Origin of the sequence: Algibacillus agarilyticus, assembly GCF_003286125.1 — a bacterium.
In the GTDB taxonomy this organism is placed as follows: Bacteria; Pseudomonadota; Gammaproteobacteria; order Enterobacterales; family Alteromonadaceae; genus Algibacillus; species Algibacillus agarilyticus.
Genome location: NZ_QMED01000006.1, coordinates 1 through 57671 on the forward strand (window position 1 = coordinate 1; position 57671 = coordinate 57671).

The following is a 57671-nucleotide window of genomic DNA, read 5'->3' on the forward strand; positions in this document are numbered from 1 at the left end:
AACTGCCTAAATACTTGTAAGGCTGTTTTTCCTTTCACTGTTCCAACCAAAGTGGAAATCGATACTTTCGGGGGCACTTTTACCAATAAGTGCACATGATCGCTCTGGACGTTGAGTTCTATTACTTCACAACCTAACCGTTCAGCATAAACCCTGATACTTTTGTTAACTTCGTAAGCAACCTTACCTGTTAATATTTTATATCTATATTTGGGTACCCAAACGATATGATATTGGCAATGCCACAAAACGTGGGATAATTTATTAAATCTACTCATTTGTAATTCCTATTTCTGTTGTTTGGCGATAACAGGTATAGAATTACACTTGAGTAGGTTTTCAGGCTATAGCCTAAAAACCTCTTCCACGCCCAAAGGACGTGGTTTTAATTTTTAATAAAAAGAAAAATAAAAACAAACACATAAATAAGCCGCTGCGTGAGTCACTATCGCAACGGCCTTTTTGATTGTATAAAAAGTGATACCAACCTTTTAATTATAATTTTACCCTACTCAAATAAAGCAAAATCGGCTTCAAGCTGTTTAGGGTTACGTTGCCAAATACGCCCAGATTCAAGCGCAACAGGGTCAATATAAATTTCATCATCGGCAAGTTGAATACCAGCCACAATTGCTTGTGCTGCTACTTCAGGTGTTGCCATTTCAATCTCTAAACCCTCATTCATATCAGTATCTAACGGCCCTGCGATCACACCTTGCACACGCACACGCACATTCACTTTTTTTAGTTCAGCACGTATCGCTTGTGTGGCCGAGAACAAAGCCGCTTTAGAGGCACAATACCCACCCAGCCCCGGCATACTGGCTAATGCGCATATACTAATCACATTAACAATATGCCCTTGTTCATTCGCTTGAATAACCGGATATAAGGCTCTGATCGCATTCAAGGTTCCCAAATAATTAACCGCCATATCTTGCTGAATGCCGTCTAACTCACTTGTTAAAATAGAGCCAAACGCATTTCGGCCCGCGTTGTTAATTAAAATATTTAAATCACCCACTTGTGTTTTAACACGCTCAAGTTGCTCAACCGAGGTAATGTCGCAATCAATAGGCACAACACGGGTATCAGCATGCTTAATCGAGCTTGAACAACGGGCAGCGGCATACACCTTTTTTATGCCTGCAGCTAACAATGCAGCAACAATCGCTTTGCCTAAACCACGATTAGCCCCCGTGACTAATGCGACTTTTTCATGGTAAAAACTCATAATCAAACTCAAAGATAAACATCAATTATGCTTCACTTTAACGCGTAAATACCCAGAGTAAATTATGAAATACAAAGAACCCCATACGAAATTTTATTATGTTTATAATACCGCGGCTTTAGCGGATGCAGGGGTAAAATGAAGTGAAGTGAAGTAAAGCAACACCGGTTAAGCGTTAACGCTTTTCATAACAGGTTTACCGTTACGAAGGTCTTTAAATGAAAGTATCAGGGAAAGGATTTAAAACTGGTGTCCCCTACAGGATTCGAACCTGTGTCTAAGACTTAGGAGGTCCTTGTTCTATCCAGCTGAACTAAGGGGACAAATAACACATATCAAACCTGTATTTTTAACTATATAGCCAAAAATGATTCGATCAACCTTTGCACGTGTAATTTATCCCTTGGCTTCGATGTTTTAAAGGGCGCTACCACTTTTCAACCATGACAGCGTTCGAGAACTATCGAGGATATGCATTAATCTCACTTATAATACATTGATATTACTATCTTTTATTTATTTACAAATTTTTATTTATTTACAAACTTTGTATGGCTGATTGACAAAATTACCCTACCGTAGGGTGCCGTGAGCTTGCGAACCGCACCGTTTGTGGTTGCATTTTTCGCTTAATTTAAATTTTGTTTTATGAATGGTTAATTTTTGATTGCTTGGTTTTAAATTATTACTTGAGTGTGTTGCGATCCGTTTCACTCATGGCAACCTACGGAGGCATTACCCTACCGTAGGGTGCCGTGAGCTTGCGAACCGCACCGTTTGTGGTTGCATTTTTCGCTTAATTTAAATTTTGTTTTATGAATGGTTAATCTTTGATTGCTTGGTTTTAATTTATTACTTGAGTGTGTTGCGATCCGTTTCACTCATGGCAACCTACGGAGGCATTTATCCCCCGCCGGATCAGGTATTGTCATTCAAGACAGGCATCCCCTCCTCCTTCAATAATCCCCTTCAATAACCCCCTCCAATAAACCCTTCACTAAACCTATAATAGCCAGAACTAAAATATGATCTAAACTCACTCACCTAATGTATTAATAATTAAGCACTCATTTACAGCGGTTTAAGGCGTAGATTATGAAATATCTTATTACTGGCGGTACGGGGTTAATCGGTCAAGCTCTAATTAAAAAGCTTCTCAGGTCAAATAATTCTATTACGGTTTTAACCCGAGATGTAAACAAAGCAAAAATTAAATTTGGTAACGATGTACATTTTATTAATGCACTTTCATTAAGCAATGTTGAAAATATAAATGTGGTTATTAATTTGGCGGGTGAGCCCATTGCCGATAAGCGTTGGTCTGCTGAGCATAAAAAAACGATATGTAATAGCCGGTGGGGTATTACCGCTGAATTAGTTGAGCTTATAAACCAAGCAAAAAATCCACCTTCGGTGTTTATATCGGGCAGTGCGATTGGTATTTATGGTCGACAAAATGAGAGTGAAAGAGAAGTAGAAATAGGTGAAGATTTTACTCATTATAACCATGAGTTTACTTATGACTTATGTTTTAAATGGGAGCAAATCGCACAAAATATAAAACAGCCTAATACAAGGGTGGTTTTATTAAGAACCGGCGTTGTGTTAGCTAATAATCAAGGCGCTTTAGCTAAAATGCTGCCGCCGTTTAAATTAGGCTTGGGTGGCAAAATGGGCACAGGCAAGCAAATAATGTCGTGGATCCATGTAGAAGACGCCATTAATGCGATATTGCATATTCAAAATAATAACATGATAAAAGGCCCTGTTAATATTACTGCACCTAAAGCGGTATCCAACGCTGAGTTTAGCCATCAACTGGCGCATCAACTTAACCGCCCTTGTTTATTAACGACACCCGCTTGGGTGTTAAAACTGATATTTGGCGAAATGTCAGATATTTTATTGTTTGGTCAAAACGTTAAGCCGAATAAACTGCTACAATCAAAATTCAATTTTTCTTATCCCACTATTAGCGCGGCATTAACAAACTTAATCTAAAAATAACGTGATTCATGGCGTATTTATTCAAACTGATTGACGTGCTTTTTAAGTGATAAAAATTGGCGTTTTAATCGCGTATTGTCATATTTTAGTTTTTTTACTTCTTGCTCAAGCGCTGCAATTTTTTTGTTTGCGCTGAGCTGCTGCGCTTTTATATCAAACGCATCATCCATTAAATGAGGATGTGATTCAGTTAATAATCCTTCTTTGTATAAACGTAGCCACGTTAAGAGTGAACGCTTACCTACGTCCATGTAAAGCGCAGTTTCACTTATTTTATAACCTTGCTCTAATACTCTTTTAACGCACTTTAGTTTAAAAGCCGTACTGTATACCTTTGCCATGATGCTTCTTATTTTAAGGGGTTATTTATTTTGGCCGTCATTTTTGTTACTTGAATTCAAGTGTTATTATTTTTGCTGTGTGTTTAATACTTTTTTGTGTGCTTACCCTGTGAATACAAGCTTGAATTCGCATATTTATTAATAATAAATATACGATGCTGCTGCTCGCTTATTAAAAATAACGAGCAGCAAGCCTAATTTAATCACGCAACATCACTCACTTTATGATCCTGCTCTAGTGCATGTTTAACACACTTAGGTTTAAAATCGGTGCTCTGTATCGGCACCATTATTTATTTTATATATTAACGAGAATTGATTAAGCTTAGCCATTAATGTGAACGCCTCCTTACTTAATCAAAAGCCAATAAAAAGTTAATAACAATTGACACTTTTAACACAACTCAGCTAGGGGAATTATTTAAGCGCTCTCAGGTTGGCCGCGTGCGAATCAAAATTAAGCGTACAAGCTTGAATAAATTGCTCCACATTTTTCTCTTTAAACAAATCGCCTTTACCGGGTTGATTAGGATGCAAGGGCGGATAAGCGCCATATCCAGATAACAAACAATGCCAAGATACCGCATCAAAGTGCGTATTCAGGTTTTGTCGTTCAATTTCAACTGATAAATCTTCACGTTGAAACCATACATCTAACAGCTGTAACAATGATTCAGACAAATGTTCGTTTTCCTGATTTGCAAGCCAATACGTTGAATCATCTCGCGTATTTAGCTTGTAATGCGCAACAATGTAATCGCGTATGCGCTCAAACCGTTCACTGATTTCCTTATTATATTCGCCTTGATGCTGATTAGAAAACTGACCCGCTTCAAAATGCTCAATAAAAATTTCAGTACTGATTTGCACCAAATGCAGCGCGGTCGCTTCTAACGGCTCTATAAAGCCTTGAGATAAACCAAGCGCGATACAATTTTTAGACCAATGCTCAGACAAAACACCGACCTTCATTTTCAAATGTTTACAAGATGCTTCGCTATTCAGCATATTTAAATGCTGCCTAAATTCAACTTCAGCCTGCTCACTATTAATAAAATCACTGCTATAAACATACCCATTGCCAAAACGTTGGGTTAGCGGAATTTTCCAACACCAACCAGATGATAATGCAGTCGATTCGGTTTCGACCGGAATGGTATGACCTATCGCGGTTGGCATCACAACAGCTGAATCATTAAACAGGTTTTCTTTGTAGGGTTTAAACGAAACACCTAACGTTTGTTGCATCAAAACCGAGGCAAAACCAGTGCAATCAACAAAAAAATCACCAGAGATGACTTCGCCCTTATTTGTCACAAGTGATTTGAGGTTGCCGGTAACATCTTGAGTAACTTCTTGAACATGAGCTTGCTTAAAGAAAACGCCTTTACGTTGACCTTCTTCAGCTAAAAATTCGCCGAGCAAATGAGAATCAAAGTGATAGCCATACTCAACTTTAAAAGGAAAATGGGCAGGTGTTATCGGCCCTTTACCTAGCTGTGCGAGTACACCATTGAGTAGAAAGTCGTCCGGTAAAGTAGTTGTATCAAGTCCCATACGTCGCGTGCGCGTATTGACCATAAAAGCACGTGTATTAAAAGTATCAACTTGCGTAGGAAAAGGGTGGCTGTAGCTTGCAATACCGGATTTTGGTGACCAACCGTTAAACTTGATATTTAGCTTATAAGTCGCATTACAGCGGGGCATCCATTCTGCTTCACTGATATTTAACATCTCAAATAATCTTTTTAATGTCGGAGTAGAACCTTCTCCAACCCCAACGGTACTCACATTGGGTGATTCAATAAGCGTTATTTCAATATTTTTGCTGAGCTCTTTATTGGAACCTTTTATTTTATCTTTTTGTTGCCAGTGATGAGCAAATAAATTAGCGGCGATCCAACCAGCCGTTCCTCCACCCAGAATAACAATTTTAAACACATCTTCACGGTTAGTCATTATTATGTTTTCACTAATTTAGCTAAAAATTCATCATGTGAAGGCAATGCGGCAATAGGCTTTTCTTTCATCGTTTTAACCTGTTCTAACATGCCCATCAATTGGCTTGTTGGAATACTGTTAGCAATGGGGTGATAATCGTTTGGAATAAGCCCTTGCCCAACCATAACTTGTAACCAAGAGCTATCTTGAAACAAATCATTTTGCTCTCTAAACAAACGACCATTTTCTTTAAATATTTGTATTTTATGCGCCAAGCTATCTGGTATATCCATTGTACGCATATCATTCCAAAATAAACTGTCTCGGCGCTCGTTCACTTTGTAATGTAAAATGAGGAAATCTCTAATTTGTTCAAATTCGAGCTTAGATTGCTTATTAAACTCATTAATCAAACTATCGTTAACCCCCGCATGTGGGAACATGTGTACAAGTCGAATAATAGCCGACTGGATTAAATGAATACTGGTTGATTCAAGCGGCTCTAAAAACCCAGAAGATAAGCCAATCGAAACAACGTTTTTATTCCACTGCTTTTTGCGACGCCCCGTTGCAAAACGCAATAAATTAGGTTCGCCTAATGTATCGCTTTGCAAGTTACTCAACAATATGTCTTGAGCCTGTTGGTCAGTGTAATGTTTACTGCTATAAACTAGTCCATTGCCATTTCGATGCTGTAACGGAATTCGCCATTGCCACCCTGCCGGATGAGCAATTGAACGCGTATAATTTAACGTTTGCTCAAATCGTTTAGAAGGCACCGCGATTGCCCTATCGCATTGCAACCAATGACTCCAGTCTTCATAACCCGTTGATAGCTTTTCTTGAATTAACAGCCCTTTAAAACCTGAGCAATCAATGAATAAATCACCACTAACTTCTTTACCACCCTTTAACATCAAACATTCAATAAAGCCGGTAATTTGATTTTGTTTTACATGCTCAACTAAACCTTCAGTGCGTTTTACGCCTATTTTTTGACTAAAACGTTTCAAAAACGCAGCATATAAGCCCGCGTCAAAATGGTAGGCATAAGGTACATCATAGGTTGGATCTTGACTGTTAATTGGCGAGAACTTTCCGGCTTCAGCCATCAAAAAATTTAAGTCGTATTGCCAAAGGTGCTTGTCATCATCAAGTTGACCCGCTCGCTTAAGCAAGTGATGAAACTGACAAAAAGCTAAACTGCGCCCAGCAGCACCAAACGAATGGAAATAACGTTCACCTTGGGTTTTCCAATTTTCAAATTTAATCCCAAGCTTAATGGTTGCTTTGGTTTCACGTATAAATTCGGCTTCATTAATGCCGAGCACACTGTTGAATAATTTAATAGGCGGGATTGTCGCCTCGCCGACCCCTATCGTACCAATAGATTCAGACTCTACGAGTTCAATTTCGACTGCTTGACCAATAAGCTTTTTGATCATGGCCGCCGACATCCACCCAGCGGTGCCACCACCTAAAATAACAACTTTTTTTATAGCAGTCTGCATCAAAAATCCTTCATAATTTATTTATTCAAATTTAGTCTATTCAACAATGCTTGTTTATTCATACCCAAATAGCATAAATCGACTAAGCCTTATTTCAAGCCTAGCCTAAATTACTTGGGTATAAACAAAAAAAGCCTATTAATCTAACGATTTAATAGGCTTATAAGGTTTAATTAAGCAGACTTAATTAAAACGAGTAGTTTACGTTCATCAAGTAAGTTGGACCAAATTGACGACGAGATGAAACAATACCCGTGTTGTCATCAATTGTTTCTTCGTCTTCATCTGTTAAGTTACTACCCGATAACGAGATCGTTAACCCTTCAAGCGAATCAATTCCTGATTCAGCAAAATCATAACTAATTTGCGCATCAACTAATCTAATTTCGTCACGCGTTGCGTCACTTAATTGATTTGAACCACCACGCTCATAAGTTGCATAAGCTGAACGTTCAGTCGTTGCTAAACGAACTTCAAAGCCATTAATTTGATAATAAGCAGTGAATGATGAAGAGTGATCAGATTGGCCAGGAATAGCCGAACCGTCATCTAATTCAGCATCAACATAAGATTTTGACGCCGCAATACCAAATCCATCTAGTGCGTTAGAAATAATGTTGAATGGAATATTAGCCGTTAACTCATAACCACTTACCGATCCTTCAAGACCATCTTCAAAATAGTTAAATGTACCGTGGTCTGGTGGAACAATGGTGTCACCTGCCGAGAACGGCATGTCAGTCGGACCGTACAAACCATCTTCTTGAGCGATGCGATCATGATAACCTGCAATAAAATAATCAGCGTTGCCGTTTGTTACATCATTACGGAAGTTAATTGTTTGGTCACCATCACGTGTCCAGTTAGTAATATCTTTATGGAAGTACGTTACCGCGAAGTAACCTTCTTCACTGAAGTAGTTCTCGTAAGAAATATCAATGTTGGTTGATGCTAAAGGTTTTAATTCAGGGTTACCCGCTGATTTAGCCCATGGCGAACCGTAAGTATCGATTGCGTCTAATGTATTAGGAACCGCGATTTGATCAATATTTTGAGCATAGTCAACAAAACCAGATGCTCTCATTTGGTCGATACGTGCACGACTGATAGATTTGTTCGCACTAAAACGTACATATTGGTCTTCTGCTACTTCTAAATTTAAGTTCAAACTTGGTAAAGTATGCGAGTAATCAGCACCGCCTGATACTGAACAATCAGCATCAACCACGCCATCATTATCAGTATCACACACTTTAAAGTTAGCACCTACAACCCCAATCGTACCCGCAGATGATTGCGTAGTATCAACATACTGTAAACCAACGTTACCAGTTAATAGCATATCGCCTAATTCAGCTTCAAAATCAGCTTTTGTATAAAATGTTAATACTTCTTCTTCAACAATATAGCTATCACCAACGCGATCGGGTTCTAATAAGCCGGCATCATTTAACGTATAAGTACCGTCGTTAAAAGGCGCTAGACCATCATAAGCAACAACATTGCCCAAACCAATCCAGCTTAAATCAGCCGTTCCTAATACATACTCAGAAGGAATACCAGTAGAGAAAGGATATGAAGCTGCCGTGGCAAAGAAGCCTTTATTTAACTTGTCTTTAGTGCGGTCTGAGTAATTAACACCGAGTTTAATACCCGTAACAAAGTCATTGTCTAAGTTGCCCGAGAATTCTAATTTTGCAGTTGTTAATTCTTCGCTGAAATCAGCGTAATTTAAAAAGCCATCTTGCGCATTATCGTAGTTGAATGGCGTGCCATTAGCGCGCAACTCGTTGCTTGCAAATTGATCAGCTAAACTCGCAAGACCACCACCCCAAGCTTGTGGGCCTGCTAATTGTAGTTGGTCAGGGTTAGACAATGCCTCAAGACCCGTAGACCCTGTGAAGAATACACCGTCACTGCTCATCATAAATTCGCGTGAACCTAAATCAGCATTCGCTAAAGCACCTGAACGGCCTAAACCAGAATAAGACTCACCACGTAAATCAGTTTTCTTTGACTCACTGCTTGCAAGGTCAAGTTCAACTTTCCAGTCATCCGTTAATGCGTATTCAAGATTTAAACCAAATGCTTGTAATTCACCGTCTTTCTTTCTTGGATCGGTACGGAAAACAGGGTTTGCACCCACTTCAGTACCCGTAGAATTAACACCAGTACCTGTTACATTAGCAGCAGAGAAAGATTGGATAATACCGCGAGACATACCCGAATCTGAATAATCAATGTCTAATACATCAAAAACGATGTTTAATTTATCATTTGGTTGATATTGCACAACAGCCGAGATCGTATCACGCTCAAGTTTAGTACCCACTGAATGCATATCAAGACCCGTCGGTAACGTCTGACCATCTGCATTGTCAGCATAACCCCAAACCCCGTAACGACGTTGGTTATTTGGCGTTTCAGTAGTGGCCAATGTTAATGCAACACCTAATGTGTCATCTGCGAATTTTTCAATAATAGAAAAAGCTAAACGCTTACCTTTATTGTCAACTTCTGGGTTATCCGCTTCTTGCGTTCCTAACTCAAAAGTACCATTAAGCGTGATAGTTTCTTGTGCTTGTAATGGGCGAACAGTTTGTAAATCTACTGTACCACCAATACCTTGAACCATAAGATCAGCTTCAGTAGATTTATATACTGTCGCGCCTGTCATTATTTCAGAAGGATATAAATCAAACTCAACACCACGGTTGTCACCAATACCTATAATTTCACGGCCATTTAAAGATGTACCAATAAAGTCTTCTTTAAAACCACGAACAGAAATACCCGAAACACGACCATTGCTACGTTCACCCGCTAAACCTGGTAAGCGCGCTAATGACTCTGCGATTGAAGAATCAGGTAATTGACCAATATCTTCAGCAGAAATTGATTCAACAATAGTCGAGCTACTCATTTTCACAGCTTGTGACTTGATTAAGCTACCACGAATACCTTGTACAGAAATAACTTCTACATCGTCATCTTCTGAACTCGTAGCAGCTTCAGCCGCGGTTAACTGTCCACTGATACCAGCAGAGATTAAAGCTAATGTGACTAAGCTTGGCTTGAAATTTGACATTTGTGTTCCCTATTTCGTTTGGGTTTGTAGTTATAATAAATATGTATGTTTCTTGTCTGTGTGTATCTTGTAACTAATTTGTAATGCATTTCTTATCTACCCACATACTAATCTCAAACGATTTAACCGCACAATAGCGTGCATACGTATGCACACCACCCAAGCCATTTCTGCATACGTATGCGCAGATTGTAGGGTAAAAACATACGTATGCAGAGAAGTCATACAAGAGACGTATTAATAATACCGTTAATAAAACCCTCATCGCTTTGACTTTTTAGCCACAACAATCAAACTTAACTGTACATCTCCACCCCGTTCAAAACATCATGACAAAAGCCCGCAAAAGCCAAATATCAATTGATGACACCGCTTATTATCATTGTGTTACTCGCTGTGTGCGACGCGCTTTTTTTATGTGGGCAAGACAACAGTACAAAAACGAGATGAATAGAAGACAGCGGCTACTTTAATACTCAGTACATAACCCTAAAATATCCATTTACTTTAAAATAATACCTATCAAACAATTGAAAACATAAGAAAGGCATAACGGATTGAAACGAGTCTATGTTATGAGTTTCTGTAAGTTGATTTGCTCTTTGTACCCCCCTACAATACGCTTTTTACAGCCCCAAAATTTAAGGATGAATATGCGCTTTATCAATAAGTCACGTCGTAGTAGAACGGATCATTTACCATTAACACTTCTATTTTCACTTCTCTTTACACTAACAGCCTGCGGTGGCGGTTCAGATACAGGTGATGGAGCTTCAGAATCCATAGATGCTTCTTACCAAAGATTACCAACCACTATAACGGTCAATGAAGGTGAAATGGTCAACATTAGTTTAAATGTAACCGGCCAAGGTTCAGAAAAAATAAAGTTCAATTGGCAAGTAGACGACTCAATCTCTTTCTCTGGCCAAGGCTCCGACAGCATTAGCTTTTTAGCTCCTGAAGTCACCGACTTTGATAGCATCACTGTAAGGGTTGATCTTGATACCGCGAGTAGAGGCGTATTCGGTTTTACGGGTGAATATGTTTCAGTTCATGTGCACAACATTGAAACGGTAAACGAAGGTAAAATACAACCTGATAATACCCTAGCTAATGTGACAGCTTTAAATTTTGATGAATTAACAGTCGGCAGCAGCTGGTACCTCGAAGAGATTGCTATCATGAATCAGCCAAGTAACACTATCTCTACACTGACCAATACAATAACAAAAAACAGTATGGTATTTATTGAAGGAACGGATATTTCAAATGAAGAAATCACACTGACTCAATGTGGTGCTATTACCACTGACAAAATAGATATCAATAACGATTTCTTAAAGACAGCATGTACTTCAGGCAACCGCTCATTAACCATTCAACAAACGGATGATAAATTTAGACTAAACAGCCTATGTGATAATGAAGTGATTGCGGCAGCCACATTCACTAAAAAGAGCAACGACCGACTCACTGGTAATGCACGCATGAGTCTTGAATTTGATTCATTCGACAATATAGCTGCAAATACAGCCGCTTGTGGCACAGTAGTCACTGTAGAAACCAAAGGCTATGATGCAAATAACAACCTAACAGCCGAATTAAACGCGTCAGCCATAAGCTTAATGACTCAATATCAAGGCCGCGCATTATTGTTATCTTTTGAGCTTCTTCAATTACCTGATGGCTTAAGCTTTTTACGTAACAGTACCGATACCAATGTTAACAGCACCGCTAGAGTACTTACCTCTGTACTCCCCGAAATTAACGATAAAAACTTAAGTCGTATCGGTACATTAAACTTTGACTTTGACAGTGAAATAAAAAATATGAAAGCGGACTTTGATTTTTATATAGACTCTGAGACAGGTAATACCGAGCATGTAGAAGGTGAATTCACCATCGAATTTGAATAAACCACACTATTTGTAAATCTGACGGCAGGCTACTCAACACCAAGTATGAACGAGTAAATATGAGCAGCCTGTTATTTCCCCTCAATTGTTTTTCTTTTGTATTTATTGCTAAAAATTTAAATTATCCTGAACCTCGATTTAAATCAACTCACTTAATTGCTTGATTGATTGCTTGCTTTAATTGGGCGTCGTCGGTTAAACCTATGGCTAAACGGATACAGTTTTTATAGGTTGTTGAAAGACAGTCCCCGATGGTCTTGGTTTTCGCAGCGGTAACAACACTTTATGGCTTATATCATTCTCTGTCTACGCTTCGTATTAGTCGGGATCGTGTAGGACAGGCATATAAAATCTTTTGATTTTATTTGATATTAAATAAGTTCATCGACTATGCATCGAATCGCCGTAAAGCCCTAACCAACCATGAAAACATGGATGGTCAGGCCTCTGGCACAGATCCGTACGTGCGCTACTAACGCATACAGCTCCTACATTGAGTCTAACGCGAGAACCGTTGGCTCGGATAAGGATGGCGAACTCGGGTATGGGGAATGAAGAAATCAACCAGCCTTTTCATGAGTTTCAAGTTAAAATTACGGCCGTTTTGGCTGCGCCTTCTAGGGACCGTGTAGGACAGGCATATATAAGCTTTACCAAACCTCATCTGCACATGTTGTCGAACATTTAGAGCTACCATGCGAAGGTATTAACTTGGACTCGACCCGTATTCATGCCGATGCTCAGTATAAGCCAGATGTGGATAGCCTAGCAGTGAAGTAAGTCCGTGGCTACAGTCGCGACCATCGCCCGGAATTAAACCAAGTTGTACTGAATTTAATCACAGAAAATAAAGCGGGGATCCCCGTGTACATACAAGCAGCCAGTGGAATATTAACGATAGTGAAGGGTTTAAAAATATTGTGTTGGTTGAATATATTACTTATCGAACCCTTGATTAAAAACCACTTTGCTATTGCACTGTCATGGTAGAACGACCCATTACGGAGTCATCCCAATACAGATCCGGACGTGCGGAATTACCGCATCCAGCTCTTCATTAATATCATTGCCCGTGTAAAGCACAAGCACCCTAATACCAATCTACGCCGATCTGTCTTTTGCCGACTCGTAGTGGCTTAATTTGAAAACAGATCGTGTAGGACAGGCATTTATAAGCTTTATTATATGCCCTTTACAATACGCACAAGAGTGCGCATAATTAATACAATAATTACTTGGAGACATATTATGCAAGCATTATACGATTTGGACGCCCCAAAAAAAGCAACAAACCTTAGTTTAAATAGTGATTTACTCAAAAGAACAAGAGCACTTAACATTAATTTATCCGCGACTTTAGAGCAAGCATTAAAAGATAAATTGAAAAGCATTGAGACTAAAAAGTGGGTAAAAGAAAATAAAAATGCCATACAAGCCTACAATGACTTTATAGATGAGAATGGATGTTTTGGTGATGAGTTTAAAGAGTTTTAATGTCGCAATTTGATGTTTATATAAATCCAAGTAAAAAAAGCCGTGAAGCATACCCGTATATTATTGATATTCAGAATGCCTTAATTTGTGATATTACAACAAGAATTGTGATTCCTTTAGGAGAACTCAAGCATTTTAGAAATGAGCAAATGGATGGCTTAACTCCATTGATTGAGTATGACAGTGAACAATATGTTTTACTCACTCCCCAGATTGCTTCGATGCCATCCAAATTACTCAAAGATCCTATTGGATCAGTTGAGTCATTAAGAGATGAAATTATTGCAGCGATCGACTTTGCTATTACGGGCATATAACGTTTAGCATTCATGCATCACGTAGTGTGTGATCGCATAATGCCTTGTTGGAAAAATCGTGTAGGACAGGAATATATTAGCTGTTGATTTGAAATAATCGTGCAGGACAGTCATCAATATTTCCATCAACAGAGCGTTGGCATTTAAGTGGATCAGAATATTATTTCAGTGCTGGAAAACCAGCTCAGCATATGATAAATCAACCTATCTAGAAGCCTTGAAAAGTAAGAGTTCACCGATCTTAAAATAAAAGCATCAAGGACACTCATAAAACTTAAACTAAGATCAGCACCATCACTAAGGCATCTTCTGAGCCTTTTTTAGTTGGATAATAGTTTTCACGGATAGAATGCTCAATAAATTCACAACGCTCGTATAGTTTAATCGCTTGCGTATTAGAGACGCGCACCTCTAACCATATTTCTTGTGCATCAGTGGCACGACACCAATCTAAACCGGCTTGCATTAACGCTTTAGCAACACCTTTTCCTTGATGTTGCTGTTTAACCGCAATATTAATTAAACTCGCATCGCCACACACATTTTGCCAAATGGCGTAACCAATCAACTCTTGTTCTGCAAAAATACCAAACGCTTTATAAAAGCGACCAAAACAAGATTGAATAATACCTAAAGATAAAGGTTCAGCTTGAATATGCAGCTCGACATCTAAAATAGCATCAGCATCGTCAATAGTTAATAACTCGGCTTTATACATGCGAAAGTGAACTTAATAAGTGCCAAAGGGCTTTTTTGTCTTGCGCGGTGAATACATTTTGAGAGAGTGACATTGTATTTAAAGCCGGGTGTTTTATTAATAACGCACCAAGATGCGCTTTAGTGCGTATAAGTGGGTTTTCGCTAATCGCCCATTGCACATCCGCCATATTTAGCCCATCAACTTTCAGCATTTTGTCTTTAGCGGGTGCAACAACATCAGCCTTAGGAGGATTAACATGGATTTTAGGCGTAGCGTCTTCACTTAACTTAGCTGCAGGCGTAGGCAAGTCTGTTTGTTTGAGGTCGGTTTGTGTGGTCTTATTCGCCAACATTTGCTTTAACAAAGCAGGACCTGAGAGTTTATTAGAATCTTGTTTTGAAGGCGTTTGTTCAATGTGAGTCGTTGACTGAACAAGTGGTTGCTCAGATAAAGCTGTATTCTCAAATTCAGGTTGCGATCCAGCGTAAAGCTTAATGCCTATTTGCTGAAGAATGGATGTTTGATATTGAGTTAAATAAGACATAATTTGACTTGGTTGCGTTGTTGGCAGGGGTGGAGAGATTCGAACTCCCAACCGTCGGTTTTGGAGACCGCTGTTCTACCAATTGGAACTACACCCCTAAACGCGAGACGATTATAACTAGTCATCAGCAAAGGTAAAGCCTTTTTATTCATTTATTTAACCGTTTGCTTGATAATTAGCCAAATGCCTATTTGTTAATCTAAAATCGTATTATTTATGCTATCTCTGCCGCGACCTGTTGGCAGATATAAGCTAAATCACCGTCTTCTAATTCTAAAAACTCTAAAATAGGGTCTTGAACGATATCCCATTCGGTTCCATCATCAAATTCAGATAATACAATGTGGCGAGCAATTTTAAGGGTCGCTAACATCCACAACCCTACTTTACTCAATTCATCTGACGAAAAAATACCGCTGGCATCGTGTTGGTAATAAATAACTTCGACTAAATCTTTAGCCAACTTCCATTGCTGACCTAACAATGCCCCAATTGTAGTATGGGTTGTTCCAAAAAAGTCACGCTCCATTTGAATAATGTGATAATCCCAACCATCTTCACTGGCTTTGCTTAATACTTTTTCATATTCTGGGTAGTTTTGTAACATAACCGGCACGGCAGCAGAATGAAATAAACCCAGCATATAGGCGTTATCGGCTAGTTGTGGTTTATCAAGTTGCTTTGCAACCAATGCACAGGCTTGTGCTATTTTATTCGCGTTATTCCAAAAGTCATCTAGCAAGGGGTTTTGTTGCATAGCCGATTTTAAAGCAACGGCTTTAACAATTGGAAACACACGCTTTAAACCCAATATCATTACGGCTTGTTCAATCGACTCTATTTCACGGGCACGTCGAAATGCAGCTGAATTTACAACTTGAAGTACCGCAGCTGAAATACTGATATCGCTAGCGATCGCCTTTGCAATAATAGCCACATCAGGTTCAGGCTTTCGGGCTTCATCTGTTACTTTTAACAACGCTTCAGGACGAGGTGGGATATCCACATTTTGTAATATTTTTTTCTCTGCTGCTGTAACTGAAATTGCCATAGATACCACTGACTATTGATTAAATAAAAACACTTTACCGTGTCGTAATCATATAATGTAACTCATCAGATCACCAGTATTCAATGTTTACAATAGGCTTAACACAAGCGTATTTTTAATGCGGTGGGAGTGGCGTCGAACTCTTTGATACCCAAAGGGCTTGGGTATCGGTTAATTAATAAGATATTAATCTATTTAGTGGCAGCAACTGCAATTGGTGTTTTTTCTTACGTTAAAACGCTTAAAATCCATTTGCCATGCATCATATAATGTTAGCTGGCCTAAATTATCGGCCATGCCTAATAATAAACGTATGGTTTCTGTTGCCTGTAAACTCCCCATTACACCAAGCAATGGGCTTAATACCCCCGCGTTTGAACAATTAAGTGCGCTTTCTTCTGCGTCTGGAAACAAACACAAATAACAAGGCATATCGGGTTTGTTGAAATCAAAGCTGATTAATTGCCCTTGACCATTAATAGCCGAAGCTGAAACCAGTTTAACTTTAGCATTAACACAAGCTTGATTAATAAAACGGCGTGTTTCAACGTTATCAGTGCAATCTAAAACTAAATCAACTGCAGATAACTGCTCAGGCAAATCAACGTTTAAAATCGATTTTTCAATAATATTAATTTTAATTTCTGGGTTTGCTGCCAGTAATTGATTACGTGCGGTTTGTACTTTGCTGGCTTTTAAGTGGTTGGTTTTATACAACACTTGGCGCTGTAAATTACTTAATTCAATAATGTCGTGATCAATTAAGGTTATTTGCCCAACACCTGAGGCCGCTAAATATTGTGCGGCAGCACAGCCAAGCCCGCCAACCCCGACAATAAGGATCCGACTTTGTTTTAATTTTATTTGACCTTGCTCGCCAATATTTTTTACTAATAAATGACGGCTATATCTAACTTGTTCTTTATTACTTAATGACATGACAAAATATGCTCAAAGGCTTTTACATTGGCTTCTGGATCGTCGGCTTCGGTTAAGGCGGTTACCACCGCGATGCACCCCACTTTAGTAGCAGCAACATCATTTGCGTTATCAAGCGTAATACCCCCAATTGCTACCATGGGTATATCAGCGTTTATTTTAACAAGCTTGGCCAGTGTATCAACACCTTGTATTTGACCTGTCATATTTTTTGTTCGTGTTGGAAAAATAGCACCAACCGCTAAATAAGAAGGTTTGTATTGCATAATTTTAAGCATTTCATAATGCCCATGTGTACTTATGCCCAAACGTAACCCTGCGGCTTTAATCGCTTTTAAATCGGCTTTTTCGATATCTTCTTGACCTAAGTGAACCCCATAAGCCCCGAGTTCAATCGCCAATTGCCAATGATCATTAATAAAAACACGCGCATCGTACTGTTGACCTAAAGCAATAGCCTGCAAAATCGCTTGTTTTAATGCATCACCTGAGCTGGTTTTTTCACGTAACTGTATGGTTTTGATACCGGCCTTTAGTAGGCGCTCAATCCATTCAACGTTATTAACAACAGGATACAAGCCTAATTTGTTAGTGCCAACACTGGCAAAACCGGATGTAAAAATATCGCTCGGTTGTGATCCATCATCCCAATCTAGTTGCTGAGCAGTCGGTGAATCATTCACTAATACACGAGGAAAATCGTGTGTATTTTCTGGCCAAAAGCCTTGCCACACAGCGCCATAAATTCCGTCATACTGTGATGAATGACGTAAACCTTGTGTGATATACGCTTTAGCAATAGTAAAGGCATCACGTAATATATAGCCTTGTGCGATCAACGAAGCCATCGCTGATGCAAATGTACAGCCCGTACCATGTGAATGCTCAGTATCAATACGTTTATTACTCAACCAATAATGGTGTTGCCCATCAGTGCAATAATCAACACTGGCATTCGGTTCAATATCAACGTGCCCGCCTTTAACCACAACCGCACCAACACCCAATTTAATCATCGCTTCGCCAGCTTCAACTAAACTGTTCCAGCCGATAAGGTAAACGCCGGTTATGCGCTGTACTTCATTGGCATTTGGGGTAATTAAATCAATTAAAGGTAGCAACTTGGCTTTAATGGTCGGCAGCACGTCTTCTTCGGTTAAATCGCCCCCACTCGAAGCAAGCGCAACGGGGTCGTAAACCACATAAGGCGCTTGAGACCAAGTTTCTTTGGTATTAGCAATCCAATCCGCAATTAATAACACTTGGCGTTTATTCGCTAACATACCAATTTTGATCGCATCGGCCTGCTTGTCAGAATTAAGGGCCTTTAACTGACTCATTAAAACATCATCTGAAACCGCATTAATCTCTTGTACGCCTTGGGTATTTTGAGCAGTCACCGCCGTTATAACCGAACAAGCCTCTGCGCCTAGGTTATGTATTGTTTTGATGTCAGCTTGGATCCCTGCGCCACCCGTGCAATCTGAACCTGCGATGGTCCATACTCTATTATTAAACATGAAATTCCGATTAAACTATTTATTAACTTAAGATTGGTGCCAAAAAGGCATACCTAACGTCGGTGTACTAGGCTCTGCTACTTGCTTTTCGGGCATTCGCCCGGCAACAAACCCCGCCCTACCCGCTTCGACGGCTTTGGCAAAAGCTTGTGCCATGAGCACAGGGTCTTGCGCTTGAGCAATCGCAGAGTTAAGCAAAATAGCATCATACCCTAACTCCATCGCTTGTACCGCATGCGAAGGCAAACCAATACCGGCATCAACAATTAAAGTCACTTCGGGTAAACGTTGGCGAATACTTTGCAATGCATGTGGATTTAATAAGCCTTTACCTGTACCGATAGGCGCGCCCCAAGGCATGATCACTTGGCAACCTAAATCGGCTAAACGACGGCATATAATTAAATCATCTGAGCAATAAGGTAAGACTTTAAAGCCATCTTTAATCAACACGTCAGTAGCTTCAAGTAAATCGATAGGATCAGGTTGCAAATTATATTCATCACCGATAAGTTCAAGCTTTATCCAATCTGTTTGAAATATCTCACGCGACATTTTTGCTAGATTTACGGCTTCTTTTACGGTGTGACAACCGGCGGTATTAGGTAAAAGTGTCATGCCTAAATCTTGAATTTGCTGCCAAAAAGCTTGACCACCGCGTTGTTCTGGTGACTGACGACGCAAACTCAATGTCACTATTTGGCTTTGACTGGCCTTTATCGAATCAGTCATCACTTTAGGTGAAGGATATAAAGCAGAACCAATTAATAAGCGGCTATCAAATTCTTGGCCGTATATGTTCATTTTTTGTTGGCTGGATTTCATACCTTAACCACCATAAATAGGAGAGACGATATCGAGCTGATCACCCGCTGCAATTTGAGTCGAGCCATATTCACCTTGCGACACAAAGTCACCGTTTAACGCAACGGCGAATGGCGGTTGGGCGTTAAATTCAACTAAAATGTCTTGTAATGTAGATGATGTTAAAGCGTGAACTTCACCATTAATCATAATATTCATGCTGGAGTTACCAATTGGTTGGTCGTATTAAAATGTTGTTGAGAAAACGAAAGCTCATCGGGCATTGCACAATTAAGTTGCTCAAGAACCTGCTGTAATAAATAAGGCGCTAACAAATAGCCATGACGGTATAACCCATTAATTTGTATATAGCTTTGACTTACATCAATACTCGGCTCGTTATCATTAAGCGTGGGACGTAAGCCAACTTTCATTGACTCAATTGACGCTTCAGCAAAACCCTTATGCACACTATAAGCAGCGGATAATAATTCTAAAGCAGAACGCACGCTGCTCGGTTTATTATCTTCTGATTCAATTTCGGTTGCGCCAATTACATACTCATGATCACCTTTAGGCACGATATATAAAGGATAACGCGGGTGCATTAATCGTACAGGGCGCGTTATATTAACCTCTGGCGCTTTAACCCGAATAACCTCACCGCGCACGCCACGTAATGCTTTATTAACATTAAGCAAATCACTTTTTGCACCTAAACCACGGCAATCAATAACCCAATCGTAAGTCACTTGCTTACCAATAGGCAGTTCAGTTAACTGATTAAGCGGTTCGCTATTGCCTTGAATGCAACGATTAAGGTTATTTAATTTAATTTCGGTATGTAATTTTAAGGTAATGTCAGATTTTAAAATAGCCTCTGCCGATGCTTGATAAAGCTCATCGTTATAAATTTGCCCTTCATTAGGCAAATAAACAATTTGCGCAAACTGGCTCGATATTTCGGGTTCGATTAAATGTAACTCAGCGGCAGTTAATGTTTGTAAATCATCTGACGTTTGTAATTTAACGCGTTGCTTAAAACTTAAGAGATCCGCTTCATCTTGACGATGCGCTAATATGATAGTGCCGGCTTGCTGTAAAGTGACATCCAGATCAAGGTATGACAATAAATCAGGCCAAAGCGCAAGTGATGCATGTCCCATATAAACGATATCATCACTCGCCACAACCGATTCAGCCGTAGGTGCAATCATCGCGGCCGCAATGCGTCCTGTTGCATCACTCGTATTGAGTTCACCTTGTTCATACAACGTCACTTGGTGTTGTTTGGTTATCAATAGCGCTAATAATCGCCCCATTAAACCAGCACCCACAATCGCAATGTTAGCCATAAACGTTAAACCCTAAGAAGGCTGACTGGCGTCAACCTGATAAAATAGCGTTAAAAGAAGCCTGTAAGCATGAGGTTAATCTGTGATTTACCTCATGCTTAATGCATTCAAATTAAGCAGTCACTGATTAATCAGCGGTGTGGTAAAGCTCTGAACCTTTGCTTTTGAACGTTTCAGACATTTGTTGCATGCCCTCTTCTGCTTCTTTTGATACATCAACCATTTTAATTTCGATATCGCCACTGTCTTTTTCTAAACCGGCAGCATAATCACGGACTTCTTGTGTGATCTTCATTGAACAAAATTTAGGTCCACACATTGAACAGAAATGGGCAACTTTGCCTGATTCTTGCGGTAACGTTTCATCATGATATTCACGTGCGCGATCAGGATCTAAGCCTAAATTAAATTGGTCGTACCATCTAAATTCAAAACGCGCTTTTGATAACGCATTATCACGAACTTGCGCGCCAGGATGACCTTTTGCTAAATCACCGGCGTGAGCTGCAATTTTGTATGTAATTAAGCCTTCTTTAACATCTTCTTTATTCGGTAAACCAAGATGCTCTTTTGGTGTTACATAACATAACATTGCACAACCATACCAACCGATATTGGCAGCACCAATGCCAGAGGTAATGTGATCATAACCTGGGGCAATATCTGTTGTTAATGGGCCTAATGTATAGAAAGGGGCTTCATGACAATGCTCTAATTGCAGTTCCATGTTTTCTTTAACCATGTGTAAAGGTACATGGCCAGGGCCTTCAATCATCACTTGTACATCGTGCTTCCATGCAACTTTAGTTAACTCGCCTAATGTTTTTAATTCACTAAATTGCGCTTCATCGTTAGCATCTGCAATTGAACCAGGGCGTAAACCATCACCTAGTGAGAATGAAACATCATATGCTTTACAGATTTCACAAATATCTTCGAAGTGTGTATATAAGAAGTTTTCTTCGTGATGGGCTAAACACCATTTAGCCATGATTGAACCACCACGCGATACAATACCCGTTAAGCGTTTAGCGGTCATTGGCACATAGCGTAATAATACCCCCGCATGAATAGTAAAATAATCAACGCCTTGCTCTGCTTGCTCAATCAAGGTATCGCGGAAAATTTCCCATGTTAAATTTTCAGCTACACCGTTAACTTTTTCAAGCGCTTGATAAATAGGGACAGTACCAATTGGCACAGGTGAATTACGAATGATCCATTCACGTGTTTCATGAATGTAACGACCTGTAGACAGATCCATTACAGTATCTGCCCCCCATTTAGTCGACCATACTAATTTTTCTACTTCTTCTTCGATTGAAGAACTCACCGCCGAGTTACCAATATTAGCATTCACTTTAATTAAAAAGTTACGGCCAATAATCATAGGTTCAGCTTCAGGATGATTAATATTTGCAGGAATAATCGCTCGGCCTTCAGCCACTTCTTGGCGAACAAACTCAGGCGTGATCACCTTAGGCGTGTTAGCACCAAAGCTTTGGCCCGGATGTTGTGGTGTTAATACCGGATCACTTACATCTTGCAACTTCATGTTTTCACGAATAGCGATGTATTCCATTTCAGGTGTAATAATACCGCGGCGAGCATAATGCATTTGCGATACATTCTGGCCTGGTTTTGCACGTCGAACTTTAGGTAAGTTTTCAAAACGAATATGATCTAAACCGTCGTCTGCTAAACGCTGTTGGCTATAACCTGAAGTCGCACCTTCCAATACATCGGTATCGTCTCTCGCTTCAATCCAAGTAGCACGAAGTTTATCTAACCCTGTGTGTACATCTACAGTGACATTGGGATCAGTATAAGGCCCAGAAGTATCGTATACTCGAACGGGTTCATTTGGCTCTAAAATAGGATCTTTTTCAGTACCACCAACTAATGAATCAGCAACCGAAATTTCACGCATGCCAACTTTAATTGGGTGTAGTTCACCCGCAACATACATTTTTTTTGAATTAGGGAAGTTTTGATCTGAACAGCTCTTTAAAAACTCTTCAGCTTGCTCGCGACGTTCACGACGACTTAATTTAGCCATTTTAATTGCCTTTTGTTTAGAAACTTTATGGCGAAATTTCAATACTCAGGGTGCTCAACAAGCGGCTTGAATAATAAAATTTCAAAATTTAATTTAACCTAAATTAAGGTTAAAGAAATTAGTTACAAAAGACGGAGTGTAGATAACAGGGGGTAGGATGTTCTTTACCTTGTTTCCTTCGCAGATATTAGTCTGAATCAGGTTCTACGGATCCCGCTTACGCGATCTCAGCTGATGATTTATATAAATAAATCTCGGCACTCCGACAAGAAGGCTTAATTATAGGTAACCCAAATGAATGTGCAATGACTAATTGAAAAAGAATACGGTTTATAAAATAGAACGGTTAACAGTATCAGAATACATGTAAGTAACAGCTTGATTATATTGGTTTATTTATCTTTTTTATTTAGACACTATATCTTTAAGTAGATGACTAATATTCATATAAGACATAATAGGATCATGATAAAACTATAATATTTTCATGACTTGGTAAGCTACGGTTGTATTACGACCCTGCTCTTTTGCTTGATATAGAACTTTATCAGCATTCGATATGAGCTCTGACACTGCCATTTCTACAAAATATTCAGCTACACCAAAACTGGCTGTTAATGGCATTTCTTCATCTTTAAATGCCGCTTGTATTTTCAAACGTATTTTCTCTGCTGTTTCAAAGGCACCTGCTAAATCAGTTGAAGGGCAAACAATTAAAAATTCTTCACCACCCCAACGACTAACATGATCCGTTATTCTTGAATAGTTTTGCAGTATTTCAGCAACGTTGACTAACACCTTATCACCAAACGGATGGCCATATGTGTCATTCACGCTCTTAAAAAAATCAATATCGCACATAATAACCGAAAAAGTAGCACCATATCGCGCATGGTAATGAGTTTGGTCCTCTAATATTTCTTGTATTTTAACTCTATTTTCTAGCTTGGTTAATTGGTCTGTCATTGCTTGTTTTTGCAATAAATTAATATCAGATAAATCTTTCACGACCGCAATATTCTTTAACTCATGATCTTCATTTAATGTGCTAATTGCTATTTTTACATCAAATAGTTCACCATTTTTTCTTTCGGCACTAAAAGAACGGCTTCGATCATTCATTGGGATTTGTTTGGGATGTTGTTGAAAATTTTCTCGATTGGATAAATGAGAGTGGCGATTAGATTTGGGGACAAGGTCTTCGATTGTTAATTCATTCATTTCATCATTATCATAGCCAAACATTTCAGCCGCTTGGGTATTAAAACGAATAATATTGCCACTCGAATCTGAAATAATAATAGCATCAGGAATAGCTTGAAATAACGAGGCTAAATCGGTGTAATGTTTACTCGCTAAACGAAAAAAGTGAAATAAAGTAAAAATAGTAACTAAGACAAACACTGCCACAATAAAAAAGAATACCGAAGTATAATAAATCTGCTTTTGTGCTAAATGATCCGCTTTCTTTTCGATTTCAACATGCGTACGCGCCATATTCACATTTAAAGCGTATAAGGCATCAATAGCGGGTTTATCATCAATTTTTACTTGCTGGTCTATTTCATTACTGGTTAAGCCTTGCCTAGCTAAATTAGCTGAATCCTCTAGGCTTTTTTTATAAAACTGCACCGTACGCAAAAAAACATCTAAATTCAGCTTTATTCTTTCATTTTGATTATAACTTAAATATTCATGTATTAACGCTTCAGTTGTATTAATGTCAGCTAAAGCTGCCGTGTAGTATTTTTGTTCTTTTCGTAAAATGAAATTTTTAAAATGATGAATAAAACCACCATAACCAAAACTACGCACAATTTTACTGTTTAGCGTGTTTTTTTTAACCTCTGACTGGACATACTCTTTCCAAGCTTTATCAACCTCAACACTATTTGAGTTAATCATAAAACCAAAAGCCAGCAACAAAATAATTGATGCTAAGCTGATTGAAAACGAGATTAAGCGATATTTTTTCAAACTCTATCCTTAGAAAAGATAAGCAATACTCATACAAAATCAGTAAGTAAGGCTTTTGTTCTATAAATATAGTTCGACAATATAGGGTGTGCAATATAACGCTATTAATAATGTAGAAAAACGCGAATGGGTAGGCCAATTAAAATAAAGCATAATTAAGGTTTTAATTCCGAGCTAAGCTTATATAATAGTGTTATTACATCTTAAACAAATTAATCATGTCTGATCATAATATAGAACTTAAAAAAGCCGGTCTGAAAGTAACGCTACCGCGTGTAAAAATTTTAGAGATGTTACAAGAACCTGAGCATCAGCATATCAGTGCTGAAGATTTATATAAAATCTTATTAGATAAGGGTGAAGAAATCGGGTTAGCAACTGTTTACCGTGTCTTGAATCAATTTGATGACGCGGGCATTGTAAGTCGACATCATTTTGAAGGTGGAAAATCCGTTTTCGAATTAAGCGAGAAAAAACATCATGATCATTTAGTTTGCTTGAAGTGCGGCAAAGTAATTGAATTTACCGATGATGTAATTGAAGATCGCCAAGATATGGTTGCAGAAAAGCACGGTATTGAGCTAACAGCGCATAGCCTTTATTTATATGGTGTTTGTAAAGATAAAACCAATTGTAACTAATTTAATGGTTAACACCCCCCACAAAAAAACCGATGTTTAACATCGGTTTTTTTATATCTTATTTTACACTAAGGGCGTTATACCAATTCATCATACGTAGTAAAATGAGTTTGTTCTTCTAAAATAATGATAAAAAACACTTGGCTATTATATATGGTAAGTATTAATTAATTGCAGGCTAGCGAGTGAATGCACCGGCTCAGCCTTTAACCCTAACGGTAAGCCCATCAATAAAGTGACAAACCATAAACAACATAGATTTCATGTATTTGCTGTAGGCACAAAAAAAGCGCTAAAAAGCGCTTTTTTAATAGATACTTTTTATATAAAAGTATAGATGCTAAACCAGAGCAAGCAATATACCGGCTGCAACAGCAGAACCAAGTACACCTGCCACATTGGGTCCCATTGCATGCATTAGTAAGAAGTTATGCGGGTTGGACTCTAACCCAACCTTATTAACAACTCGAGCAGCCATTGGAACGGCAGATACCCCCGCAGCACCAATTAATGGATTAATTTTACCACCCGATAAGCGGCTCATTAACTTAGCCATTAATACACCACAAGCTGTACCAATACCAAATGCAACCGCACCTAGCGCTAAAATGCCTAATGTCTCAACCGTTAAGAATTGATCAGCTGATAATTTAGAACCAACCGCTAAACCAAGGAAGATAGTAACAATATTGATCATCTCATTTTGAGCTGTTTTACTTAAACGATCAACCACACCACATTCACGCATTAAGTTACCTAAACAGAAACAACCGACGAGAGGTGTTGCTGAAGGTAAGAATAAAATAGCCGCAAATAATACCATCAACGGGAATATGATTTTTTCACGTTGTGATACAGGGCGTAACTGTTCCATTTGGATTTGACGTTCTTCATTATTCGTTAATGCCTTCATGATAGGCGGCTGAATAATCGGTACCAATGCCATATATGAATAAGCAGCAACCGCTATCGCACCTAATAACTCAGGCGCAAGTTTAGATGCTAAGAATATGGCGGTAGGCCCATCAGCACCACCAATAATGGCGATGGCGGCTGCATCCGCTAATGTGAATTCAAAACCTGGAATGAGGTTTAATAAAATTGCACCAAATAACGTAGCAAAAATACCAAATTGCGCTGCAGCACCTAATAATAACATTTTAGGATTAGCAATTAGTGCACTGAAATCAGTCATAGCACCAACGCCCATAAATATTAATAACGGAAATACACCCGTTTCAATACCTATGTAGTATATGTAGTGTAATAAACCGCCGGCATCGGTAAAACCAGCCAACGGAATGTTAGTGAGTAACGCACCAAAACCAATAGGTAATAATAGTAGCGGCTCAAATTTTTTAACGATGGCTAAATATAATAAACCGAAACCAACGGTCATCATAATCACTTGGCCTAGCACAAAATTAGCTAGACCCGTTGATTGCCATAATGTCATTAACCCTTCCATCAATATGCCTCTTAGGAAAACGTTATAACAGGGTCGCCTGCCGAAACAGAATCACCCTCTTTGATATGAACTTGAGTGATCACGCCATCTTTAACAGCACGAATTTCAGTTTCCATCTTCATAGCTTCCATGATGATAACGACATCACCGGCACCAATTTCTTGACCGTCAGAGACAAGCACTTTGAATATATTGCCAGAAAGCGGAGCATTTAATGTTTCATTACCTTCAACAGATGCAGACTGTGGCAATACATCAGTAACCGATGCAGGTGTAATGTTAGAGATTGTGCCACTTGGCGCAACTTCAACATGAAACAATTTACCATCAACTTTAACATCATAGGCAGCCGGATCTTTTGACGCTGGCGCTTTATCATTTTGATCAATAACAACCGCAGCTTCACCCGTAGGAGCGGGTTCAAACGCATCTGGGTTATTACGATTTTCTAAAAACTTAAGACCAATTTGCGGGAATAAAGCATACGTTAATACGTCATCAACTTGCTCATCGGCTAATTTAATGTCTTTCGCTTTAACTTCATCAAGTAACTCAGCTGTTAACTTGTCTAATTCAGGTTCAATTAAATCAGCAGGACGACATGTAATAGCTTCTGCGCCATCTAAAACACGCGCTTGTAATTCAGCATTAAGCGGCGCTGGAGCAGAACCATATTCGCCTTTAAGCACACCAGACGTTTCTTTAGTAATTGATTTGTAACGCTCACCAGTTAAAACATTCAACACGGCTTGCGTACCTACAATTTGCGATGTAGGGGTTACTAAAGGAATAAAACCTAAATCTTCACGAACACGTGGGATTTCTTTTAATACTTCATCAAGACGATCGGCTGCACCTTGCTCTCGCAATTGGCTTTCCATGTTCGTTAACATGCCACCAGGGACTTGAGCCGTTAAAATACGTGCATCAACACCTTTCAACTCACCTTCAAATTTCGCATATTTTTTACGAACTTCTCTGAAGTAAGTTGCAATCTCTTCCATATCGGTAAGATTGAGGCCAGTATCGCGCTCTGTGCCTTCAACAATAGAAACTAAAGTTTCGGTAGCTGAATGCCCATATGTCATACTCATGCTTGATACAGCAGAATCTAGCATATCAATACCGGCATCAATGGCTTTCATATAGGTTGCAGTGCTTAAACCTGTTGTTGCGTGGCATTGCATAGCAATAGGAACCGATACGGTTTCTTTTAAGCGGCCAACTAATTCTTCAACAACATAAGGTTTTAATAAACCAGCCATGTCTTTAATACAAATTGAGTGAACACCTAAGTCTTCAATTTGACGCGCTAAATCAAGCCACTTGTCCATAGTATGAACAGGACTAACAGTATACGACAATGTACCCTGAGCATGAGCGCCAACATTGACAGCGGCTTTAACCGCAGTTTGTAAATTGCGCACATCATTCATTGCATCAAAAATTCGGAATACATCAACACCATTAGTGTGAGCACGTTCAACGAATTTTGTAACAACATCGTCAGCATAATGACGATAACCTAATAGATTTTGACCACGTAGCAACATTTGTTGACGGGTATTAGGCATGGCTTTTTTAAGCGCGCGAATACGTTCCCATGGATCTTCACCCAAGTAACGAATACATGAATCAAATGTTGCGCCGCCCCAACTTTCAATAGACCAGTAACCGACCTTATCAAGTTTTTCGGCAATCGGAAGCATATCTTCCAAACGGAAGCGAGTGGCGAGTAATGACTGATGAGCATCACGAAGCACAAGCTCTGTTATAGCTAGTGGTTTAGACATAATATTATCTCCTGCTAAAACTTACTTTTGACGATGTTGATGAATGGCAGCTGAAATAGCAGCAGTGATTTTGGCCGATCGGGCTGTATCATTAGTCGAGTTAGGGCGAATAGCTGATTGAACGGGTTTAGTTTCAATCTCTCCACCAAAAAACTTCGACATTAATTCGATACAAATGATTAATAACCCTAAAAAGGCAAATACAACCACCATGCCAACCAACATCAAGTTAGCCGCATCCCCTAATAAATTACTAAGATTTTCCATACCATCATTTCATATTAAAATGCAGAGGCATACATATACATCGCACAAGGGTAAAAATCAAATTTTAGACCCATCAATTAGCTATAATGTATGTACAAACTTATTTGTAAATCACCCCTAACTGAGTCATTTACCGAATAAGCATAAAATATTAACATTTTGTTAATACATGCACTCTGACAGTTGATTAAAGTGTTTCAAACATTGTAAAACGGTGTCTCACCCTTGTATTTCTTTTCGGGTGTTTTTTACACTCATTTTTAATTATTTAACTCTTTATTTGATTTTTGTACGTATAAGAATGTTAATAATAGCAGGTTGGTCTGTATTTAGAAGAGAAAGCATTGAAAATGGACATTAAGATGAAATGGTGCGCGTGGAAGGATTCGAACCTCCGACCGCCTGGTTCGTAGCCAGGAACTCTATCCAGCTGAGCTACACGCGCACATTCATAAAAAAAATTTCGAAAAAATGGTGCGCGTGGAAGGATTCGAACCTCCGACCGCCTGGTTCGTAGCCAGGAACTCTATCCAGCTGAGCTACACGCGCACATTCTTACAAAATTACGAAATGGCGGTGAGGGAGGGATTCGAACCCTCGATAGAGCTACAAACCCTATACTCCCTTAGCAGGGGAGCGCCTTCGGCCGCTCGGCCACCTCACCGTTTCGTGGGGCGCATATTAAAGAAATCTGCGACCAAGTCAACGACTTTTATAAAAAAAAACACTTTTTTTTATCGTTCGCTCAAAACATAATCAATATGAGCAAAGCAACGTTCGATATGATGGTAAATAAACCAATTAAGGCATTATTTACATACACATCAATTTATAACTTTAGCGCAAAATAAAACGACTTACCGACTTTATTATGCATTTTTTAATGATTTTCGAATAATACCTTTACTCGCAAGGGTACTAATGGCATCAAAAGTCGCTTGTTCAATAACATCTTTAGCATATTGAGGCATCGCTTGATGCATTGCTGTCACTAATTCATGATAATACTGAGATGAATTATTTTGTAATAAAGTAATTAAATGGATAATCGCCGGTGTAACTAACATAAAATCAACGTCTAGTTCCTTGTTTCGATAAACAACTAAACAAGTCGCTGTTTCGGGGGCCTCTTGAGGTTGATAATCCAAAGAGATTAAATGCACAGGGTTTTGATATTGTAATGGCCAAATAGCTTCAGAGAGTGTTAATAAGGCCGTGTTAATATCGTCAACATCACACCATTCGTAAGTTTGCGTTTCAATTTTAATTGAAACAGCTAATTCAACCCATTCGTAATGAGCCAATTCAAGCATAAAGTGTGGATCATCAGGAGTAAGCTGGTATTCACTCGCAATAAAATTAACAAACTCTTCTGCTATATCTAAAAAAATGGGCGAATGACATTGATGTTCCACAAAAAAGCAACGCACAAGCCGTTGCCAATCATATTCACAATAAAGAGATCGCAATACAGGAAAAGCAGAAGATACAAAACCTTCGATATTATTAAAAAATAAATCGCGGTAAATAGCCATACGTCGATCATCAATGCCAACAGGCGCTTTAGAATTATCTGGATCTTTTATATGTTCAGCAAACTCATGCTGTAGATTTTGAAACATATACAGCCTCTTTATTTATATTGCATTTGTATGCTATTAATTTTTTTAAGCTCACGACACAACATTTCAGTTGCCGGGATATTAAAATCACGTTCAAGTAAAGTCGGAAACAGACCATGTTGCTGATAAGCCAAATCAAGCAACTGCCAAACAGGCTCAATAACATCGGCTCCGTGTGTATCAACCATTAAATCAGCCGCTTCTTCGTAATGCCCAGCGATGTGTCCATAAGCGATACGCTCTGTTGGCATCGCATTAAGAAAAGCTTTAGCATCATAACCATGATTGATCGAGTTTACATATATGTTATTTACATCGAGTAATAACTGGCAATCAGCTTGCTCTAATACAGCCAGTGTAAAATCAAGCTCTGTCATTTCTTGGCCGGGTGCGGCATAGTAAGAGACGTTTTCAATAATCAATGGCCGTTCAATAATATCTTGCACTTGCTTAATTCGTTGTACTACGTGTTTCACGGCATCTTGAGTAAAAGGAATAGGCATAAGATCATATAAATGCCCATTCGCAGAGCAATAGCTAAGATGTTCTGAATAAGCAATGATGTTATGGGTATCTAAAAATGCTTTTACCTTTTTAACAAATTCAATATCTAGCGGATCTGGGCTACCAATCGATAAAGATAAACCGTGGCACACAAATTGATTTTTCTCGGTAAGAGAAGCGAATTGTTTGCCAAACTTCCCGCCTAATGTCATCCAATTTTCTGGTGCCACTTCCATAAACCCGACATCACTCGGTACTTGTTGGCAAAACTCACTTAACATGTCGCGACGCAGCCCTAATCCAACCGGGTTAAGATGTTTCAAAACGCTCATATAATAATTCTCTAAAAATAAAAAACGCAGCCATTAGCTGCGTTTAATTTGTGTGGTCAATCAAGCTAAAATAAACTTATTTAGTACCGCCACATTTACCTTCGCCGCACTTGCCTTCTTTCTCGGCTTTGCCGCCACATTTACCTTCGCCGCACTTGCCTTCTTTCTCGGCTTTGCCGCCACATTTACCTTCGCCGCACTTGCCTTCTTTCTCGGCTTTGCCACCACATTTACCTTCGCCGCACTTGCCTTCTTTCTCGGCTTTGCCGCCACACTTACCTTCGCCGCACTTGCCTTCTTTCTCGGCTTTTCCGCCACATTTACCTTCGCCGCACTTACCTTCTTTCTCGGCTTTACCGCCACATTTACCTTCGCCGCACTTGCCTTCTTTCTCGGCTTTACCGCCACACTTACCTTCGCCGCACTTGCCTTCTTTCTCGGCTTTACCACCACATTTGCCTTCGCCGCACTTAGCTTCAGCCATAGATAATTGATAACCCGACGGTAGATCTTGGATCGCAAACGGGGTTGCAGATGCCGACGTTGATAATGCTAATGAACCAACCATAACCGCACCGACTGTTGCTGCAACTGATGTTTTCTTTATTGTATTCATGTGTAAATTCCCTGATAAACTAATTATGTGTTTTGTTATTAATAAGACCTCAACAGTCTTATTTATATTTCATTATTATTTATTTTTTTGTGCTTCTGACCCCACACATAAAAATAATGAGGCCAAAGCCTCATTATTTTAAGTGGTGCATTATAAAGCGATTAAAAAGTAGCAATTACTTTGACATCCGGCGTTACACTATCGCTGCTAATATACCCAATAGCATCTGGCGAAGATTTCACTTTGTTAATCACCTCTGCATCTGAACTTAACGTATCAGGTGGTGAGCCTTTACCGGTAAACACATATTTACCCCAATAAGCATTAATTTGTGCTGCCGATCGCTGTATTACTGATTTTTCAAACTCTTGTCTTACACTATTACCATCCGCCAAATTAAACGGTGTAATATCGCTGCCTGAAGGAAAAGACTTGTCTTTGCCCATAAAAATCCGACTTATTTGTTTTCTATCAAGTGCATCACCCACACTCGGGTTAACAATGACAGCCACCTCTGCAGATACGCTAAAAACAAACAAGCCAATAATTAAAGTTGTTAAACGTTTCATATTAGCCTCCTAAAACATTAAATCGATACCGAAGCGTAATGCCGATACATCAAGGTTTCGATTCTCTTGTTCAAAATTAGTGTATTCCACTTTTAATGCCGCACTATAACTTAAATCATAACGAACACCCAGAGACCATGATTTTGCATCAGATAATTGTGCTATTTCTGCATTGTTAAGTACAGTCTGATCCACTATCGTATTAACAGGCAAGCCACTGGTTGGCTCAACAACGGGTGTACCATTAGCTAACGTTAAAGGAATAGAAAATAACGCAGCGTCATTAGCTTCATCATCGGCTTTTTCAAATGTCGCTAATACAATAAAACGCTCAAAACGGCGGCCTACGGATAAATAAGAACGTTTTTGCACCGCTAATAAAGAATCAGCCACTTCTAATTCTGTATATTCTAGTTCGGCTAGCCAATCGTTATAGTCAATTTTTCCGCCAATCCCAAAAAAAGTACCATCATCTTTTTCAGGCTTCAAATCGTTTTCAGCTTGTGTCAAACCATAAGCTTGTAACAATGTGCTTAATGACCCTAAACTCGCATCAAAAGTAACATCGCCAACAATATAACCGCTGCGTAAGCTCAACCACTCATCATACTCTAAAGTTAAATTGATGCCAGAAAGGCTATCCACATTAATATCTTCACTGGAGTATGACCCCGTAAAGCCTTGTACCATATAATCAAATACAGAGACTTGCCCCGTTTTAACGAGAGATAAGCCTTCATAAGTACTAAAAGGCAAGTTATAAACCAGTTGAGGTGGTTTTACCCAATTATAGGAGAAACCCACATCAAGAAAATCGGAATAACGATAAAAAGGAACACGCAGTTTACCCGCATTTAATTTTAACGTATTGGATATTTGGTAAGTAATATACGCCCATTCCATTTCAACATCAAAATCGTTATTCCCTCTTGCTAAGAGCTGGGTTGTCGCAGATAAGCCTTCGCCTAAATCAGATGAGGCTTGGATCGCAAATAACGACTCAGGTTTAAAACTCAACTCATCTTTATAACCTCTAAGGGTTTGATCACTATCTAAAGCAATCCCCCCAACAACAGATGCAAACCCTCTAAACTCAAGTTCTGCCGCTGCATTAAATGAACACAATAACGCACTGGCTAAAGTGGATAACAGTATCTTATTTTTCATAAATAAACCTATTAGAACGTGATTAGAATTATATTAGGACAATATTAAAATCTAAATTCGGCTTTAAAACGGCTGGTAAATTAAGGCTTTAATTCGTCTTAATTTAGGTATAGCAGAAAAAATTAAAAAAAAAAGCTTGTAACAAATACAAGCTTTTTATACCTCTTTCAGGCGTTGTTACTAACTAAAGGGTCTTTAGTCTTGTAACGGCTTCATGTGAGGGAATAAAATGACATCTTTGATCGTCGGTGAATCACTGAATAACATTACTAAGCGATCAATGCCTATACCCTCACCCGCGGTAGGGGGCAAGCCATATTCAAGCGCAGTCACGTAATCTTCGTCATAATGCATCGCTTCATCATCACCGGCATCTTTTTCTTCAACCTGCTTTTTAAAGCGACCCGCTTGGTCTTCTGCGTCATTTAACTCAGAGAACCCATTCGCTAATTCACGTCCACCAACAAAAAACTCAAAACGGTCAGTGACGAAGGCATTATCGTCGTTGCGGCGAGCTAATGGTGAAACTTCCCATGGATATGCCGTAATGAATGTTGGGTTATCCAGTTTTTCTTCAGCGGTTGCTTCAAAAATTTCGCACAAATATTTACCAGGGCCCCAAGCTGACTGCTTAGGTGAATCTGCAATGCCCACTTGTTTAGCTATCGCTTTTAACGCTTCAAAATTATTCTCAGGATCGTTAATAACCGTTGCATCTAACTCAGGTGCATATTTCAAAATAGCTTCGTTCATCGTTAAACGGGCAAAAGGCTGACCAAAGTCATAATTTTTCTCAGCCGTAACTTCACCATTTTCATCACGAATTGTGTTTTTAACTATCGTTGTGCCTAAAATATCCTGCGCTAAGGTACGCAACATATCTTCAGTTAAATCCATCAAATCATTATAGTCAGCATAAGCTTGATAGAATTCAATCATGGTGAATTCAGGGTTATGGCGCGTGCTTAAGCCTTCATTACGGAAATTGCGATTAATTTCAAAAACACGCTCAAAGCCGCCAACCACTAAACGTTTTAAGTACAATTCTGGTGCGATACGTAAATACATATCAATGTCTAACGCATTATGATGAGTAACAAATGGACGAGCTGTCGCACCGCCAGGTATAACTTGTAACATCGGCGTTTCAACTTCCATGAATCGACGATCAGATAAATAACGACGAATACCACTTACCACTTGTGAGCGGATAGCAAACACGTTACGCGTTTGCTCGTTGATCATTAAATCAATGTAACGTTGACGATATTTGATCTCTTGATCAGCTAAGCCATGATATTTTTCAGGTAACGGACGTAATGACTTGGTTAATAACTCATATTCGGCCATATGAACATATAAGTCACCTTTACCAGATTTACTTAACGCACCTTTAACACCAATAATGTCACCAATATCAAGTTGACCATACTTCTCTTTAAGCGTTTTTTGTACTGTCTTATCAGCATAAGCTTGAATACGGCCCGACATATCTTGTAACGCTAAAAAAGGGCCTCGTTTCGCTAAAATACGACCCGCAATACAAACAACATTCGCTTCAGATGTCAGTTGCTCTTTGTCTTTATCGCCATGAGCAGCTTGTAAATCAGCGGCATAATCTTCACGACGCCATTTATTTGGGTGACCGTTTGCATCACATTGACTACGAATAGCATCTAATTTTGCACGACGCTCTGCAATTAACTTATTTTCATCTTGCTGATTTTGATCAGACATTTTTCATTACCTGTTTAATGCGTGTGACGTGCACACGTCACTGATAGTGTTTAAATTACAAACCTGCTTTTAATGCAGCTTTTAAGAAGGGGTCTAGCGCACCGTCAAGCACTGATTGCGTGTTGCGGTTTTCAACTCCCGTTCGTAAGTCTTTAATTCTTGAATCATCTAATACGTAAGAGCGAATTTGACTGCCCCAGCCGATATCCGACTTCGTATCTTCTAACGATTGTTTTTCAGCATTTTGCTTTTGCATTTCAAGCTCATAAAGTTTAGCTTTAAGCTGCTTCATCGCTTGTGCTTTATTTTTATGTTGTGAGCGATCATTTTGACACTGCACAACGGTATTCGTCGGTAGATGCGTAATACGAACCGCTGAATCGGTACGATTAACGTGTTGCCCACCAGCACCCGATGCGCGGTAGGTATCAATACGTAAATCAGCCGGGTTAATATCGATATCAATATTATCGTCTACTTCAGGGTAAACAAAAGCAGAAGCAAACGATGTGTGTCGTTTGCTGTTTGAATCAAATGGTGATTTACGCACTAAACGATGCACGCCGGTTTCGGTTCTTAGCCAGCCGAATGCATATTCGCCACTAAAACGTATGGTCGCTGATTTAAGTCCGGCGACATCACCCGCTGAAGCTTCAATTAATTCAGTTTTAAAACCATGTGACTCGCCCCAGCGCAAATACATACGCAACAACATTTCACACCAATCTTGCGCTTCTGTACCACCTGAGCCTGATTGCAAGTCAATATAGCCATCGGCAATGTCATGTTCACCACTAAACATTCGCCTAAACTCTAATTCCCCAAGCTGCTCAAGTAACTCGTTTAATTCGTTTTGCGTCTCTTCTAAGGTTTCTTCATCCTGTTCTTCAACCGCCAGTTCAAGTAAACCTTCAACATCATCGATGCCGGTCGTGAGATCGTCGATTGTTTTAACGATCAACTCAAGAGAATTACGCTCTTTACCTAATGCTTGCGCCCGTTCAGGTTCATTCCAAACCTCAGGGCTTTCAAGTTCACGTTCGACCTCTTCTAAACGTTCTTTGCGTTGGTCATAGTCAAAGGTACCCCCTAAGCACTTCAGTGCGCTGGGTTACATCTTTAATTTGCAATTGAATGGGGTTAATTTCGAGCATTTAAGTTTTGATTTCCAAAAAATTCGAAGAAGCTAGTGGCTAGCCGTAAAGCGCGCGATTATAGCTAAACTCAGAACGCTTTTATAGTTTTAGCACCATTATTTACGCTAGAAATAATAAATTTAGTCAAATCGCGATTGCGACACCCAAGTGATTGCAAGATGCATGATTGCACAAGAAATACACCTTTAAAACACACGTTATAAAATGAGAGGGAATGGAGATTTATTTAAAAGCGGAAAAAAGCGATTATACCTCAATCGCTTTGACTAAAAATTGCACGTTAGTTTTACCCCGAAAGGTGTTGGTATCCAGTGTAAAAGCGACTTTGACTTGATGATGGCGATTAGGCTGCCATAATTTTTGGTCATAATTAAACCAAATAGCATCAAAACTCATTCCACTTTGGTGTTGTAATACCAGCTTTAAATGTTTTTCTTTTAAAATTCGCTCGTTTATCACAGTGAAATCGTCGTCAAATATTGGCTCTGCAAAGGCTTGTCCCCACGGCATTGCACGTTTAAGCAATTGTGCCACTTCAACCGTAATGTATTGCTGTGCAATAGCGCCATCCGTTAAGATTTGATTGGCTAAAGCATCTGGCGGTATCAACTCTTTGACAACGGCAGAAAATACACGCTTAAATTCACTGTAATGCGGTTTAGCCACTGACAATCCAGCCGCCATGGCATGTCCACCAAATTTAATAATTAAATGGGGGTAACGGGTATTGATCGATTCAAGTGCGTCACGAATATGAAAACCGACAATTGAGCGACATGAACCTTTGAGTTCATCGTTATCACCTTCTGCAAAAACCACGGTTGGTCGATAATATTGCTCTTTAATCCGTCCTGCGACAATACCAATAACACCTTGGTGCCATGTTTCATCGTACAAACAAATTCCAAACTCATCAGACGAAACATACGTTTTGTCTAACGCAGCGACAGCTTCGACTTGCATGCTAGTTTCGATTTCTCGTCGTTCTTTATTCAGTTCATCTAAACGAGACGCCAGCATGATTGCATTACTATAATCAGGCGCCATTAAACAACTAATACCTAATGTCATATCATCAAGACGACCGGCTGCATTTAAACGTGGCCCTAAAGCAAAACCAAAATCACTTGATACCAAATATTGATGGTCTCGTTCTGCTACCGCTAATAACGCTTTTATACCCGGTCGGCAATGGCCTTGCCGAATACGATTAATGCCTTGCTGAACCAATATACGGTTAACAGAGTCCAGTACGACAACATCAGCGATTGTACCGAGCGCCACTAAATCAAGGTATTCCGCTAAATTAGGTTCAGGAAGATCATGTTGCTTAAAGAAATCGAGTTTTCGTAATGCGGCCCGTAGCGCTAACATTAAATAAAACGCAACCCCGACACCCGCTAATTGTTTACTCGGGAAAGGACAATGAGCTTGGTTAGGATTAACAATCGCATCAGCATTAGGTAAATGGTCACCGGGTAAATGGTGATCTGTCACAATAACTTGAATACCTAATGATTTTGCGCGTTCAACCCCTGCATAGCACGATATACCATTATCCACCGTCATAATAACGTCGGCACCTTGCTCAGCCGCAATATCAACAATAGGTACCGATAAACCATAACCAAAATCAAAACGGTTGGGCACTAAAAAATCAACATTTTGAGCACCAAGTTGACGAAGCGCCATTACACTTAAAGCCGTGCTCGTGGCACCGTCAGCATCAAAGTCACCAACTACAATAATTCGGCGTTTATCGATAATAGCCTGGTGCAAAATAGTGACAGCTTGTTCAATACCAGCAAACTCAGGTTTAGGTAAACTTTTAGCTGAAAGATCAAGTAAAGCGGGGTCATCAAAACCACGGTTTAATAAAACACGTTTAAGTAAAGGATGCAGATGCGACGGTAAAACGTCAGCCTGAATTGGCTGACGTCTAATTATTTGAGCTGACATTAAAAAATTAAGAAGCGGTTAGTATTTTAAGTAAATCTGCCGCGGGTTTATAACCAGGGATCATCGAACCATCTTGTAAAATAATAGCGGGGGTACCGTTTACACCTAACTTACCACCTAATTCATAATGTTTTGACACTGGCGAATCACAACTTTTAGCCACAACAGCACCCGAAGTCTTCGCATTGGTCATTGCGGTTTGCTTTTCATCTGCACACCAAATGCTCACCATGTCATTGTAGGCTTTACTATTTACGCCACCACGTGGAAAAGCAAGGTATCTAACCGTAATACCGGCATTGTTATAATCTGCCATTTCGTTATGTAATTTACGGCAATAACCGCAGCTAATATCGGTAAATACATTGACCACGTATTTTTCATCTTTAGCTTTAAACTCGATCATAGAATCTGAATAATCATTTACAGCAGATTTGCGCTGAACGGATAAAACGCTCTCTGTTTCATTTTTCATGCCTTTGTCCATATTATAAATCGTGCCATGGACTAAAAAATTTCCAGCTTCACTAAAATAAAACAAGCCCTTCTCTGTTGTTACTTGTAATAAACCTTTAACTGGCGAGGGTTCAATATTTTTTGGCATCATACCAATTTTCATAAATTGCTGATGAATATTTTGCTCTGTGGCTTTATCAACAGCTAACGACGAAAAACTTAACGCTAACACGGCAACAGCAGTACTGATTACTTTAAACATAACGGCTTCCAAAAATGAAAATGTGTTTTCAAACAAAACAACAAAAGATAATAAGGTATGTAAGATTAGACCCTAATAAAGGCCTAAAAGTTACAGATTTGTCAAACTAATTGCAAATACTAAAAGCAAAGCCCGTTTATTCAACAAACACAAAAGACGAATACACAACAAATAACGTGAACAACGGCGCTGACTTAATGTTAGCTTCGAGGATGATGTTCGGCATGCACTTGCATTAATCGTTCTTTTGCAACGTGGGTGTAAATTTGTGTCGTAGACAAATCACTATGGCCCAATAAACTTTGCACAACGCGTAAATCAGCGCCGTGATTAACCAAATGCGTGGCAAACGCATGGCGTAAAGTGTGAGGTGATAAATCCGCATTAATACCCGCAACTTTTGCGTAAAACTTAATTCGATACCAAAATGTTTGACGCGTCATTTGCTGAGCTCGAGAACTTAAAAAGACCACGCTTGTTGGGGTTTTCACTAAATTAGGCCGAGCGTACTGAATATACTCACTTAACCAGTTTTGAGCTTCTTGCCCCATCGGCACTAATCTTTCTTTACTGCCTTTCCCGGTGATCCTAACCACACCTTGATTTAAACTAATTTGTTCTAATTGTAATGAAATAAGCTCTGTTACTCGTAAACCACTTGCATATAGCAGCTCTAACATCGCCTTATCTCGTAGTTCAATATCATCTTCTATATTCGGCGCCAGTAATAAAGATTCGACATCTTGCTCAGATAAAAATTTTGGTAACGGTTTTGGCTGTTTAGGGCTTTCAATATTCGCACAAGGGTCGTGTTGTAAAATTTCATTGAGCAAACAAAATTGATACAACTTACGTATGCTTGATAACTTTCGCGCTGCACTACGAGAACCAATATCTTGGGCAAATAAAAAGGAGAGATAATCTCGAACAATTTGATCGGTTACAGCTAATAAAGATAAATCCGCTTTTTGTAAAAATTGCGCAAAATGACTTAAATCACTTCGATAAGCAGCGATGGTATTGTCACTGCGTCCCAGTTCTAACCATAAGTAATCAGTAAACTGGTCGATAAGTGCTTGCTCATCCTGTATGAGTTCAGCCATATTGAGCTCTATCCTGTTTGTTTTACATTTCTAATTGTAAGTTTAATTCATTGCCCAAGTCGGCATGTTGCTTCTCATGCGCAAGTAACCACTGTTTAACATCTATACGGCGGCCTGACTTCCATTGCCCGCTATAACCGCCGATCCCTTGAGCCGCAACAACACGATGACAAGGAACAATAATGGGTATCGGGTTACGACGGCAAGCACCGCCAATTGCTCTAGGGCTGCTTTCTAATACTTTAGCCATCATGCCATAAGTCCAACATTCACCCGAAGGAATTTGACACATTAATTGCCAAACTTTGTTTTGAAACTCGGTACCTTGCATCGCAAGTGGTAAAGCCTGAGGAAAAACACCATGATCAAAATAATGAGCTAAAGCATCAATAGTGCGCACGGTTAATGCGTTCGCATTCGCGATCTTATAGTTAATATCACCTGAAAATATATCAACTCCGGTTACATAATCGGTATCATTGAAAATAGCAATACGTCCGAGAGGCGTCTCTAACAGCGCTTGAGCGATCACATTCATGTTGATCTCCATTTATATTTAACAAATTACGCACGGCTAGCCATTTAATTTTGAGGCAAGCCGTGCTCTTTTGATACAATCTAGCGATTGTAGTTGTCAGGTAACCGAAATGAAAATAGGTTTATTTTATGGTTCGACGACGTGTTATACCGAAATGACAGCTGAAAAAATTCAAGCCTTCATCGGACATGACATCGTCGATATATTTAATATTAAAGATACACCATTAAGTAAAACATCAGAATATGAAATTTTGATCTTGGGTATATCAACTTGGGACTTTGGCGAGTTGCAAGAAGATTGGGAATCACTTTGGGATGATGTGCATCAAATTGATCTCAATAATAAAACCATTGCGATTTACGGTTTGGGTGATCAAGAGGATTACGGAAAATGGTATCAAGATGCCATTGGCATGCTCGATGAAGCTATTGCGCATAATCAAACCAAACGCATCGGCTATTGGCCCAATGAAGGTTATGAGTTTGAAGAGTCAAAAGCATTAACTGAAGATAAGCAATTTTTTGTTGGTTTAGCCTTAGATGATGAAAATCAATATGAAATGTCTGAGCAGCGAATTCAAGATTGGTGCATTCAAATTTTAGAAGAGATAGCTGAAGATTAACCTTTGACGTATCAACAAATTAAAACAAAAAAGCCGATTTTCATCGGCTTTTTTTTATCACATTGTCAGGGCTATTTAATTAAGCCTTAGGCTCAAATAAGTAACCTAAATGCTGATGGAAACGCACTTTAAGTTCTTCTTTTTCTTCAACATATTCAAATTTGTCAGCAAAAGTACGTAACGCGTTTTCAATTTGGCTATAAAACTTGCCATAACCATGATTCGTGCGATTTTCTTTTGTCGCGACAAAAACAAATTGGATCTTGTTGGCTTGCTTAGTGCCATCCCAAGCAAATTGAAAACCGCTTTTATTGTTAGCTGGGTTATATTCCATACGTAACAATTCGCCATCTTCAAATATTTTTTCTTCTTCACTAAAACGAATAATCGGCACTAAACAATTAGCAACAACCGCAGCATTGGTTAATTTTTGCTGTTTGGCCGCGTCAAATAACGTGTCAGTCACTTTTTGATAAAACTCAGCATAAGGTTGCTCTTGTGTTTTATCAATCGCCGCGAGTTGTTTAATACGACGATTAACCGCCATATCAACCACCGCATACGTTAATGGCTCAATACGCTCAGGTAAATCAAAATTATCAACGGCATAGCGATCAGACAAGGCTCTAAATTTATGCGTTTGTGTACCTTTAATGCCTTTATCTTTAGCAAAAACATCAAACGTTAAATGTTGATGATCGCACACTCTTACTCTTGATTTTTCAATACCAACTTGCTCAGCAAATAAAGCGATCGCTTTAGCTACTTTTTGGTGAAATTTAGCGGCGTCAAGGCGAACTGAATCACCATTGGCTAAAAAGATCAGTCTGAATTTTTTAGCGCGTTTAGTCGCATCAAAATACATTTTTTGGCTGTTGTGATAACGAGGGTTGTATAAAAACAGAATTTGCTGGTCTGTTTGTGGCGTAATTTCTTCTTCACAATAACGAACACGAACAAATTTATCGTTCGCAACAAATTTCCCACTCTCGATGCCAAGATCATCGGTAATTTTAAAGAAGATTTCAGCTAACGTTTCATAAAATTGCTGATAAGGTTTATCGCTATCGTTATTGATTTTATCAGCAAATTTTTCAACTAACTCATCTGTCACATTGAAACGAGCTAGCATATATTGATTTTCACGAGCAGACGCTGGTAAATAAACTTTATTTTGGGCGCTGCGTTTTCGGGTTAAAGCCATAATAACATCCGGTTAACATTAAGTTTTTGCAGTATAAACGTTGCAAAGCAAAGTTTACAACCTTATAGACTCAATAATGATTGTAAGAATGAGCAACTATTAAAGTTTATGCCTATTTTTGCTCTTATCTGTTTGGTATTTCTAGTTTATTCCGAAGTTGCTTAAGATTAAACTAACTGTTCTGTGATTGTATTAATCGTTTGATTTACATCAATTGGTTTAGCTAAGTGGGCATTCATGCCGCTATCGATATAAGATTGAATATCATTATTTAATACATTAGCGGTCAATGCAATTATCGGGATCTGAGCATACTCTGCTCCACTATTACGTATCATTTTAGTCGCTTCAACACCATCCATAACTGGCATTTGAATGTCCATCAAAATGATATCGGGCATGGCCTGCTCATTTAAATAATCAAGGCAAGCACTGCCGTTATTAACGATGCAAACCAACGCGCCTTCTTTTTGTAAAAGTGATTGTATAATAATTTGGTTTATTTCATTATCTTCAGCTACCAAAATAGTCAATGACTGCAACCTTAAATGAGTAGGTTTTATTACATCCATTAATTCACGACTCATAACCGATTCAATTTCATTAAATAATAATTTGTGTTCACAAGGTTTTTGTAAGATAGAACTAATACCCAATGCACGAGTATTTTGTTTTATAACATCTGAATTATAAGCCGATAACACAATAACTTTAGGTTGGATCGCAAGTGACATAGCATTCATATGTTTTATAAATTCACCGCCGTCTATTTCAGGCATAGTCCAATCTAACAACACCACTGAAAACTTACGCTCGTTAGACGTCAAAATAGCCAATCCTTCCATCGCCGTTGCACATAAAGTGACATCCGCATTCATATTACTCAAACTTTTTTGATAAATTTTTAGGGCTAAAGGGTTATCATCTATGACCAATATAGCGGGCATACTGGCAAATTTTAAGCGCTCGTCGTTATCATTTTTCGTGATCACTTGATCATTAAGCGCTAATTTCACATTCGCTATAAATTGGCTACCTTGCCCTACTGTACTTTGCACTTCAATATCACCATCCATGGCTTCACATAGCTTTTTGCTAATAGAAAGCCCTAACCCCGTACCACCAAAACGTCGAGTCGTCGAACTGTCAGCTTGTGTAAACGCATCAAATAATCCCTCAATATCGGATTTATTAATACCAATACCGGTATCTTTAATAATAAATTTAAAATCATAAAATTGCTTTTCAGCTGAAAACTCAGAATAGACTTGTGCAGCCAGAACCGAAACATAGACTCCTCCAGATTCAGTAAACTTAACTGCATTGGCACATAAATTTAGCAATACTTGATTTATACGGACAAAATCCCCCATCAAATCGGGGTGGACACTGCTATCAACATCAATTTTAAAGTCGATACCTTTCTCTTTGCAAACCGCATCAAACGAAGCGTGTAAATGATCAACAACACTGTTGATTGAAAAAGGCATGCTTTCTAGTTGAATATTACCCGATTCAATTTTAGAAAAATCAAGAATATCATTAATGATCACCATCAAATGCTTAGCCGACAATTCAATTTTATTTAAGTAATCTTGTTGTTGAGTGGTTAATTTTGTCGCATTTAATAACCGTGATAACCCGATAACCCCATTCATGGGGGTTCTTATTTCATGACTCATATTAGCCAAAAAGTCGGTTTTAGCTTGCGCAGCCGCTTTTACTTGTACCACCATATTATTTAGTTCTTGGTTTTGTGTTAATAAAACCTGAGTTTGACTCGTGACTTTGTTGTTTAAATCGTTTTCTTTTAACATCGCATTGCGCACAAATAATGCAATTAAAAAACTAATTACAATTAAACCAACAACTAGCGCAATGAGCAGAGCATTAACTTGAAGCTTATTTGGCGATTGAAATTCAATAATTAACGACCAATTTAACCCAAGCATTGAAATAGGATAATGGATAGAATCCACATCAAGTGTTTGTTTATCAAATATACTTAACTCACTGGCCAGAATATCATCCACCGATAGCATTTCATTTTCAGGGTAACGGTACTCATTACCTAAATGGTCAACCAACTTAAATTTAATATGATTATCTGTTGTTTGTGATAACACTCGACTAAAAATATCAGACAGCACATTGCCTGACGTGACAAAACCAAGTGGTTTTTTATTAATATCCGTTTCAAGTTGGTAGACGGGGTGCACTAAAAATATATGCGGATGCGGTATCGCGGGTAATGGTTTGGCAATACCGCTGGCAATTATATCCTGGGCTTGTAATGCACTTTGAAAATATTGATATACAGGGCGATCTTTAACGATGACACGGCCTAAAAAAAATGGATTGTTATAAGTGGGATAGTCATAAACAATAGCAGAGACAGGGTCATTTTCAGGCTTAAGCGGTAGCGGTTTGCGAGCTTGATAATCATATTCATAAAAATAGAAATGACTATATTGCCCCTTATTTTTGCGGATTTTATCACGCAACTCCGGTAGCTCGGTTTGAGTTCGATGAATTACCCAGCTTAACCGGCGATTCTCAGGAAAATCGGTGTAAACCAACTTAATTATATTTTCAAACTCTTGATGAGAAACCCAATCCGACGTTGAGAATAAATTGGCTACCGACTTAATTTGTAAAATCCGTCTTTTTAAACCAGCGTCTATATATTGCCCACTCGATAATGCCTGATGCTGCCGGTATTGTAGCCGTTGCTCAAGGTTTTGCTGATGAATTAAACCAAACAAAAATAATGATATCGCTAAGCCCATGGTAAAAATAGAGGCAAAAATCACATTAGGTTTTATCAAAAAATCTTGTTGTAGTTTTGTATGATAGAAAAAATTCACAGAACAGTTCTCAACTTACTCATTATAATTAGTCATAAACAATAGGGTCTGAACATCCGGCATTAATAGGTTTCGAGTATCCGCATTTCAGCATAATTAAAAGTGATAAGTGAGTGTTAACGAAAACACTTATTTTATGCAGATCTAACCTGAACAATAAAAAAGATTCAAGCAACGGCATTACGATAGTGATCTTTCCAAGCATAGTTAACAAATGACTAATTTGCTGTAAATTAAGCGGCTTCGCCTTAATGTTTATTTACCAACAACAACCATGTCAAATAAATTCAGTTTTGCCGTGCATAAACAAACCAACCTAAAAAAACCAGTAGTCATTTTAATTATCCGTGACCAAAATGAGTGTCTAAAAAATAATCGATCGCATACGTATGCAAGCTCTATCTATTCATTTTTATTTACATTAGATTAACAAACAGCACACAACACAAGGTAAATAATAAAATGAAAAACACTCAAAATACCGCGAAAACCCTGATAAAATCGAAGAAAAAGCTATTAAAAATAACGAGCGCTATTACATTAACGGCGGCTAGTTTTTTTAGTAGCCAAGCTGCAGCCGAAACCATTTTGCATGCTTTTAATTGGCAATACGCTGACGTTGAACAAAAAGCACAAGAGATAGCAAACCTAGGTTACAAAAAAGTACTTGTATCACCAGCTTACCGTTCATCCGGTTCTGAATGGTGGTCAAGATACCAACCACAAGATTTACGGGTGATCCATAGTCCACTCGGTGACACCAATGATTTTAAAGATATGATCCAAGCACTCAAAAGCAAAGGTGTTGAAGTGTATGCCGATATTGTGCTCAACCATAAAGCAAATGAATCTTGGAAACGGTCGGATTTAAATTATCCAGGTTCAGACGTGTTAAATGAATATGCAGCCAATTCAACCTATTTTAACTCAATCAAATTATTTGGTGATTTAACCCAAAACTATTTAGGGGCGGGAGATTTTCATCCCGCAGGTTGTATCACTAATTGGGGAGACCCTGGACATGTGCAATATTGGCGATTATGCGGAGGTAGTGGTGATGCTGGCTTACCCGACATAGATCCAAACAACTGGGTGGTTGAACAACAAAAAAATTATCTACAGGCCCTTAAAAATTTAGGCGTAACCGGCTTTAGAGTAGATGCCGCTAAGCACATGACAAATTATCATATTAACGCGGTTTTCACGCCTGCAATAAAACAAGGAGTCCACGTTTTTGGTGAAATAATTACATCCGGTGGCTCTGGTGATGGCAGTTACGATAACTTTTTAGCCCCCTACTTAAATGCGACGGATCATGCCGCTTATGATTTTCCATTGTTTGCTCAAATGCGCAGCGCATTGGGTTATGGCGGTTCCATGAATCAATTAGTCGATCCGGGGGCATATGGCCAAGCATTAACAGGTTCACGTGCCGTTACCTTTTCAATCACACATGACATTCCAACCAATGATGGCTTCAGGTATCAAATCATGTCGGGGTCGGATGAATATTTAGCCAATGCCTATATTATGGGGCGCGATGGCGGTGTGCCAATGATTTATTCAGATCATAATGAAAGCAACGATGGCAGCCGTTGGGTTGATATGTATAAACATTCAGATGTTGTTGGTATGATTAAATTTCATAACGCAGTTGAAGGCACCGGTATGCAGGTCATGAGCTCGAATGATTGCATCTTGTTATTTAAGCGTGACCATAAAGGTATTGTCGGAATAAACAAATGTAACGCAGGCCAAGATGTTTGGGTTAATACCGCAAACTCAGGTTTATGGTGGTACAACAATTATCGCGATACATTAGATACAACTTCTGTACAAAACATATCTAGCCAGTGGCATAAATTTTATTTACCACCACGCCAAGCACGTATGTGGTTAAAAGAATAACACTAAAAAAAGCACACACACAAAACGCAAAACGCATGTGACCCATGCGTTTTTTGCTTTTACACTTTAACAAATTTAAGCTAATTTTAAGTTACATTCTTTATAATCAATGTAATAACCATTGATTGAAGCGACGCCCCCTACACATGAAAATTTTACTTGTTGAAGATGATCAACTTCTTGCTAACGCGTTGTCAATTGCATTAACTCGTGAAAGCTACCTCATTACACATGTTACAACTGCCAAAGAAGCGATTAATCAAATCAAATATACTGAATATCAATCAATGATTTTAGATTTAGGTTTACCTGATATGGATGGAATTGATGTACTTAAACGCATCAGAAAACAAAAAATAGACCTGCCTATTTTAATACTCACCGCTCGAGATTCAATTGAAGATAAAATTAAAGGGCTTGATTTAGGCGCCGATGATTACCTCAGTAAGCCGTTTGAAGTACCTGAACTACTCGCGCGCCTTAGAGTAATAGAACGACGTTTAGGTACGGCTAATTCAGCACTGATTACAATTAAAAATGTTACTTTTGATACTCGTGCAAATGTTGTTACCGTCGATACTCACCCCTTGGTATTATCAAAAAAAGAATATTTAGTGCTTAAAGCACTGGTCGAGAATGCAGGACGAATTCAATCACGTGAACAACTCGAAGCTAAACTTTATGAGTGGCAAGATGATATCGCCAGCAATACTGTTGAAGTACATATTCACCATTTACGTAAAAAGCTACCGGCCAATTTTATCAAAAACATTCGTGGCATTGGCTACTCAATAGATAAAGCATGATTTCGATTAGACGCGACCTTGTATTGCTGATAATGGCGATTATCACGTTAGCGACGTTTAGTGCGGCTTTGCAAGGCTACAAAGCCAGTATAAAAAAATCTGAAATAATACTCGATAACGAATTAAAAACATTTGCACATCTATTACTTGATCTCAATTTACAAAAACAACCAGTTAATTTAAATCACGATAACAATTTAGCGTTTCAAATTTGGCAGCACAATACCCTCATTGTACATAGTTTGAATACCCCTGAAACGCCCATTAAAACATTCACACCGCATGAATTCACTGAAGTTAATTTTAAAGATAAACGTTGGCGTGTATACAGTGCCGTTAAAAATGAACGTTGGATTTTAATTGCACAACCTTTAACGCACCGCTTTGAGTTAGCCGAAACATTAACGTTAAGTGTTATTACCCCTTTTATTATTATGCTGCCTTTACTCGGTTTATTTATTGCGATCATAATACAAAAAAGTTTATTGCCTTTATCGCAATTATCAACATTGTTAACACAAAAAAAGATGAATGATTTAAGCCCTGTTTTTTTTAAATACCCAGCAAAAGAATTACGACCAGTAGTCGACACATTAAATTTGTTATTTCAGCGTTTAGAGTCTGCATTTTTACGTGAAAAGCGCTTTGCGTCTGATGCCGCACATGAACTAAGAACACCACTCAGTATAATTAGAATAAACAGTCATAACTTACAACAATCATTACAGCCCTCAACAGAATCAGCAGAGCACTTAAACAATAACGTACAAATAAACGAAAATATTAGCGCTTTACAAGCTGGTATTGATCGGATGCACAATGTAATTGAACAAATATTGTTGTTAAATCGAACCAATCCAGAGCAATACGCAGCACAATTTACACCGTTAGATTTACCTCAATTATGTCAAAAGGTGATTAGCGATTTGTACCCAAATATCAATCAACGGCAACAACAAATAGCGTTCGATTTTGAGCCTTGTATCATTAATGGTGATACTTTTGCGATCACCACCTTGTTCAACAATTTAATATCTAATGCCAGTAAATACACCCCCGCTAACGCACAAAAACAAATCCTTATTACATTAAAGCCAAACAATAACCCTACCTATATTGAATGTACCATTGAAGATTCCGGCCCAGGTATCAGTATTGAAGAACACAATAGAGTATTCGATCGGTTTTATCGAGTTGGCGGCGATCGCCATAGTTCAGCCATCCAAGGCTGTGGTTTAGGCTTGGCTATTGTGAAACATATTGTCGATTTACACCAAGCGAAAATCAGCCTAAGCACCTCTCATACGCTCGGTGGTTTAAAAGTTTCAATATTATTTAAGCAAAGGGATACAACACAATGAATAAGGTAATTCGTCATCCTAAACAAACACTCAAAAGCCAAACACGCTTATGGCTATTATTGGTTAGCTTTTTATCTTTTTTAGTCCAAGCTAGTACAATTGAAGAAGTCGAATTAAATATTATTAACCATCTATTTGTGCCTGCAAAATTACATTTAATGGCTAATAAAAAATATAAACTCAAAATAATAAACCAAGATAATACCCCAGAAGAATTCGATAGTTTTGATTTAAATCGCGAAAAAATGGTTTTCCCTAACAAAATCACGCATATATACATTGGCCCATTATCGGTGGGTGAATATCATTTTTTTGGGGAATACAATCCCAACACAGCCAAAGGTAAAATAATCGTTAACCAAACCGACTCCATACAAGGAGATAAAAATGTTAATTAATACCGTTATTTTATTTTTGCGTGATCTGTTACCTATTTTTATCATTCTCAGTTTTTATTTAAATCATACAGAAACCCATATCCCGATAAACCCAATACTCTCGAGGCAATACAAAAATCTAGTTATAACCCTATTAGTCGGTTGTTTATGTGCGATTCTCATTGCAAATACAGCCCCGGTGATCAGTCAATGGAATGAAGGTGCTGGGATAGAATGGCTTTATTCAAGCGGATACGGCTTCACCTATCTTTCATTACTTTATTATTGTTGTGTGCCATCAATGCCGATTAAACAACAATGGGCATTGCGTTTTATGTTGTTTATATTGATGGCCATTTCAGGCGCTAACTTTATTATTTATTTTCAAGGTTTCTGGTCTGAGTTTGGTGCGATACAAGCTATTGTTATTGGTATGATATTAGGGATAGGGATCTGCTTAAGTGTTGCAATATTACTGTATTTTTTTCTACGCTACTGTGAACTCAACCAATACCGACCCTCGATACACGCGCTATTCATAATCTTTATTGTTGGGCAAGTTAGCCAAATTATTAACTTACTCAATCAAGTGAACAGTTTACCTGATGTATTTCAAAACCAGCAGCCTTTATGGCAAAGCCAAGCATTTATAGCCGAAAACTCTGAATGGGGGCATTTACTTTCTAGTTTTATCGGCTACGAAGATTCGCCTAATCTGCCCTATTTAAGCGCTTACTTATGTGCTTACGCGTTTATATTGCTCATCCCAATTTTAATAAAAAGAATAGCCTCAATATCAACATTTCTAATCACTCAACAAAAGGATAGGCGCCATGTTTAAATACTATTTTATACTCTATATTTTCACTTATCTCTTGTTCTGCACAACCGCAAAAGCAGATGGCGCCGTTGTCGATAAAGTTTATCATCCTTACGTTTTAGCTAACGAACAAGAACTGGAATGGCGCTTAATGTCAACTAAAAAGCATGATCGTAACGTTTTAGCGCAGCGCTTAGGTTACGGCCACGCCTTAAACGAACGAATCACGTTAGAGGGCTATATCATTGCCGAGCGTGATGATCAGTTTAGTGATTTTTCATGGCAAGCAGTCGAGTTAGAAGTCCGTTGGATGCTAACAGAACAAGGCCAATATAGTGCGGATTGGGGGCTATTATTCGAACTCGAAAAAGATCGTATTCTTAATAACTGGGAATTAACCACTGGTCTATTATTTGAAAAAGAATTCGGCATTACTAGTTTAACTATTAATGCTTTTGTTATTAATGAATGGGGTTCGACACTTAAAAGTGAAATGGAATTTGAATCGCGAGTTAAATACCGTTATCGCTGGCGTCCAGCATTACAGCCTGCAATTGAAATATACACAGGTGAAGACTTTATCGGTATTGGACCGGCAGGCATGGGGATCATTCGATTTGATAAACAAAAGCAACTAAAATGGGAACTCGGTTTTATCACCGAACTAAGCCAAGCAACACGCGAACATGCTTTAAGATTCGCCATAGAGTACGAATTTTAGCATTATTTAAAATAACATCCGTTAATTAAGTTTACGTTAAGTTTCATATTATATGCTGTAAACCTAATCTGATTAACCTTTGTGTGCGATATGCTTAAAACTATCCAAAAAAACATTTATTTCTACTTAACAGCTTGCTTATTAATCGGGTATGCAAACTTAGCCAACGCCGTGTTAGCACCTGATTTTGCATTAAATAACACGCCAATTGCTAAACAGTTGAGCGATCTAAAAGGTAGGGTCGTTTATTTAGATTTTTGGGCATCTTGGTGCGGCCCGTGTCGAAAATCATTTCCTTGGATGAACAACCTACAAACAAAATATAAAAAAGACGGTTTAGTTGTGCTCGCGATCAACCTAGATAAAGAAGTGCATCTTGCTCAAGCATTTTTACGCGACAACCCAGCCCTATTCGAAATAAGCTACGACCCTGAAGGAAACGTCGCACTCGCTTACCAACTCAAAGGTATGCCAAGCAGTTACATCATCAACCAAACCGGTGAAATAGCTTATTCTCATGCTGGCTTTACGCCTAAAAAAGCGCAGCAATATGAACAAGAAATTACCACACTGCTCTTTCAATAGAACAATAAACACAATACCCAAGGAGATAATAAATGAAAAAACGTTATATTATCCAATATGCATTTATTAGTTTAAGCCTCATTTATCTAAATGGCTGCACTATGCTTGGTGTTCAGCCCTGGGAACGAGATTTAATATCCAAAGAAAGCATGTCGTTGAGTGTAGATGATCTAGATGCATCACTCGATGATCATATTTATTTCAGTAAAGAAGGTACCAGTGGTGGTCGTGGATTTTCGGCAGGAGGTTGCGGATGCAATTAGCTAAATTTAAAAACATAAATGCATTACTCGCCACCGCGACCTGTAGCTTATTCAGCAATACAGTCCTCGCGACCCCTCTTATGAACGCTAGTGATAATAGCGACATCCACAACGACAATAGCTGGAAAATAGATACCGCTTTAATGTATTACGCCGAAACAGATCGCGTATCGGCTTTAGAAGGTATTATCGCGGCGAAAAAAGATTTTGGTGAAGAGCATATACTCAGTGGTAAATTAGTTTTTGACACTCTAACAGGCGCTTCGGCAAGTGGAGCGGTACCACAAAAAACACCTCAAACCTATACGAGGCCATCGGGTAAAGCACAGTACAGAACACCCAGTAACACAACACCGCTTGATGACACGTTTAGAGATACACGCTTACAGTTTAATGTGCAATGGTCACAACCTATATCTGAGCAAGATAAAATATCAACGGGTATTCAACTTTCAAGAGAATACGATTACCAATCTATTGCCGTTAATGGCGGCTATACACGCGAGCTTAACCAAAAAAATACCGCTATCTTTACTGGATTATCGTTCGCATTTGATACCTTAGCACCCGAAGGGGGTCGACCCGTGCCGCTTTCAGCAATGGTTGTTGATAACACAGAGGGTATCAGTGGAGATAATAATATCAGTTTCAAAGATGCCTTTGAGGCAACAAGACAGCAAGGTGGTGAAAACACACGTAACACCGTCGACTTAATGTTCGGTGTTACCCAAGTCATAAATCGCCGTTGGATCATGCAATTAAATTACGGCTATTCGCAGGTCGACGGCTATTTAACTGACCCCTTTAAAGTAGTGAGTGTCGTTAATGATCAAGGTGACGCCTTGAATCAATTACATGAAAATCGGCCATCCGAGCGCACCAAGCACAATATATATTGGCAAAATAAAGCTCATTTTGATGAAGCCGTATTCGATTTATCTTACCGTTATAGTTTTGACGATTGGAAAATTTCATCACATGCGATTGAATCTAAACTGCGCTGGCCTTTAACAAGCTCAACGTATATACAGCCAAGTATTCGATACTATCAGCAAGATGCAGCAGAATTTTATACCCCGTTTATAACCGATGATCAGCCCATACCTGAATATGCCAGTGCCGATTATCGAATAGGTAAGCTGACAACCATGACGTTCGGAGCTAAGTATTTACAAGAGCTTGAAAACAACCATTCATGGGGTGTACGTATGGAATACTATATTCAAACCCCCAAAAATGCGGGATTTGAAGCAGTAGGACAATTACAAGACCTTGAATTATATGAAGAAGTAAAAGCATTCGTTGTACAATTCAATTATAGTTTTTAAATGATAGACCCAATAAAGGCTTAATAATAACGAGTATGCACTACACATTTAAACAATTAAACAAAGGTTCGTTTTATTGCATTCAATTTCAAGCAATGGCGAGCCTTTGCGAAGTGTTAGTTGAAACACAAAATGCAGAACTTGTCTATAAAATAGGTTGTTTAGCCGAAGCAGAAGCGAAGCGTATCGAAGCAAAATTTAGTCGCTATACAAACAACAACGTTTGTTACGCGATTAATAATGCACAAGGTAAACCATTAGCGATTGATACCGAAACGGCTAGCTTATTACACTTTGCTGCACAGTGCTATGAAATGTCAGATGGTATGTTTGATGTAACATCTGGGATATTACGTCGAGCCTGGACTTTTGATGGCTCAAACCGCTTAGCGACTCAAGCCCAAATAAGTACATTGCTGCCATTAGTAGGTTGGCAACAGGTCACCTTAACCGACCATACCTTGCAAATGCCTACGGGCATGGAAATTGATTTTGGCGGTATCGGTAAAGAATACGCAGTTAATTGTGTCGCACAAATTTGCACACAACAAGCGCCCGACATATCGATACTAATTAATTTTGGCGGTGATATTCAAGTAACTCAAGCCAGAAAAAACAAACAAGCTTGGCAAATAGGAATTGAGGATCCAACTTTTAAAGCGGATGCTAAAATAAAGGCTAACGCAGCAAGTAAACCGTTAAAGACTGAATTGGCGATAAAACAAATAAATATTCAGCAAGGCGGATTGGCCACCAGTGGCGATGCTCGACGTTATCTATTACATAACCATATTCGTTATAGCCACATATTAAATCCGAAAACCGGTTGGCCAATTACAAATGCACCACATTCTATTACCGTTGCCACCGCTCATTGTATTCAAGCAGGTTGTTTAGCCACAATGGCGTTATTACAAGGCGAGCACGCCGAAGCTTTTTTAGATGCGCAAAAGGTTAAATATTGGAGTTACCATTAGATCAATTCGTCTGCTGTTCCTCCACCTAAAATAGAGGCGATTACAAAATCCCCTTAGGCACAATGCGCCTTAATTTTACCCGTAACTGTTTTAATTGACTGACCTCACGGTCGGGATTCCAATCGAGTGTTGTATGCCACGCATTTTCAGGTTCTATTTCGACAAGCATACCTTGTTTTACTTGCTGTGTGATCGTGGGGTCTTTGATCACCGCAATGCTTTCCGTATTTAAATTAGCGCTGCGCGGATCAAGATTAAACGTACCAATAACGGTAATATTGTCATCTATCACCATTGATTTAGCATGCAAACCAAAAATAGGAGTGGAGTCATCGTTAGCCTCAGCTGTCGATAATAAACTTTGCGCCATCACTTTTTGTCGAATCTTTGCATTTGGCTTAAATTCAAAGATTTGAACACCTGTTTTCAATAATGCGGCTCTGTCACGCTGGTAGCCACTAAACGCCTCTAAATTATCAGTAGACGCTAAACTATTCGTTAAAATATTCACTTCAACACCTTTATTCACCAATTCACTTAATAGCGACTTCCCTAAATCCGAAGTCACTAAATAAGGTGTTTGAATAAACACTGAGCGTTTAGCCTGCTTGAGCAAAGCAATTAACTTTTCAGTTGAAAGTCCGCCATTACCCAGAAATCGAGACGCTTTGCTTTTACCCGGTATATCGGATACATACTCAACGTGTTCAACCCAGCGCAGCGTATCTTGAGAAGGTAAGCGCTTTTCTCTATCCAAATTAACTACATGATTAATGTCAGTTGAGTTTGAACCGGAACGGGGTTTAAAAATAGCGGGCACTTGATCAATTAACCGGCGAACCTGCGGATCAAAGTTTTTAGGGTCGCATACATATTGGTGCAAAAGCGAGAAATCCACTGGCGTCAATTTGTTATCATCATTCGCTTCAAGGCTATTTTCAGCTTTAACCAACTGAGTAACCGCAACACTCAATTCATCCTGCCAAAATAAATCGAATGAAGATTGAACTTGCTTAACGACCCCACCCACCAATAAAACATCACGATCTCTAAAGTTATATTGATGATCATAACCAAAATACTCATCAGCTACATTTCGCCCACCAGTTATCGCAACATGTTGGTCCACAATAAAAGCTTTGTTATGCATGCGTTGATTTACATCGGTAAAACGTGTCGCTAAATTAAATAACTTTTGCGGTAGGTTTTTACCAATATTCAGCATAGGATTATAAATACGAATCGATAAATTAGGATGCGAATCAAGTGCTAATAACTCGTCACCTTTCGCATCGACCATAATATCATCAACCAGCATACGTACTTTAACACCACGCTTGGCAGCTCTAACTAAATAGTCAGTTGCGATCAATCCGACATTATCAGCTGAAAAAATAAAATACTGTATATCAATCGTTCGCTCAGCTTGCTGTGTTAGCCAGGCACGGTTAAGCATAGCTTCGGTGCCTTCTTCGAGGACTTTAACACCCGTTTTATTTAACATTTGTTGTTTAAACGGCTGTGTGTAATGACTCAATTGCGATGAATTAATGGGTTGAACTTCATTACATTGATCATTATTTGAAGCAACAAAACGGTGCTCTGGTTTTGAACACGAAGTTAAAAGCAACAACGCAAATAGGGGCAGAATAAAAACAGAAAGTAAACGGGAGTGAGAAACAGAAAAAAACAACATGATTAAAATACGATTTAACGAGCTATTAAAGATAATAGCTCAAGTATACTAAAGTAAACCTAAGTGGCTAGTCTCTTTACCGCTTAGGTTTTACTTTAAGGTGCATAGGCAAATAGGTCTGTAATGATCGCGCACTTTTAAATAACCTTAGTTAAAAAAAGTATCACCAAAACTCACATCAAAATCAGCACACCAGACACTAATACCATTTAAGGTATCTAATACAGCCGGGCTTGATAGTTTGATGGTATACGTTTCTTGGGTAAATGTTTGGCCATTAATTTGCGGGCTAATGCTAAATCCGCCAACAAAGCTGGTGTTATCGGTGCCATAGATAAACACTTCAGGTCCACCGCCATCGTAATTAAAGTTGGCGATTTCGATAGTACAATTATCAACAATACTCACATCACCACTGACATCATGTGCCAACATACTTAACGTACGGCTTATACCCACTTTAGGATGATCATTGCCATCACAAGTCAATCCGGTTTCTACCGGTGTTGTCGATTGACTTACAAAGGCAATAATATCGTTCAAATCGGTATTATTTAAACGTTCCTCACTCCAAAATGGCATGCGTCCACCACTAAGCCCGGTAAAAAATTGGCTCGAGGTTGATCCTGATGTTCTCACTTTATTGGCAATAAAAGCAGGATCTAAATCACGCTCGGTGATCTTAAACGCATGATCTCCCCCTAAACCGTTTACACCGTGGCAATTAGCACAGGTTTTGTTAAACAGCGTTTTTCCTCGATCGCTATCCGCATTTTCAAATGATGCAAGCGGTGAGATTTGAGTAAAAGTGACTTTATTAGCCGCCACTGTTTTATCACTTTCTTGCGTTAAATAAGCTTGTAGATTAAGCCAATCATCATTTGATTCTTGCCATGTGGGCGCTTTCATCCAATCAGTTAAGCAAATATTAACGGCGTCTAACAATTCAGTACGACTGTCAGCTAAAAATGAAGCGCGTTCAACCGCATTAAATAAAGGGCTAGCGGGTCGTTTTAAACCATCAACGGTTGATGCTTGTTCATTATTTTCAGTGATTGCATGGCAAGTTAAGCAACTAAAACTATTGCCATTATTATGAGGCTGTTGAAAGACCATTAATCCTTTTGCTGGATCACCTAAAGCT

Annotated in this window: 50 protein-coding genes, 5 tRNA genes, 2 pseudogenes and 1 riboswitch (1 of these 58 running past the window's edge); of the genes and pseudogenes, 18 read left to right on the forward strand and 39 right to left on the reverse strand. The window is 38.8% G+C overall.

Features of this window, described 5'->3' with window-relative positions:
• The 3 genes from tnpA to DPX34_RS06575 all read right to left on the reverse strand — a co-directional run.
• The coding region (gene tnpA / locus DPX34_RS06565; RefSeq protein WP_111977623.1) for an IS200/IS605 family transposase at positions 1 to 278 on the reverse strand (278 nt) is incomplete at its 3' end.
• 230 nt (positions 279 to 508) lie between these two features.
• A complete protein-coding gene (locus DPX34_RS06570; RefSeq protein WP_111977624.1) occupies positions 509 to 1234 on the reverse strand; it encodes an SDR family NAD(P)-dependent oxidoreductase in 726 nt (241 codons plus the stop codon).
• A gap of 247 nt (positions 1235 to 1481) precedes the next feature.
• Positions 1482 to 1557 (reverse strand) — tRNA-Arg (locus DPX34_RS06575).
• A 772-nt stretch (positions 1558 to 2329) separates the two neighbouring features.
• On the opposite strand from DPX34_RS06575, the gene DPX34_RS06580 reads away from it, so the two are divergent.
• Positions 2330 to 3235 carry a TIGR01777 family oxidoreductase gene (locus tag DPX34_RS06580; RefSeq protein WP_111977625.1) on the forward strand — a complete coding sequence of 302 codons (906 nt, stop codon included), beginning with the start codon at positions 2330 to 2332 and terminating at the stop codon, positions 3233 to 3235.
• Between the two features lie 23 nt (positions 3236 to 3258).
• Here DPX34_RS06580 and DPX34_RS06585 read toward each other — a convergent pair whose 3' ends face one another.
• From DPX34_RS06585 to DPX34_RS06600, 4 genes are all read right to left on the reverse strand, one after another.
• Entirely contained in the window at positions 3259 to 3582 is a 324-nt protein-coding gene (locus DPX34_RS06585) for a transposase (protein WP_111977626.1), read from the reverse strand.
• Positions 3583 to 3999: 417 nt separating this feature from the next.
• A complete protein-coding gene (locus DPX34_RS06590; RefSeq protein WP_111977627.1) occupies positions 4000 to 5541 on the reverse strand; it encodes a tryptophan halogenase family protein in 1542 nt (513 codons plus the stop codon).
• 2 nt (positions 5542 to 5543) lie between these two features.
• The gene (locus DPX34_RS06595) at positions 5544 to 7034 is read right to left on the reverse strand and encodes a tryptophan halogenase family protein (RefSeq protein ID WP_111977628.1); all 1491 of its coding nucleotides are present in this window, start codon (positions 7032 to 7034) and stop codon (positions 5544 to 5546) included.
• 187 nt (positions 7035 to 7221) lie between these two features.
• On the reverse strand, positions 7222 to 10122 hold the full coding sequence (locus DPX34_RS06600) for a TonB-dependent receptor (protein ID WP_111977629.1): 2901 nt from the start codon (positions 10120 to 10122) through the stop codon (positions 7222 to 7224).
• Between the two features lie 329 nt (positions 10123 to 10451).
• On the opposite strand from DPX34_RS06600, the pseudogene DPX34_RS22350 reads away from it, so the two are divergent.
• The 5 genes and pseudogenes from DPX34_RS22350 to DPX34_RS06620 form a co-directional block, all read left to right on the forward strand.
• Positions 10452 to 10554 (forward strand): annotated as a pseudogene (locus tag DPX34_RS22350) (transposase); the annotation flags it as partial.
• Between the two features lie 221 nt (positions 10555 to 10775).
• Positions 10776 to 12038: a hypothetical protein gene (locus tag DPX34_RS06610; RefSeq protein ID WP_111977630.1), complete on the forward strand. Its 1263-nt coding sequence runs from the start codon at positions 10776 to 10778 to the stop codon at positions 12036 to 12038.
• Positions 12039 to 12671: 633 nt separating this feature from the next.
• A pseudogene (locus tag DPX34_RS21980) lies at positions 12672 to 12961 on the forward strand (IS1634-like element ISVa17 family transposase); the annotation flags it as partial.
• Positions 12962 to 13286: 325 nt separating this feature from the next.
• A complete protein-coding gene (locus DPX34_RS06615; RefSeq protein ID WP_111977631.1) occupies positions 13287 to 13532 on the forward strand; it encodes a type II toxin-antitoxin system CcdA family antitoxin in 246 nt (81 codons plus the stop codon).
• A complete protein-coding gene (locus DPX34_RS06620; RefSeq protein WP_111977632.1) occupies positions 13532 to 13849 on the forward strand; it encodes a CcdB family protein in 318 nt (105 codons plus the stop codon). Before DPX34_RS06615 ends, DPX34_RS06620 begins: the two co-directional genes overlap by 1 nt.
• A 274-nt stretch (positions 13850 to 14123) precedes the next feature.
• Here DPX34_RS06620 and rimI read toward each other — a convergent pair whose 3' ends face one another.
• The 11 genes from rimI to DPX34_RS06680 form a co-directional block, all read right to left on the reverse strand.
• Entirely contained in the window at positions 14124 to 14567 is a 444-nt protein-coding gene (gene rimI / locus DPX34_RS06630) for a ribosomal protein S18-alanine N-acetyltransferase (protein WP_111977633.1), read from the reverse strand.
• Complete coding sequence (locus DPX34_RS06635; RefSeq protein WP_111977634.1) at positions 14560 to 15093, reverse strand: hypothetical protein; 534 nt, start codon at positions 15091 to 15093, stop codon at positions 14560 to 14562. Before DPX34_RS06635 ends, rimI begins: the two co-directional genes overlap by 8 nt.
• Positions 15094 to 15114: 21 nt before the next feature.
• A tRNA-Trp gene (locus tag DPX34_RS06640) sits at positions 15115 to 15191 on the reverse strand.
• A 116-nt stretch (positions 15192 to 15307) separates the two neighbouring features.
• The gene (locus DPX34_RS06645) at positions 15308 to 16144 is read right to left on the reverse strand and encodes an HDOD domain-containing protein (protein WP_111977635.1); all 837 of its coding nucleotides are present in this window, start codon (positions 16142 to 16144) and stop codon (positions 15308 to 15310) included.
• 195 nt (positions 16145 to 16339) lie between these two features.
• The gene (locus DPX34_RS06650; RefSeq protein ID WP_111977636.1) at positions 16340 to 17083 is read right to left on the reverse strand and encodes a HesA/MoeB/ThiF family protein; all 744 of its coding nucleotides are present in this window, start codon (positions 17081 to 17083) and stop codon (positions 16340 to 16342) included.
• Positions 17074 to 18603 (reverse strand): thiamine phosphate synthase, encoded by a 1530-nt coding sequence (thiE, locus tag DPX34_RS06655; protein ID WP_111977637.1) that lies wholly within the window; start codon positions 18601 to 18603, stop codon positions 17074 to 17076. The genes DPX34_RS06650 and thiE overlap by 10 nt, the downstream gene beginning before the upstream one ends.
• A gap of 27 nt (positions 18604 to 18630) precedes the next feature.
• Positions 18631 to 19428, reverse strand: coding sequence for a thiazole synthase (locus DPX34_RS06660; protein ID WP_111977638.1), 798 nt, complete (start codon positions 19426 to 19428; stop codon positions 18631 to 18633).
• A gap of 3 nt (positions 19429 to 19431) precedes the next feature.
• Positions 19432 to 19626: a sulfur carrier protein ThiS gene (gene thiS, locus DPX34_RS06665; protein ID WP_111977639.1), complete on the reverse strand. Its 195-nt coding sequence runs from the start codon at positions 19624 to 19626 to the stop codon at positions 19432 to 19434.
• The gene (locus tag DPX34_RS06670) at positions 19623 to 20762 is read right to left on the reverse strand and encodes an FAD-dependent oxidoreductase (protein WP_111977640.1); all 1140 of its coding nucleotides are present in this window, start codon (positions 20760 to 20762) and stop codon (positions 19623 to 19625) included. Before DPX34_RS06670 ends, thiS begins: the two co-directional genes overlap by 4 nt.
• Positions 20763 to 20889: 127 nt before the next feature.
• The gene (gene thiC, locus DPX34_RS06675; protein ID WP_111977641.1) at positions 20890 to 22821 is read right to left on the reverse strand and encodes a phosphomethylpyrimidine synthase ThiC; all 1932 of its coding nucleotides are present in this window, start codon (positions 22819 to 22821) and stop codon (positions 20890 to 20892) included.
• 156 nt (positions 22822 to 22977) lie between these two features.
• A riboswitch (TPP riboswitch) is annotated at positions 22978 to 23096 on the reverse strand.
• A gap of 199 nt (positions 23097 to 23295) precedes the next feature.
• Entirely contained in the window at positions 23296 to 24798 is a 1503-nt protein-coding gene (locus DPX34_RS06680; protein ID WP_111977642.1) for a sensor domain-containing diguanylate cyclase, read from the reverse strand.
• Positions 24799 to 25016: 218 nt separating this feature from the next.
• Here DPX34_RS06680 and fur point away from each other — a divergent pair, with 218 nt between their 5' ends.
• Positions 25017 to 25439: a ferric iron uptake transcriptional regulator gene (fur, locus tag DPX34_RS06685; RefSeq protein ID WP_111977643.1), complete on the forward strand. Its 423-nt coding sequence runs from the start codon at positions 25017 to 25019 to the stop codon at positions 25437 to 25439.
• A 340-nt stretch (positions 25440 to 25779) separates the two neighbouring features.
• On the opposite strand, the gene DPX34_RS06690 is transcribed toward fur, so the two are convergent.
• The 17 genes from DPX34_RS06690 to DPX34_RS06770 form a co-directional block, all read right to left on the reverse strand.
• Positions 25780 to 26907, reverse strand: a complete 1128-nt coding sequence (locus DPX34_RS06690) for a sodium ion-translocating decarboxylase subunit beta (protein ID WP_111977644.1) — start codon at positions 26905 to 26907, stop codon at positions 25780 to 25782.
• Positions 26908 to 26918: 11 nt separating this feature from the next.
• Positions 26919 to 28700, reverse strand: coding sequence for a sodium-extruding oxaloacetate decarboxylase subunit alpha (gene oadA / locus DPX34_RS06695; RefSeq protein WP_111977645.1), 1782 nt, complete (start codon positions 28698 to 28700; stop codon positions 26919 to 26921).
• A 21-nt stretch (positions 28701 to 28721) separates the two neighbouring features.
• Complete coding sequence (locus DPX34_RS06700; protein WP_111977646.1) at positions 28722 to 28967, reverse strand: OadG family protein; 246 nt, start codon at positions 28965 to 28967, stop codon at positions 28722 to 28724.
• Positions 28968 to 29335: 368 nt separating this feature from the next.
• A tRNA-Arg gene (locus DPX34_RS06705) sits at positions 29336 to 29412 on the reverse strand.
• Positions 29413 to 29439: 27 nt separating this feature from the next.
• Positions 29440 to 29516, reverse strand: a tRNA-Arg gene (locus DPX34_RS06710).
• A 22-nt stretch (positions 29517 to 29538) separates the two neighbouring features.
• Positions 29539 to 29631, reverse strand: a tRNA-Ser gene (locus tag DPX34_RS06715).
• A 205-nt stretch (positions 29632 to 29836) separates the two neighbouring features.
• The gene (locus DPX34_RS06720; protein WP_111977647.1) at positions 29837 to 30589 is read right to left on the reverse strand and encodes an HvfC family RiPP maturation protein; all 753 of its coding nucleotides are present in this window, start codon (positions 30587 to 30589) and stop codon (positions 29837 to 29839) included.
• Positions 30590 to 30600: 11 nt separating this feature from the next.
• Positions 30601 to 31425: an HvfB family MNIO-type RiPP peptide maturase gene (locus tag DPX34_RS06725; protein ID WP_111977648.1), complete on the reverse strand. Its 825-nt coding sequence runs from the start codon at positions 31423 to 31425 to the stop codon at positions 30601 to 30603.
• A 76-nt stretch (positions 31426 to 31501) separates the two neighbouring features.
• A complete protein-coding gene (locus tag DPX34_RS06730) occupies positions 31502 to 32041 on the reverse strand; it encodes an HvfA family oxazolone/thioamide-modified RiPP metallophore (protein ID WP_111977649.1) in 540 nt (179 codons plus the stop codon).
• 161 nt (positions 32042 to 32202) lie between these two features.
• Positions 32203 to 32610 carry a phosphate ABC transporter substrate-binding protein gene (locus tag DPX34_RS06735; RefSeq protein ID WP_111977650.1) on the reverse strand — a complete coding sequence of 136 codons (408 nt, stop codon included), beginning with the start codon at positions 32608 to 32610 and terminating at the stop codon, positions 32203 to 32205.
• A gap of 9 nt (positions 32611 to 32619) precedes the next feature.
• Complete coding sequence (locus tag DPX34_RS06740; protein WP_111977651.1) at positions 32620 to 33777, reverse strand: porin; 1158 nt, start codon at positions 33775 to 33777, stop codon at positions 32620 to 32622.
• Positions 33778 to 33972: 195 nt separating this feature from the next.
• Positions 33973 to 35514 carry a lysine--tRNA ligase gene (gene lysS, locus DPX34_RS06745; protein WP_111977652.1) on the reverse strand — a complete coding sequence of 514 codons (1542 nt, stop codon included), beginning with the start codon at positions 35512 to 35514 and terminating at the stop codon, positions 33973 to 33975.
• A gap of 55 nt (positions 35515 to 35569) precedes the next feature.
• A protein-coding gene (gene prfB, locus DPX34_RS06750; RefSeq protein WP_111977653.1) for a peptide chain release factor 2 occupies positions 35570 to 36668 on the reverse strand; the annotation gives its coding sequence in 2 pieces (ribosomal slippage) (positions 35570 to 36592 and positions 36594 to 36668; 1098 coding nt in all).
• Positions 36669 to 36917: 249 nt separating this feature from the next.
• Complete coding sequence (gene recJ, locus DPX34_RS06755) at positions 36918 to 38630, reverse strand: single-stranded-DNA-specific exonuclease RecJ (protein ID WP_111977654.1); 1713 nt, start codon at positions 38628 to 38630, stop codon at positions 36918 to 36920.
• A 7-nt stretch (positions 38631 to 38637) separates the two neighbouring features.
• Positions 38638 to 39348: a bifunctional protein-disulfide isomerase/oxidoreductase DsbC gene (gene dsbC / locus DPX34_RS06760; protein ID WP_111977655.1), complete on the reverse strand. Its 711-nt coding sequence runs from the start codon at positions 39346 to 39348 to the stop codon at positions 38638 to 38640.
• A 200-nt stretch (positions 39349 to 39548) separates the two neighbouring features.
• Positions 39549 to 40451 carry a site-specific tyrosine recombinase XerD gene (gene xerD / locus DPX34_RS06765; RefSeq protein WP_157964640.1) on the reverse strand — a complete coding sequence of 301 codons (903 nt, stop codon included), beginning with the start codon at positions 40449 to 40451 and terminating at the stop codon, positions 39549 to 39551.
• Between the two features lie 22 nt (positions 40452 to 40473).
• Positions 40474 to 40989 carry a methylated-DNA--[protein]-cysteine S-methyltransferase gene (locus DPX34_RS06770; protein ID WP_111977656.1) on the reverse strand — a complete coding sequence of 172 codons (516 nt, stop codon included), beginning with the start codon at positions 40987 to 40989 and terminating at the stop codon, positions 40474 to 40476.
• Positions 40990 to 41098: 109 nt separating this feature from the next.
• Between DPX34_RS06770 and fldB the strand changes: the two genes are divergently transcribed.
• The gene (gene fldB / locus DPX34_RS06775; RefSeq protein WP_111977657.1) at positions 41099 to 41614 is read left to right on the forward strand and encodes a flavodoxin FldB; all 516 of its coding nucleotides are present in this window, start codon (positions 41099 to 41101) and stop codon (positions 41612 to 41614) included.
• A gap of 79 nt (positions 41615 to 41693) precedes the next feature.
• Here fldB and DPX34_RS06780 read toward each other — a convergent pair whose 3' ends face one another.
• Both DPX34_RS06780 and DPX34_RS06785 read right to left on the reverse strand, forming a co-directional pair.
• Positions 41694 to 42818 (reverse strand): DUF3083 family protein, encoded by a 1125-nt coding sequence (locus DPX34_RS06780; protein ID WP_111977658.1) that lies wholly within the window; start codon positions 42816 to 42818, stop codon positions 41694 to 41696.
• 167 nt (positions 42819 to 42985) lie between these two features.
• Positions 42986 to 45685, reverse strand: a complete 2700-nt coding sequence (locus tag DPX34_RS06785) for a response regulator (RefSeq protein ID WP_111977659.1) — start codon at positions 45683 to 45685, stop codon at positions 42986 to 42988.
• A gap of 462 nt (positions 45686 to 46147) precedes the next feature.
• Between DPX34_RS06785 and DPX34_RS06790 the strand changes: the two genes are divergently transcribed.
• From DPX34_RS06790 to DPX34_RS06835, 10 genes are all read left to right on the forward strand, one after another.
• Positions 46148 to 47593 (forward strand): alpha-amylase family protein, encoded by a 1446-nt coding sequence (locus tag DPX34_RS06790; RefSeq protein ID WP_111977660.1) that lies wholly within the window; start codon positions 46148 to 46150, stop codon positions 47591 to 47593.
• A gap of 146 nt (positions 47594 to 47739) precedes the next feature.
• Positions 47740 to 48399 (forward strand): response regulator, encoded by a 660-nt coding sequence (locus DPX34_RS06795; protein ID WP_111977661.1) that lies wholly within the window; start codon positions 47740 to 47742, stop codon positions 48397 to 48399.
• The gene (locus tag DPX34_RS06800) at positions 48396 to 49760 is read left to right on the forward strand and encodes an ATP-binding protein (RefSeq protein ID WP_232824681.1); all 1365 of its coding nucleotides are present in this window, start codon (positions 48396 to 48398) and stop codon (positions 49758 to 49760) included. Before DPX34_RS06795 ends, DPX34_RS06800 begins: the two co-directional genes overlap by 4 nt.
• Positions 49757 to 50158: a cupredoxin domain-containing protein gene (locus DPX34_RS06805; RefSeq protein ID WP_111977662.1), complete on the forward strand. Its 402-nt coding sequence runs from the start codon at positions 49757 to 49759 to the stop codon at positions 50156 to 50158. Before DPX34_RS06800 ends, DPX34_RS06805 begins: the two co-directional genes overlap by 4 nt.
• Positions 50148 to 50978 carry a hypothetical protein gene (locus DPX34_RS06810; RefSeq protein ID WP_111977663.1) on the forward strand — a complete coding sequence of 277 codons (831 nt, stop codon included), beginning with the start codon at positions 50148 to 50150 and terminating at the stop codon, positions 50976 to 50978. Before DPX34_RS06805 ends, DPX34_RS06810 begins: the two co-directional genes overlap by 11 nt.
• Entirely contained in the window at positions 50971 to 51678 is a 708-nt protein-coding gene (locus DPX34_RS06815; protein ID WP_111977664.1) for a hypothetical protein, read from the forward strand. The genes DPX34_RS06810 and DPX34_RS06815 overlap by 8 nt, the downstream gene beginning before the upstream one ends.
• Before the next feature lie 90 nt (positions 51679 to 51768).
• Complete coding sequence (locus DPX34_RS06820) at positions 51769 to 52263, forward strand: TlpA disulfide reductase family protein (protein WP_232824682.1); 495 nt, start codon at positions 51769 to 51771, stop codon at positions 52261 to 52263.
• Between the two features lie 32 nt (positions 52264 to 52295).
• Positions 52296 to 52526 carry a DUF4266 domain-containing protein gene (locus DPX34_RS06825; RefSeq protein ID WP_111977665.1) on the forward strand — a complete coding sequence of 77 codons (231 nt, stop codon included), beginning with the start codon at positions 52296 to 52298 and terminating at the stop codon, positions 52524 to 52526.
• Positions 52517 to 53854 carry a DUF3570 domain-containing protein gene (locus DPX34_RS06830; protein WP_111977666.1) on the forward strand — a complete coding sequence of 446 codons (1338 nt, stop codon included), beginning with the start codon at positions 52517 to 52519 and terminating at the stop codon, positions 53852 to 53854. Before DPX34_RS06825 ends, DPX34_RS06830 begins: the two co-directional genes overlap by 10 nt.
• A 35-nt stretch (positions 53855 to 53889) precedes the next feature.
• Entirely contained in the window at positions 53890 to 54831 is a 942-nt protein-coding gene (locus DPX34_RS06835) for an FAD:protein FMN transferase (RefSeq protein WP_232824683.1), read from the forward strand.
• A gap of 40 nt (positions 54832 to 54871) precedes the next feature.
• Here DPX34_RS06835 and DPX34_RS06840 read toward each other — a convergent pair whose 3' ends face one another.
• Both DPX34_RS06840 and DPX34_RS06845 read right to left on the reverse strand, forming a co-directional pair.
• Positions 54872 to 56527, reverse strand: coding sequence for a phospholipase D family protein (locus DPX34_RS06840; RefSeq protein WP_111977667.1), 1656 nt, complete (start codon positions 56525 to 56527; stop codon positions 54872 to 54874).
• 147 nt (positions 56528 to 56674) lie between these two features.
• Positions 56675 to 57671, reverse strand: the 3' portion of a protein-coding gene (locus tag DPX34_RS06845; RefSeq protein ID WP_111977668.1) for a DM13 domain-containing protein. 161 nt of this gene lie beyond the right edge of the window; only the last 997 of its 1158 coding nucleotides appear in the window; its start codon lies beyond the right edge, outside the window; its stop codon occupies positions 56675 to 56677.

What these genes read in the sequence shown, in the direction of transcription:
- DPX34_RS06570 (WP_111977624.1), bottom strand. Translation starts at nt 1,234, where the DNA reads ATGAGTTTTTACCATGAAAAAGTCGCATTAGTCACGGGGGCTAATCGT.
- DPX34_RS06580 (WP_111977625.1), top strand. Translation starts at nt 2,330, where the DNA reads ATGAAATATCTTATTACTGGCGGTACGGGGTTAATCGGTCAAGCTCTA.
- DPX34_RS06585 (WP_111977626.1), bottom strand. Translation starts at nt 3,582, where the DNA reads ATGGCAAAGGTATACAGTACGGCTTTTAAACTAAAGTGCGTTAAAAGA.
- DPX34_RS06590 (WP_111977627.1), bottom strand. Translation starts at nt 5,541, where the DNA reads ATGACTAACCGTGAAGATGTGTTTAAAATTGTTATTCTGGGTGGAGGA.
- DPX34_RS06595 (WP_111977628.1), bottom strand. Translation starts at nt 7,034, where the DNA reads ATGCAGACTGCTATAAAAAAAGTTGTTATTTTAGGTGGTGGCACCGCT.
- DPX34_RS06600 (WP_111977629.1), bottom strand. Translation starts at nt 10,122, where the DNA reads ATGTCAAATTTCAAGCCAAGCTTAGTCACATTAGCTTTAATCTCTGCT.
- DPX34_RS06610 (WP_111977630.1), top strand. Translation starts at nt 10,776, where the DNA reads ATGCGCTTTATCAATAAGTCACGTCGTAGTAGAACGGATCATTTACCA.
- DPX34_RS06615 (WP_111977631.1), top strand. Translation starts at nt 13,287, where the DNA reads ATGCAAGCATTATACGATTTGGACGCCCCAAAAAAAGCAACAAACCTT.
- DPX34_RS06620 (WP_111977632.1), top strand. Translation starts at nt 13,532, where the DNA reads ATGTCGCAATTTGATGTTTATATAAATCCAAGTAAAAAAAGCCGTGAA.
- rimI (WP_111977633.1), bottom strand. Translation starts at nt 14,567, where the DNA reads ATGTATAAAGCCGAGTTATTAACTATTGACGATGCTGATGCTATTTTA.
- DPX34_RS06635 (WP_111977634.1), bottom strand. Translation starts at nt 15,093, where the DNA reads ATGTCTTATTTAACTCAATATCAAACATCCATTCTTCAGCAAATAGGC.
- DPX34_RS06645 (WP_111977635.1), bottom strand. Translation starts at nt 16,144, where the DNA reads ATGGCAATTTCAGTTACAGCAGCAGAGAAAAAAATATTACAAAATGTG.
- DPX34_RS06650 (WP_111977636.1), bottom strand. Translation starts at nt 17,083, where the DNA reads ATGTCATTAAGTAATAAAGAACAAGTTAGATATAGCCGTCATTTATTA.
- thiE (WP_111977637.1), bottom strand. Translation starts at nt 18,603, where the DNA reads ATGTTTAATAATAGAGTATGGACCATCGCAGGTTCAGATTGCACGGGT.
- DPX34_RS06660 (WP_111977638.1), bottom strand. Translation starts at nt 19,428, where the DNA reads ATGAAATCCAGCCAACAAAAAATGAACATATACGGCCAAGAATTTGAT.
- thiS (WP_111977639.1), bottom strand. Translation starts at nt 19,626, where the DNA reads ATGAATATTATGATTAATGGTGAAGTTCACGCTTTAACATCATCTACA.
- DPX34_RS06670 (WP_111977640.1), bottom strand. Translation starts at nt 20,762, where the DNA reads ATGGCTAACATTGCGATTGTGGGTGCTGGTTTAATGGGGCGATTATTA.
- thiC (WP_111977641.1), bottom strand. Translation starts at nt 22,821, where the DNA reads ATGGCTAAATTAAGTCGTCGTGAACGTCGCGAGCAAGCTGAAGAGTTT.
- fur (WP_111977643.1), top strand. Translation starts at nt 25,017, where the DNA reads ATGTCTGATCATAATATAGAACTTAAAAAAGCCGGTCTGAAAGTAACG.
- DPX34_RS06690 (WP_111977644.1), bottom strand. Translation starts at nt 26,907, where the DNA reads ATGGAAGGGTTAATGACATTATGGCAATCAACGGGTCTAGCTAATTTT.
- oadA (WP_111977645.1), bottom strand. Translation starts at nt 28,700, where the DNA reads ATGTCTAAACCACTAGCTATAACAGAGCTTGTGCTTCGTGATGCTCAT.
- DPX34_RS06700 (WP_111977646.1), bottom strand. Translation starts at nt 28,967, where the DNA reads ATGGAAAATCTTAGTAATTTATTAGGGGATGCGGCTAACTTGATGTTG.
- DPX34_RS06720 (WP_111977647.1), bottom strand. Translation starts at nt 30,589, where the DNA reads ATGTTTCAAAATCTACAGCATGAGTTTGCTGAACATATAAAAGATCCA.
- DPX34_RS06725 (WP_111977648.1), bottom strand. Translation starts at nt 31,425, where the DNA reads ATGAGCGTTTTGAAACATCTTAACCCGGTTGGATTAGGGCTGCGTCGC.
- DPX34_RS06730 (WP_111977649.1), bottom strand. Translation starts at nt 32,041, where the DNA reads ATGAATACAATAAAGAAAACATCAGTTGCAGCAACAGTCGGTGCGGTT.
- DPX34_RS06735 (WP_111977650.1), bottom strand. Translation starts at nt 32,610, where the DNA reads ATGAAACGTTTAACAACTTTAATTATTGGCTTGTTTGTTTTTAGCGTA.
- DPX34_RS06740 (WP_111977651.1), bottom strand. Translation starts at nt 33,777, where the DNA reads ATGAAAAATAAGATACTGTTATCCACTTTAGCCAGTGCGTTATTGTGT.
- lysS (WP_111977652.1), bottom strand. Translation starts at nt 35,514, where the DNA reads ATGTCTGATCAAAATCAGCAAGATGAAAATAAGTTAATTGCAGAGCGT.
- recJ (WP_111977654.1), bottom strand. Translation starts at nt 38,630, where the DNA reads ATGTCAGCTCAAATAATTAGACGTCAGCCAATTCAGGCTGACGTTTTA.
- dsbC (WP_111977655.1), bottom strand. Translation starts at nt 39,348, where the DNA reads ATGTTTAAAGTAATCAGTACTGCTGTTGCCGTGTTAGCGTTAAGTTTT.
- xerD (WP_157964640.1), bottom strand. Translation starts at nt 40,451, where the DNA reads ATGGCTGAACTCATACAGGATGAGCAAGCACTTATCGACCAGTTTACT.
- DPX34_RS06770 (WP_111977656.1), bottom strand. Translation starts at nt 40,989, where the DNA reads ATGAATGTGATCGCTCAAGCGCTGTTAGAGACGCCTCTCGGACGTATT.
- fldB (WP_111977657.1), top strand. Translation starts at nt 41,099, where the DNA reads ATGAAAATAGGTTTATTTTATGGTTCGACGACGTGTTATACCGAAATG.
- DPX34_RS06780 (WP_111977658.1), bottom strand. Translation starts at nt 42,818, where the DNA reads ATGGCTTTAACCCGAAAACGCAGCGCCCAAAATAAAGTTTATTTACCA.
- DPX34_RS06790 (WP_111977660.1), top strand. Translation starts at nt 46,148, where the DNA reads ATGAAAAACACTCAAAATACCGCGAAAACCCTGATAAAATCGAAGAAA.
- DPX34_RS06795 (WP_111977661.1), top strand. Translation starts at nt 47,740, where the DNA reads ATGAAAATTTTACTTGTTGAAGATGATCAACTTCTTGCTAACGCGTTG.
- DPX34_RS06800 (WP_232824681.1), top strand. Translation starts at nt 48,396, where the DNA reads ATGATTTCGATTAGACGCGACCTTGTATTGCTGATAATGGCGATTATC.
- DPX34_RS06805 (WP_111977662.1), top strand. Translation starts at nt 49,757, where the DNA reads ATGAATAAGGTAATTCGTCATCCTAAACAAACACTCAAAAGCCAAACA.
- DPX34_RS06810 (WP_111977663.1), top strand. Translation starts at nt 50,148, where the DNA reads ATGTTAATTAATACCGTTATTTTATTTTTGCGTGATCTGTTACCTATT.
- DPX34_RS06815 (WP_111977664.1), top strand. Translation starts at nt 50,971, where the DNA reads ATGTTTAAATACTATTTTATACTCTATATTTTCACTTATCTCTTGTTC.
- DPX34_RS06820 (WP_232824682.1), top strand. Translation starts at nt 51,769, where the DNA reads ATGCTTAAAACTATCCAAAAAAACATTTATTTCTACTTAACAGCTTGC.
- DPX34_RS06825 (WP_111977665.1), top strand. Translation starts at nt 52,296, where the DNA reads ATGAAAAAACGTTATATTATCCAATATGCATTTATTAGTTTAAGCCTC.
- DPX34_RS06830 (WP_111977666.1), top strand. Translation starts at nt 52,517, where the DNA reads ATGCAATTAGCTAAATTTAAAAACATAAATGCATTACTCGCCACCGCG.
- DPX34_RS06835 (WP_232824683.1), top strand. Translation starts at nt 53,890, where the DNA reads ATGCACTACACATTTAAACAATTAAACAAAGGTTCGTTTTATTGCATT.
- DPX34_RS06840 (WP_111977667.1), bottom strand. Translation starts at nt 56,527, where the DNA reads ATGTTGTTTTTTTCTGTTTCTCACTCCCGTTTACTTTCTGTTTTTATT.